The following is a 57,671-nucleotide window of genomic DNA, read 5'->3' as shown; positions in this document are numbered from 1 at the left end:
CTCTGGTGAGTACAGTTCGCAAACCGAGTTTTCTTGTTGCTTCTACCTGAATATCAATGGCGTGTTCCAAACCAACTGGGATTAAGTAATGGTGATCGGAAGCTGTGGTACAACCGGAGAGCAGCAACTCAGCACTAGCGAGCTCTGTACCCAGCTGCATCATTTCTTCATCAAGGCCAGCCCAAACGGGATATAGCGCCTTAAGCCAATGGAATAGCTCTTTGTCCAAAGCATCGGGATAAGCACGGGTGAGCGTCTGGTAGAAATGGTGATGGGCGTTAACCAAGCCGGGTAACACAACATGCTCTGAAGCATCCAGGGTATGGTCGAATGGTTGGGTGGGAGCAGCGCCTTTGGCGACCACTTCTACTATGGTGTTTCCTTGAACAACAATGCCGCCGGCTGCGTCATCATTCGTTCCAGTCCAAATCGCGAGAGGATTTTTAATCCAGGTAGTCGCCATGTATTTGTATCCTTTGCTGGAAAAAGAATAGCCCCGAGATTCTAAGAAAATCGGGGCTGACACGGAGGGCTTATTGCGTCGGTTTAGAGGGTTGATCTGTCGACACATCACTCTGAGAAGAAGTGCTAGCCATTGCAGGCTCCGCAGTGTCTTCACTTAGCGGGATCGAATGATCGCTGTTCATTTCCTCCTCTTCAGCCTGCTTTTCAGCATGGACATCTTCTTTCGACTTCGGAAGCACCAGATTCAGAACAACAGCCACGATGGTACCCGTGGTAATACCCGAGTGAAGAAGCTGAGCGACATCATGATGCAGATGCTGAAGCAGAGAAGGCTTGATAGTGACAGCAAGCCCTGCTGCCAAGGAGACACAAATCACAAGAGCATTGCGGCGTGTGTCGGCAGCTTTCACCAACATACGGATACCCGCATAGGCAATCATACCGAACATGATGAAACCGACGCCACCAAGCACTGGTTTTGGTACTGTCACCGCTAGTGCTCCGAATTTCGGGAAAAGTCCAGCAAGGATCAATAGAGCACCTGCGGTGCCCACCACGTAACGGCTTGCTACGCCAGTGATACCAACGATGCCGACATTCTGGCTGAATGAAGCTAATGGCATGGCTCCAAATAATGACCCTACCGCACTACCAATGCCATCGCCCAGTAGACCGCGTTTGAGGTCTTTACCTGAAATCGTACGGTGACAATTGCTAGCAAGTGCAAGGAAATCGCCTGTAGCTTCTGCGATCACGACAATATAGGCAAGACACATACTCACGATGGCTGGCCATGAAAAGCTGAGTCCAAACTTGAGAGGGTCAGGTGTCGCGAACCAACTTGCTTCGCCGATTTGTTTCATGTCCACCATGCCCATACTCAGTGCCACCAAGTACCCGCCAGCCAAGCCGATGACAATCGCTGATGCAGCTACTGAGCCTTTTGCGTAAGTCGCAACGAGCAAAACAACTAGAAGAGAAACGGCAGCAAGGAAAAGCTTGGGTAGTGTTGCAAAATGTTCGCTGCCTGCCGGCGCGTCACCCACCCAGTTCATGGCAACGGGCAGTATGGTTAAACCAATCAGCGTAACGACAACACCACTGACAACCGGTGGAAAGAGTTTACGGATTTGCTCCATAAAGAAGGCGGAGACGATCACCATGCACGCGCCAACCAGTGCAGCGCCCATAATCCCAGAAACACCGTCAGCCTTACCTATGCCGATAGCTATCCCTAGAAATGCAAAGCTGGAACCCATGACGACTGGCAGTCTGATGCCTACAGGGCCCACGCCAATACACTGTATTATGGTAAAAGCACCTGAGATGAATAGTGCAGCATTAATAAGAGTGACAACGTCACTGGTTGGTAGGCCAATGGCAGTGCCAACAATGAGTGGTACAGCAATAATACCGCCGATAGAGGCAAGCATGTGTTGTATGGCTAGCAGGACTGTGGAGCCTGCAGGTGGTTTATCGTTTAATTCATAGAGCAGTTTCATAACTTCTTCCTTTAAGCTGCCTGCGTTCCTTTTTTAATGCGGCAGCGTTAGTGGTGAATATCGAATTACCCCTTGGGACGTCGTTGGTCCTTTTGAAACGAAAAATTAAAAATTAGGGGCCTCTTTGTGCCCCTTTATTAGTTATCCGAGGATGATCAGTTTGAACACAAACAGAATGCTCAATACATACATGGCGATGGAAATATCCGAGAACTTTCCTGTGCCCGCCTTGAGTACGGTGTAAGTAATAAACCCAAGTGCGATACCGTTTGAAATAGAGAAAGTCAGCGGCATCATTAATGCGGTGACAGCGGCTGGCACAGAGTCAGTAAAGTCATCCCAGTTCACGTGACGGATGCTGCTCATCATGAGAAAAGCGACATAAATGAGTGCACCTGCAGTGGCGTAAGCCGGGATCATTCCTGCCAATGGTGAGAGGAAAATGGCTGCCAGAAACAGAACACCCACGACGATAGCTGACAGTCCGGTACGTGCTCCCGCTGAAACACCTGAAGCACTTTCGACGTAACTGGTCACTGGTGGGCAACCGAAACATGCACCAATAACGCTGGACATACTGTCCGCTTTCAGCGCTTTTGGCAGGCCATCAATCTTGCCTGTTTCTTTGTTAATGAGATTGGCACGTTCAGCCACGCCCATGAGTGTGCCCGCGGTATCGAACATGTTCACAAACAGGAAGGCAAGAATGATACTGATCATGCCGACATTCAGAGCGCCCGCAATGTCCATTGCCATAAAGGTGGGTGCGATGCTTGGTGGCGCTGAAAAGATGCCGCCGTATTCGAAAAGGCCGAGACCTAAACCGATCAGCGTGGTACCGAAAATCCCGATTAGAACGGCACCGAAAACTTGCTTAACTGCCAATACAGAAATGATGAAGAAGCACACAGCAGCGAGAATGGCAGGTGGCTGAGTAAAGTCGCCAAGCGTTACCAAAGTGGCAGGGCTGCCAACCACAATCCCAGCGCTTTTTAAGCCGATAATACCGAGAAATAGACCCACGCCCGCTGTCATGGCATAGCGCAGTGAAGAAGGGATGCTGTTGATGATCCACTCTCGAACGCGCGAAACACTTAGGCCAACGAAAATGACACCTGAGATGAATACTGCGCCGAGAGCAACTTGCCAGCTATAGCCCATTTCGCCCACTACCGTGAAAGCGAAGAAAGCATTTAAGCCCATGCCCGGTGCAAGGCCCACTGGCCAGTTAGCAAACAGGCCCATCATTAGAGTACCGATCGCTGCGCCGATACAGGTTGCTACAAATAGTGCCCCGGGATCCATACCGGACGCCGACATAATATTGGGGTTCACGAAAATGATATAAGCCATTGTGGCAAAAGTGGTGATCCCTCCAATCAGTTCGTTCTTAACGGATGTTCCGTGTTGACTTAATTTGAAGTAGCGTTCAAGAAAGCCACTCTTCCCTATGGGTTGTTCAGCAGTGCTTTGCTTATCCATTGATATATTCCTTCTAGGAGTTACTGCGAGTTTTTCCTTTTCGCATTGATTCTGTTTATTTGTTCAAACGAACATACGTAGGCCAATCAGCTAGCTACCTCTGTATGTTGAAAAGCTAAAGGGAGAAACCAGTAAAGGGACGTGGTAATGTGCTTTCTCGTCATCAATGCCAAAGCGGATAACGACATCGTCAAGAAAAGGGATATCGCTGAGTGCTACACCGCTATTTTTGAAGTATTCGGCAGTATTGAACTGCAGTTGGTATTTTCCTCGTTGGAAGTCTGTCTCTTCCAGCAATGGCTCATTGGTTCGCCCGTCATGATTGGTCGTCATGGTGATGACGTGTTGAAGGGTATTTCCGTCTACACGGAATAGCGACACTTCAATCTCCGCCCCCGGCTTACCTTTGGCCGTGTCGAGCACATGCGTTGTGAGCTTTCCCATTTACCTCTGTCCTTTTCTCTAAGGTTTATTCCTTCGCGCTTTCTTGTATCTAGCGAGGATCAACGTGATTTCGAGAGCGAATAATATGTGTATGATCCGATGCATTTCATTCTGTGTGCACATCTATGAACTTAAAATGTACACAATACTTAATTCTTGTAAAGGTCGAAAAATGCGCAGTATCAATAGTGAGAATCATAGGGGAAAGCCGTTATATAAAGAGGTTAACGCAGGAATTTGATGCAAAACTCGCATGAGATGGATTTCTAGAAACATGAAGGCGACAACATTTCGTTAACTTGTTCTTGTAAATTGTATACAAAATGTAATACTAAAAATGTGCTTACCAGCTAGGAGAAAGATCCTCCTTTGATTGCTCCGAATAAACTGATAAAGAGAAACGGTGAGCTTCAGGCTTATAACGCAAGGTTTAACGCAAGGTTTAACGCAAGGTTTAATGATAGGAATGGCGCGATGAGTAGTGACTATCCTCGGGATTTGAAAGGCTATGGTGCTCATCCCCCTCATCCAAGATGGCCGGGGGAGGCTCGGATTGCGGTTTCGTTTGTACTGAATTTTGAAGAGGGCGGCGAACGCTGTGTATTGCATGGGGACAGGGAGTCAGAAGCATTTTTATCTGAAATTCCTTCCGCACAACCCTTGGCAGGTGTCAGGCATATCAGCATGGAGTCAATCTACGAATATGGCACGCGTGCTGGACTATGGCGGACATTAAAACTTTTCCGTCAACATGAGATGCCCTTGACGGTATTTGCCGTTGGGATGGCCGCCGAAAGATATCCCGAGGCCATTCAGGCGATGGCAGAAGAAGGTCACGAAATTTGCAGCCACGGATACCGTTGGATTGACTATCAATATGTTCGTGAAGAAGACGAACGGGAAGACATGCAAAAAGCTATCGCGGCGATTAAAGCGGTCACAGGAGAGCGGCCATTAGGATGGTACACGGGCAGAACAAGCCCAAACACCCGTAGATTGGTCGCTGAAGAAGGTGGTTTTCTTTATGACTCTGATGCTTATGACGATGATCTTCCGTACTGGCATGAAGATGGGACCAAACCAGGTAAGCCTCAACTCGTCATTCCGTATGCCTTGGATACAAACGATATGCGCTTCTCTACCGCTCAGGGCTTCAATTCTGGCGAGCAATTTTTTCAGTATCTCAAAGACAGTTTTGATGTGCTGTATGAAGAAGGACAAGACGAACCGAAAATGCTTTCTATCGGTTTGCATTGCCGCTTGATTGGCAGACCGGGAAGACTGGCTGCGCTTAAGCGGTTTATAGAATACGTGAAGCAACATGACAGGGTATGGATCACCCGTCGAATTGATATCGCCAAACACTGGCACAATCATCACCCACATCCAAGCATGACTAAACAGGTCTAAGGAAAGGCATAGTAATGGCACGATTTTCAACCTGTCGCCCCAGCGAGCAAACGAAAGAAGAGTTTGTCGATACGTTTGGCGGGGTTTACGAGCACAGTCCCTGGGTAGCAGAGCAAGCTTATGGTGCTGGGCTTGATGCAGCGTTTGATGAACAGGAGACGCTTCACTCCCGCATGGCAGATGTGCTCAACAATGCGGAAGACTCTTCAAAAATGCAGGTCGTTCTGGCTCACCCCGACCTTGCAGGTCGAGCAGCTCAGGCTGGTGAATTAACGGCAGAGTCAACGTCAGAACAGGCAAGTGCAGGTATCGATCAATGTACCTCAGAAGAGTTTGCTCGTTTCACCGATTTCAACGATCGCTACAAAGAAAAGTTCCAGTTTCCTTTCATCATGGCGGTGAAAGGGGCAAACAGACACTTGATTCTTGAAGCGTTCGAAAAACGTTTAGAAAACGATGTAACAACTGAATTCAACACTGCGATTGCTGAAATCAACAAAATCGCACTGTTCAGGCTACGTGATTTGTAGCTCTCTGGCCGTCGACATATCAATCCTATTTCAGGGTTTGTCGACGAATTCAGCGTCTCGCAAATTGAAGCTCGCCGGAAGCACGCTCGATGCTTCCAGCTACAGTGAAAGGGGAAAAGACGCGACCTTTTGTATCCACCGACACCACAGCTTTAACGTCATCCGGTGTCTCAGATATATGTGATAAAGGAAGCAATGGAAATGGATAATCGTCCTGACTTCGTCAAGCTCGTTAATCTCGCCAGTAGCCGGCTCGGTACTGAAGCGATCTACGCGACAGATGACTTCTTCGCAGACAAACAACGTCTTGTTGATGATGCGCCTCCGGAATGGAAAGAAGACGTTTACGATGATAACGGTAAATGGATGGATGGCTGGGAATCGCGACGCAAGCGTGAAGAAGGCCACGACTACTGTGTGATTCGCCTTGGTTTGCCGGGCAAGATCATCGGCGTAGATATAGACACCTCTCACTTCACTGGAAACTTTCCTCCTTCAGCATCACTGGAAGGTTGTTACTGCCCTGATGGTAATCCAACCGACGAACAGACTTGGGAAGAACTTCTGCCTTCAATGAATCTTCAGGGAGACAGCCACCACTTTGCAGATATTTATTCTGACCGACCCTTCACCCATGTCCGCTTTCATATCTATCCAGACGGTGGGGTAGCAAGGCTTCGTGTTTATGGTCATCCTGAAATTGATTGGGAACGCGTTAACCCGGAAAGCGAACTCGACCTAGTCGCTGTAGAAAACGGCGGACGCGCTCTGGCATGTAATGACCAACACTTCGGTCACATGAGTAACCTGATCATGCCTGGTCGCGGTGTCAATATGGGAGACGGCTGGGAAACAGCGCGTCGTCGCGTGCCTGGGAATGACTGGGTCATCCTTTCTATGGGGCATGCGGGATTGGTAGAGCGGATTGTTATTGATACAGCCCATTTCAAAGGAAATTTCCCAGATAGCGTCTCGATTCAAGCTGCTTTTGTAGAAGGTGGCACTGACGAGCAAATTGCCACGCAAAGCCTCTTCTGGCGTGAGCTCTTGCCAAGTCAGAAGCTGTCTGCAGACGCCATCCATGAGTTTGCTGAGCAGGTGAATAATTTGGGTGCGATCTCCCACGTCAGGGTCAACATTTTCCCAGATGGCGGCATAAGTCGTGTACGCCTAATTGGCAGGAAATCTGGCTGAGCTGATTACCCGTTACAGTGAGAAAAAGACAAAGGAGAAGGAAGAGTGCCAGTCACGGAATTGATGTTAAAACCGGAACCGCTGACGAAAGAAGCGTTCATGCCGTTTGGCGATGTGATTGAAGCCGAAAATCGTGACTACTTCATGATTAATAACGGCTCGACGCGTCGTTACCATAAGCTCGCAACGACTCAAGTTGACGAGGGCAGTGGCGTTATCATCAATATATTTCAGGCGACCCCTCTTTCCTATCCTTTGCACATCATGATGTTGGAACGCCATCCCAAGGGCTCACAGGCTTTTATGCCTTTGCTCGGCAATGACTATCTGGTGGTGGTCGCGCCGCCGGGAGAAGCGCCGGATCCAGGTTCGATCCGCGCTTTCCATGCAAAAGGTAGCCAAGGGGTGAACTACCATCTGGGCGTTTGGCATCATCCTGTTCTTGCTTTGACACCGAATGACCAGTTTCTGGTGGTTGACAGGGAAGGTGCAGGTAATAACTGTGACGAGTTTTTCTTTTCAGAACAAACACGTGTGATATTGGCGCCCAATTTTTAACGTCATCATTTTAACAAAAGCGATTTGTTGCTTTGGTTAACGAACAGGCCGATATCTGAGAAAAACAGGAAGGGACGACGTAAGCTTTTTTGTAGCAGACAAATTTAGCGACGGCGTCCGTACAGGAGGTTGTTATGGATCCGTATATCACGGAATGGCTCAATCTGGCAGTGCGCTGGGTACACATGATTACTGGTGTTGCCTGGATTGGTGCGTCTTTCTACTTCGTATGGCTGGAAAACAACTTAAACAGATCGAATCCTAAAGAAGGATTGTCCGGCGATTTATGGGCGATACACGGTGGTGGTATCTATCACCTCGAGAAATACAAACTAGCGCCGCCTAAAATGCCTGAAACACTTCATTGGTTTAAGTGGGAGGCTTACTTCACCTGGATCACGGGTGTTGCACTGCTCACCATTGTTTTTTACTCCAATGCAGACATTTACCTCGTTAAACCGGGGTCGGGTATAGAGCCAATGACAGCGGTGGCGATCGGTGTTGGGTCTTTGATTGCTGGCTGGTTTGTTTACGATTTTCTGTGTGATTCCCCTCTGGGCAAAAAGCCCATGTTACTTGGATTAGTGTTATTCGCTTTCTTAGTCTTTGCTGCCTGGGCGCTGAGTTTGGTCTTTAGTGGCCGTGGCGCTTACATTCATGTGGGTGCCATTATCGGTACTATCATGGTGGGTAATGTGTTCCGTATCATCATGCCAGCGCAGCGCGGATTAGTGAAAGCGATTGAAGAGGGCACAGAGCCGGATCCTGAGCTTCCTGCTAAAGGCCTGTTGCGTTCACGTCACAACAACTACCTCACGCTGCCTGTGCTGTTCATAATGATCAGCAATCATTTCCCCAGCACTTATGGCAACGAATACAACTGGGCAATTTTGGCAGGTCTTTCAGTGATTAGCGTATTGGTTCGCCATTACTTCAATACGCGTCATGGAAGTCAGAAGTATGCGTGGACCATCCCAACTGCAGCGTTAGGTTTGGTTTGTCTGGCATTTGTCTCTGCGCCTCAGTCTGTTTCTCAAAACGTCTCAGCAGGTCATTCTCACGACATGCCGACTTCATCTATCGGTAACGAAGATCTGATATTTGTTTCGGTACAAGAGATCATTTTGGAGCGTTGTACGGTTTGCCACTCCCAAGCGCCAACTCACCCTGCTTTTGCCACTGCTCCAGCGGGAGTCATGTTGGATACCCCAGAGCAGATGCAGCTAGAAGTCTCCAGAATCGTAGCGCAGACGGTGACCACAAATATTATGCCTCTTGGCAATCTGACCCAAATGACACAGGAAGAACGTGAATTGATCGGACAGTGGGCTGAAGAAGGCGCGCAAATCCAGTAGAAAATGCATATTTATTTCATGAATTAAAAGCCGCCTCACTATAGGGTGGCTTTATTTTTCCTGATTTAAATCAATGAAATATGTATTAAGGGCTTTTACGCTGTATGAGTGGTTATGGAGGTGATTCACGGTTTCCATAGTTGTAGTGAATTTTTTAGCCAAAAAGTTAACATTTCACGAGATTTGCTTACGGGATTTGGTTATACTTCGCGCCGAACAAAAAAACATCAATTCGCAAAAGCAAGACGTGGTAGTGGTTTTGACGGTGCTACGGAACGCAGAGCAAAACTATTTAGGAGAGAAACGTGGAAACAATTCTGGTCGTCGCATTTATCGTTGCAGCATTCTTTATCGTTAAAAAAGAGCGTGCTTGCCGTTCATAAACGCTCCGGTTACGACTGTTTTATACACTTTTTCAAAGCCCAATTTTCAGTCGAGAATAAAAATTAAAAAGCGCTAAAGCGATAAAAAGAAAAAGCAGAGCCTGAGCTCTGCTTTTGTGTTTCTGGGAATACGTTACGCTATTCGCTTACTACGTTTCCATCACCTGCCAATGAAATAAGGTGTTGTTTGATGGCGTTTGAAGCATCACTTGTCAGTCCGTATACATCGTAGATCCCGATGACTTTTCCATCAGACTCTTCCGAGCTTAATAACATTCCTGTTGCCACTGGTGTACCTTCTTGCATTGCGACATACAGTTCGACATGCATGCCGTCTGGCGTCGGCAAATCTGTTAGCGAAAGTTGAGATAAGAACTCCATGATGGTTTCGCGTTCTGATTCTGGCCATTTTTGTGCCAGCGTTTTCGCGTAGCGAACCATCAGTGGGTGACAATCAACCTCATAAAATGTAAAGCCTTCTGTTGCGCCACCGGACGATGTTTCCGTTGAAGCGGGTTCTGCCTCCGCTGCCCTGTACAAACGTAAACCTTCTTTGCTTTCAGCCGTTGGGAATTGTGCACTTTCTACGTGGCTTGCCATCCAAGCCTGTTTTTTGTGGAAGTGGGAAAGAACGGTGGATTCGCTCATAAGAACTCCGGAATCTAGAATGTCCGAGAACTCAATCTCTCGGCAGCGTGAAGGCAATCTTCAATCGTGTTTCGATAATAGCGCTGTTCGATGAAATAACAATGGCTCACCAACAAAATGAGGAAATACTCAAGCTGAATGGCGATAAGTTGACCAGTTAACCATTGCTGGAGAATCATGATTTTAGGTATAAAATAGGAAATGGATTCGATAATCGCTGACTTCTCAGGTTCCCCCTTTTATGTCCGGACAACGCCTTCAAACGCAGTTTTCAATGATTTATAACCGTTTCGACGGAAAAGACGCTGATACCAATCTCGAGACCATGGCGGACATCTTTTGTTGTACCCGTCGCAACGCAAGAATGGTGCTCAATAAGATGGCGGAGCAGGGCTGGTTGAGTTGGGAACCCGCGGTCGGCCGAGGAAAGCAGAGTCGCCTGACGTTTCACCGCAGTGATTCCGATCTTCAAATGCGCCGCGTTAGAAAGTGGGTTCAGGAAGGCAAACTGGACGCAGCACTTGAGGAGCTAGACAACGATGCCGCCAAGCTTGCAAGACTGATTCAGGAACAGTTAGGTGTTTCTACTCAGGAAGGTAAGCAGATCATCCGCCTTCCTTATTACCGCTCATTCCCTACGTTAAACCCAGCTAAACCTTTGCGCCGTTCTGAGCAGCATTTAGTCTCACAAATATTTAATGGATTGACGCGACTTAATGAAACTAATGAGAAAGTCGAGGCAGACTTAGCGCATCACTGGGAATCCATCACAGATACCCATTGGCGATTCTATTTGCGCCCTGCAGTGAAATTTCATGATGGCACGCTATTGAGCGCAGAAGATGTGATTTGGTCAATTAATGCTATGTCCGGCAGTCCTTACTTTTCTCATATTCAGCATATTGAAGCGCCGGCAGAGAACGTTGTGGATTTCATTTTGAGCCGACCTGATGTGAGGTTTGCTGAAACCTTGGCTGTTCCTATGGCGTCGATTCAATCTCACAAGGCTGCAAAAAGTAAAGATGCTGACGCTTTTCCTGTTGGTACCGGCCCTTATCGAATCGTCGACAACAACAGGCGACACCTGGTGTTAAAAGCACACGACCAGTATTTCGGGTTTCGTGCACTGACTGATGAAATTGAGATATGGGTGTTGGATAGCGCGGCAATGTGTTATTTACAGCCCACCGCGTCACTTGATCCTACTGCGTTGGACTCTCGACAAGGTGCACTTCAAAGCGCCGCGAACGAGCGATTGGAGATAGACGAAGGTTGTGATTACCTTTTGCTGAATAGAAAAACGGGTATTGCGAAGGACAAGCGCTGGGCGGATTATATTTGTCAGCGCGTTTCATCTCTTTTCTTGTTGCCTCACTTAGCGGAAAGGGGAATTGGTGAATACCGTCTGACTAATGCCTATGGTTTAGTTCCTGGATGGATACATACCAAAACGGCGAGACAAGATGTATTGCCCCCATCAAAATCAAAACTGAGGCTGGCTCATCAGGCCGATAATCCACTCTTTCCACTTCTCGCTGCGGCACTCAAAGACATGTTGGACGAGGACGGCGTCGAGCTGGAAATTCACACTGTTCCATACGAAGAAATGATGCAGCCTACCAGCCCGAAAAAAGTAGATATTTGGCTTTGTGGGATGAGTTTGGGCAGCAAGAAGCATGATGCAATTCTGCCTTGGTTGATGAATTTTGATCATGTTTCATCAGCTATGCCAGAGGGTGAGTTTGAGGCATTAATTGAGAAAATGGCGGCGTGGCGCGCCCAGAAAAACGAAACCTTCAATGCGGAGTCATTAGGACGTCTATTGGTTGAATCCTCACAGATCGTCCCACTTTTCCATATCTGGCAGGGCGTTGTAGACGGACAGGAATTGGAAGATGTCGCCTCAAACCGCGTTGGCTGGTTTGATTTCAAATCTGTATGGAAAAAGCCCTATGTTTAACGCTTCATAACCATGCAAAAGCCGCGATAAGCAGCAAAGGTAGCGTCAATACGGTAAAGCCATTTCCGAACAGCACCATTGACGCTACCTCATCTGCGCCCACTTTAAAGCGCTCTGCGTAGAGAAAATTCATCACGGCTGGTGGCAGCATGGCGAACAAAAGCATCATTCGCATGTGCTCTGACGGAAGAGGGATAAAAAAGTAGATCAGCGTAAAACTGATTGCACCTGTCACCAAGCTCAATATCGTGCTCAAAATTCCAACACGAATTCCAGACCACTTAATGGCAGTCAGCTGAACGCCAAGTGAAATCAGCATGACGGGCACCGCTGCATTTCCAACGAGCGTCATGCCTTCATTGAGTGGATTCCAAACTGTCCAGCCATTGAGATTGAAAACCAGCGCGAGCATAGCCGCCCAAAGCAGCGGCATTTTAAGGACGTTGTTAAAGCGATATTCGCTGTTGCTCAGCAAAGCCATACCCACGGTAAGGTGGAGAATGACAGAAACCACAAAGAGCAAGACGGCAGGCGCCTCTGCACTCACCCCAAATGCATAGCCAAAAAGAGGAATAGCAAGGTTCCCGCTATTACGGAACATTTGAGGCGGTCCCCAGGTTTTGAAAGGCAGAGACATCACTTTTCCGATGCCAAACATTAAAACGCCGGGGAGCAGAACAGCGAGAACAGCAGCCACGATGAGCGAGTTTTGTTGCCCGCCCATAGGCATCACAGAAAGGGTGGTGAACACCAAACACGGCACCATTAAATCGATATTGATTCTGTTGATATGGCGCATATCAGGTTTGAATGCCTTGCCTACAAAAAAGCCAGCTGCGACGACGGCAAATACCGGAAACAGTATGCTAATGATTTTTTCGAGCATCCTTGCCTCTTATTGTGGTGGTTTATTAAGTGACGCCGTAACTGGTTGGGTTTGATACAACTTCCACAGCATCCATAGTGTCAGCAGGGTGCTGGTACAAGCGAGTGAAATCCATGTACCCGTTGTGCCGGCGAATTTCGTTAGGAAATATAACATTGCGGCAATAATGACCAGTTTACCGCCCGTTAACCAATTGGCAATGCTCGCCTGATTGATAGACTGAAAATATATCGCACCGACCAAAAGTAAACCTTCCATTGGCAAGCCCCAGAAGTAGAGGTACATGCCTTCTCGGGTCACTGCAGCCAACTCTGGATTATCTCCGCCAAAGGCATAAATAATGGCTTCAGGAAATCCGTATACGATAAACAAGCCAAAAGCGGCAACAATCATGGTCGCACCAAAGGCGATATTCCGGCTGGTTTTAACACGCTGAATCTGGCCTGCACCCAGGTTAAAACTGGTAATGGGTTGCATACCCAAGGCGATACCTTCAAAAGCTAAATAAAAAAAGGCTTCTGTATAACTGACTATGGCATAGGCAGCGACATTGATAGGAGCACCAGAGGCGAGAAACGCCATATTGTGAAAAGTGAGCACCACAGACAGATACAGGTACATCAAAAAACCCGGAATGCCGAGTTGAAGAATGTCTGTGATCGTTTTGGCCCTAATGACGATGGAATCTAGCGTAAAACGTAACCGGGTGGTTGGTTTGAAAAAGTGACGTAAACAAAGCAATGCAGTTGCGGCCTGAGACAGCATGGTCGCAATCGCCGCGCCTTTTAGCTCCCATGGAATCAAAACGATAAATACCCAATCTAGAAAGATATTTAGCACGCCGCCAAAGATCATAATGAAAGTAACGCGGTTTGGTTCCCCATCGTTTCTCAGCAAAATAGAGAATGCCATGGATACCAGCGCAAATACGCCCATCCCGAAATACCACCGAAGGTAAGTAACAGCCATTTCTGCAACCCGACCTTCTGCACCGAGTGCGAGAATGACATCTTCGCAAAACGCCACGCCGACGATCGAGATAATAAGGCTGACAATCAGTGATAAGGACAGTGCGTTCCCGACAATATGCTGCGCGACGTTTGGTTTTCCTTGTCCAAGGTTGATAGAAACGAGAGACGCAGCGCCCATGCCAATCAGGTTGCCCAAGGCATAGAGAATGGACCCGATAGGATAGGCAAGCATGATAGCTGCTAGTCCTTCTTCACCAACAAAATGGCCGATAAACATGCCATCAACGGCAACATAAATACCCGTCACCAGCATGGCAGCGATTGTTGGCAGTGAATAACGAAGGAAAAGGCGTAACAATGGCGCGTCGCGCAACATCGCGTCGTTAGCGTGAACTTCTGTGGTCATGAGATTCCGTTCAGGGTGGATCAGTTACAGCGTGTAGGCAGCGGTGAGTAGCATGTATTTGAACAGTGGCAATCCATCGCGATGACGGAAAAGAGGATGAAATATCCGGTGTCGACCGTCACTGAGATTGCATTCTTGCGCAATATCTTCCGAAAGGCTGCGATCCGCGTCGACTAATCGGATCCCTTGTGCGACATACTCTTCTTTGTGGATGGGTTGGTGACCGAGCCACCAACTCGGTACGGACTTACTCGCGCTGGATCGGTCGACCCAGTGATCGGCAACAATGATGAGCCGTTTCTCTTTATCACTTGCCGTATCTAGATGCTCTAACGTCCATTGCGTGTCTTTTACAAGACCTTTTCGGCAGGCAACATTCGCACTGATTAAGCGATGCGCGACAATGTAGATTTGATGTTCAGGGCTCTCAATGCGAAATGCAGGATGTTTGAGTGTGGCTGTTTCATCAAGCTGAGTGTATTCCGCATCGATATTGAGATTGTTGTAGGAGTGGATTAAACGACGCGCCAAGGCTTTGCCCAAGTGGCTTTCTTTCATTCCACGATTGTGGATTGTCGGATAGTGGTGTTCGCAAAAGCTGACACAATCAGATTGAAAGTCTCTCAGGCTCTGCGAAATCAGTTCGTCCAGCAAAAACGCCTACTCCAAAAATCAACACTACAACATAGGGTTGCGCTAAGGTTCCCTAAAGTATGGCAAAAATTTGAAATTTGCTATATCTGGATGCGCTAATTGTGCAGAGCCGTTCAAAAGTGAGGTTATGTCCGCCTAAATACTGGTCGTAAAACGATTCTTTTGAGGGTTTTCCAACGAATCGCCAACAGGGTTAGCGCCAAAAGTAGGTAAATCGTCGGCTCAATGAGTTCTGATTTTGACGACCAGTAGAAGTGAATGGGGCCAACAATCAGTGCAACGTAAACGAGGTTGTGCAATTGCTGCCATTTCGCGCCCATACTGCGCTGGATTTTTGCAGTTGACGTCATTGTCAGTGCAAACAGGATCAGCCATCCCAGTGCACCAAATGTCAGATAAGGTCGCGACAGGATTTCAGTCCCAAGCAGTGAGAAATTGAAAGTCAGATCGAGCGCAAAATAGGTCAGCATATGTAATGTTGCCCAAAAGAACGCATAAAGACCGACAACGCGACGACAGCGAACCAACAAGCCGTTTTTGGTAAAACGGGCGATTGGGCTGATCAACATAGTCACCACCAAGGTATTCAGTGCAGCGATGCCTGTGAAGTGGGTGATGCCATCGACCGGATCTGCGCCAAATCGACCCGACAAAACCAAGTTCACCAAATTGACTGCAAAGCCTAGGCTGACAAGATGAACAATAGTTTTAATCAGCGTGATGTGCGTGGGCGTTAAACGCATTAATAATTCGCCTTCAGGTTCATGTCCGTATATAGGTGAGCGACTTCTTCCTGATAGCCATTAAACATCGCGGTCGGCTGACGACGCGAGCTGAAAATAGAACCTTCACCGATAAATCGCTCTGAAGCTTGGCTCCAACGAGGGTGGTCAACCTGCGGATTGACGTTGGCATAGAATCCGTATTCATGTGGCGCTAACAGATTCCAAGTTGTCGCTGGTTGTGCTTCCAGAAGGTGAATCTTCACAATGGATTTGATGCTCTTGAAACCATACTTCCAGGGCACAACCAAACGCACAGGTGCGCCATTCTGCGGTGCAAGTGTTTGACCAAACAATCCAACGCTAAGTAAGGTCAGCGGATTCATGGCTTCATCCAGTCTCAAGCCTTCTACATAAGGGTAATCAATACCGCCACCAACAAACTGGGAACGTTGGCCTGGCATTTGTTTTGGATCATGAAGGGTTTCGAATGCCACGTATTTAGCGCTTCCCATTGGATCCGCTTCTTTCAACAGTGCCGCGAGGGAAAAACCTACCCAAGGAATGTTCATGGACCATGCCTCAACACAGCGCATACGATAGAAGCGGTCTTCGAGCGGGAATTTTTTAAGCAAGTCGTCATAGCTCAGCTTCATGGGTTTGTTCACTAAGCCATCGACTTCGAGTGTCCATGGATTAACAACGAAATTCTGGCTGTTTTCGACAGGGTCACCTTTTCCGGTGCCGAATTCATAGAAGTTGTTATAGGTCAGCACTTTTGACTCAGGCGTTGTTTCTAGCCCTTTGCCATAAGGTGTTTTCTCTGCAACCAGCGGGGATCTGACAAAGGTTGTGCCATCAGTTGCCTTGTCATCATCACCACCGAAAATACCAAAAATATTAGCCTGGGATTGGGCGGCAAAGGGGAGGCTGGCGGTCACGATTCCGAGTTTTTTCAGAATTTCACGACGGGACTTGTAAACACTTTCCGGGGTGAGTTCATTTTCTTTTATTTCTGATTTCTTTGGCACTCGGATCAGCATCAGGTTACTCCGTTCTCAATCTGTGCGAAGGCACGTTACAACTCTTACCTATCAGACCTATATAACGTTTAAATTCTTTCAAAGGATTAGGTTTTTATGAAAAAACGTTCATTACAGTATGGTAGTTGCGATAGATGATGGGTAGAGTGAAGTCGAACGAGAAGTCATTGACTAAGTGGTTATTTAACCGTCAGTTTCCAAACGTGCTCCGGGAATGGATTTTCAAATGAAACGTTATATTTTTATGCTCGCACTTGCATCGTCGGCTATGCCGGCTTCAGCGCAAGGCCTTTCGGCGGGCGTGTTCATCGGTTCTCCTATGTCTGGTGTCAGCATTGCCCAGCATAACCTTCGTGTATCAATTGGCATTGAAGAAAACGGCGTCGCTGTCGACGGAACCTTTAATCTGGGCGATTGGCTCGCCCGTCCAGAATTTTCACCAGTTTATGCTTACACAGGTGCCCAATGGGTAGACGATAAACACCATAAATGGGGGCCGCGTGCTGGGCTAGGGATTGCTGTTCCAATGGGGCATGGTGATATCGAGCTTTATGGTGAGGCGGGAACAACTTGGTATTGGCAGGATGACGCTGCTTTCAAGTTTGAGGGAGCTTTTGGTCTTCGTATGTTCTTCTGAGCATGTTTTGAACAAGGCACCATTTTGTTAAAAGAGCGCTGATAAGCGCTCTTTATCTTTGTGTTTCGGCCATGAGAAACAACAGCGAATAATCTGGTGTATTGAAAGGCATAGCAGAGAGCAAAGGTCATATCTCGTGTTATCTTTTAAGAAGAAACTAATATCAAAAAACCTTGAGAGAAAAAGGCGAGATGAAATCCGCGCGTAAACTTATCCCTGTCTTGTTTGCCAGCCTTCTACCGACGTTATCAATGGCGAATGAGTATGCTTGGCCAGAAGCCGAAACACGTCTGATAGGGGACAACCCTGTCCATATTGTTAAGCCTGGTGAGCACCTCGAATTGATTGCCAAAGACTACAACGTAGGCTTTTTGGCTTTGCTTTCTGCAAACCCGGGAATTGATCCTTACCTGCCAAAAGCGGGAACGTTTGTCACCATTCCACAGCAATTGATCCTTCCTGACGTTGATTACGATGGCATCGTTATCAATCTGGCGGAGTTGCGTCTCTACTACTTCGATACGGAAAACCAAAAGGTTCATATATTCCCGATTGGTATTGGTAGTGTTGGTCGTGAAACACCGATTATGACAACCAAAATTAGCCAGAAGCGTGAAAACCCGACCTGGACGCCCCCTGCAAGCCTGAGAAAAGAGTATTTGGAAGAGCGCAATATTGTGCTGCCAGATGTGGTACCTGCAGGCCCTGAAAACCCGCTGGGTACTCACGCGCTGAGATTGGCTTATGGCACTGGCTCCTATCTTATCCATGGCACGAACAAAGACTTCGGTATTGGGCTTCGTGTCAGTGCTGGCTGCATTCGTATGAGACCGAGCGATATCGTTTGGTTATTTGAGAAAGTCGTATTGGGAGAAAAGGTTCGAATTATCAATGAGCCTGTGAAAACCAGTTATGAACCTGACGGTGCGGTATATGTTGAAGCGCATCGCCCTCTTTCCATTGATGAGTCAGAGGTAGGTAAGCGAGTTCTGACTCAACCTGATCCGCGTATTGCGCATTGGCTGAAATCAAACCAAATGAACTTTAGCCGTTATCGTGCTGCACTGGCAGTGCAATCAGGCGTGCCGATTGAAGTGGGAAATGCGTTTGCACAAAACGCTGCGGCTCCCGAAGGAGCCGCAGAATTATAGGGGGAATATAGCGTAGTTCTTACTTGCTGTAAGACTGCGCCATGTTGTCAATGCGCTCGTTTGCGCGTGCTGCTTCATCATAAGAAAGCGCTGATGCTGCTGCTACGTCTGCTACGTCGCCTTGTAGAGCTGAAACTTGGTTAGACAGAGAGTCTACTTTAGACGACAGGTCAGCTACGCTTTGCTCAAGCGCTGAATTGCTTGAACAACCAGCTAATAATGCGCTGGATGCGATTGCTGCTACTGCTAGGAGACGAATTTTCATAGTAAAAACCTCTTCGTTTTTGTTGGGTTGCCTTACTGCTTTAATATTTACCTGTTTAAACAACTGGCTGCAGTATAACCATAGACTGCGTTTTACTATTCTGCCCCTTAGTGCGTAGAGTTATGCGCCTCAATGTTGATACAGCTTAAAGATCTAAGTCCCTCATCAGAATAAAAGTCTAGAACTTTGCTAGTTTTATAACCGTTTCAGTGCTTGTGTTTCATATGTGCGCCTGCCATGACCTTCTTGATTGGCACTTCTTGGGTAATTTGTGTTCCATCTGAAAAGGTTAGCGTTAGCGGAAGTGTCTCACCTTCCTTAAGTGGTTTTTGCAAATCAAAGAGCATTACGTGTAAACCACCCGGCTTCAATTCCGTCATGCCATTTGCTGGCACCTCGATACTTTCTACCCGACGCATTTTCATCATGCCATCGTGCATTGCATGGGTATGCAGTTCTACAACTCCCGCTGCGGATGTTGTTGCATTAAGGAGTGACACAGTTTCATCCCCGCTATTTTTCAGCATCATAAAAGCAGCGCTGTTTGGCGCGTGTGGAGGTGTAGCGCGTGCGTAGGGCTCTGAAACTTCAATCGCTGCAAAAGACGAAAAAGAAATAGCACTGAATGCGGCTGCTAAAAGAGAAGCACGAAAGTTCATTGGAAACTCCTGTTAAATAAGCGCGACCCGTATCCACAAGTCGCCGAAATCTCATCGTGTTTATTGTGTTTGGGTGGTGAGCCTAAGAATGGCGTCTGAAACCATGTTTGGATTCAACGTATGAGGTACTTTTTCAAGTAACTCACCTTTAGGGTTCAAGAAATAGAAGTAAGAGCTGTGGTCTACGGCGTATTCCATGGCTGAGTCTTTCATCTGTGTAATTTGGTAAAGCACGCCATATTTTCGGGCCAATGCCGTCGTTTTATCCGTTGATGTGCTGGCACCTTCAATATTCGGATGAAAATATCCAGCGTACTCTTGCGCGGCTTCACCATTATCTCGCTCAGGGTCAAGCGTGATGAATACGGGTCTTACACCTTCGAGTGTTTCTTCAGGCAAAGACTTGAGTGATGCTGAGAGAATTGCCAGTGACGTAGGGCATACATCTGGGCAATGGGTATAGCCGAAATAAACCACGCGCACTCTTTCGTCGTTTTCATCAAACAGGTTGATGGTTTCTGTTCCACTTTGAAGTAGGCCGATTTCTGATGGGGTAGCAGCAGGTTTGTTATTTTGGTCAACGAGGTATCGCGCACCAAAGCCAGCCAAAAGAGCAGCGACAACAACCAGAACTTTTACTTTCATCGAGCCATCCTTACGTCAATAGGTAAAGAGAGAGCGTTATCAGGGCTTTTGACTACGCCTCGCCAAGTCATTTCATCTTCCATGCAGATTGGGAGCATCAAGTCTCCTGCATACACGTTATTGCCTGCTGAAGAAAGCTTGAGTTTGTAAATTCCCATGTTCATCTCAACGCCTTGAAGCTCTACTATCAGGTGATCGACATTTGCATTAGAGATTTCCACACGGATTTCAGTCGGAATAAGAGGATCGGCCGTGGCTGATGCCATCGAGACGGTTGCGTGGTCAAACGTACAGGGAGTCGTGCCGATGGTGCAGTTTAGTGCTGGCGATGGCATGGCAGGTGTTGCTTCATCAAACAGGGTTTTATCTGCAAAGAAGTAGCCAAAGGCAACAACAAGCGCTAGACCCATTAATTCAACGCCGCGTCGGCGTCCGGTGCCAGTTAAATTCATAAAAGAACTATAGCCAAAACAAAGATTGAGCAGCTTATCATTTCATATATGTTGACGTTGTGAGAAACCTCTTGAAATGAAAGCAATTGTGCTCATATTGACAGGGTAAATAACGAAAAAGGCCTCATAAAGAGGCCTTATTGATTAGGGTGCGCATAAATTAGTCAGCGAGTTTTTCTGACACTTTCTCAAGACCAATCACCAGTGCGAAGCCAACAATCATCATGACGATTGCAGTACCCATAAGTGCCGGTTGCCCTGTTGCGGCTTCAAACGCCCCTGGAGACAATACCTTTTCAACAAGAGGAACTTGTTCGCCAGACGAATTAACGCGGAAGCTGATAGCTTCTTTCCAAGGCCATACTTTGCCCAATGCACCAATCAAAAGGCCGGTGAGGAAGGCGATAGTCAGACTACGGAAATTGTTTAGCAGCCATGAAAGCACGTGAGAGAAAGACAAAATACCAGCAAGACAGCCCAGAGCGAACAAAGCAAGGATTGGAATGTTGAAGCTTTTGACGGCATCCAAAACGGGCGCATACATGCCAAGCAAAAGCAGAATAAAACTACCGGAAATACCAGGAAGGATCATCGCACAGATGGCGATTGAGCCAGCAATAAATACCGTCAGCATACTAAATTCCATGCTGATAGGGTTAGCAACGGTAATGCCGTAGGCAAAAATAGCACCTGCAATCGCCAATACGATTTCACCCGCAGACCATTTCTCTACTTGTTTGATCATGTGAATGGCGGACGCGATGATCAAGCCAAAGAAGAATGACCAAATAACAATAGGGTGGTTCTCGAGGGCATAAGAGACGGCTTTAGCCAGTGTCAGGATTGCCGTGAGAATACCAGTCAGCAAGGATGCGAGGAAGGTACCGTTAACATGCTGCCATACTGCGCCAAAGCCTTCGCGTCGCCACAGTGAAATAATAGAAGGGTTAACGCGTCGGATGCTCTCTAGCAGAGTGTCATAAATCCCCGTGATGAATGCGATGGTGCCGCCAGAAACGCCCGGAACGACATCTGCCGCACCCATTGCCATTCCTTTGAAAAAGGTGAGAATATTTTGCTTCATTGCGTGAATAACTAGCCATAACTTATAGAGTGCCGCCATTATAGCGATTCAATCTGAAAGGGCTATGAAATCCTGTCACCGTGAAATGCCCACAAATACGCGGCGGCGAGCTTTTCCTTACCATTGAAAACAATGGGGTCTCCGTGAACGGGGAGAATATGATCGAAAGGCCATGTCAGGATTTCTTGCAAAGACTGACGAAGCAACTTCGATTCCTTTATCTGTATTTGGTAGGGAAGCGGGACGCAGGCTTCTTTGTGGCATCCCAGTAAGCGACCGACAAATTGCCTGAGCAAGCTACCTTCCTGGAGCAACAAAAGGCTTTCACCTAACACCAATGTGCGACTATTAGGGTCGCAAAAGATTACTTCTTCGCAGGCATCGTTGCCTCTCAAAACCGTTTGGTAAAGCTGGTTACGCCACAAAGTCGACGTGGTGGAATTCAGAATCCCATCAAATCCTAAGTCGGTGCGTTTGTTGTAAAGACCGGGGGCAGCAAAAAAGCGCGCTTCCGGATAGGTAAGCCACCAATCAGACAAATTTTGGTGTAAGTGAAGGTTGGCGGTAGTTATACAGCTTATTTTTCCAATTCGTTTGAGTTGGTCCTGAAGTTGGGGGGATAGGCTGGCTGGGTTGTGAACAAGTAATGAGTCATCATTTAGGCGAAAAACAGTCATTCGTTGCCCGATATTCACGCCGAAGCGACGATAAGGCTCTGTGTGGTGCCACATGATATTGGCATGCCATTCAATCATTGATATTCATCCATGAATGTCGATTAGTCAGATAAATATCAGAACCTATGGTATTCGCAAAGCATTTCTTTTTAGATCCAATCTTCTTCGTCACCTAGCCTCAAATTCTCGTTCGAAAAAATTGAATAACTTGTTAGTTTTAAGGTGGTGTTAACTCGTGACGGGGTTGCCTAAACTGACTTCAACTAAGGAGTTAAGTATGACGACAAGAACTGTACATCGTGTCATTCGTTCTCACGCATCGCAGGACGGCGATGGTGTGAAGATCAGCCGCGCACATGGTTTTAATGACCCAAGGTTCAGCCCTTTCCTGATGATTGACGAGCTGAAGAGTGTAAACCCTGATGACTATATTGGTGGTTTTCCTCCGCATCCTCACCGCGGTATTGAAACCTTGACCTACATGCTTAAAGGGCATTTTCAGCATCGCGACCATATGGGAAATGTTGGTGAACTTAAATCTGGCGGTGCGCAGTGGATGAGTGCAGGCAAAGGTGTGATTCACAGTGAAATGCCGATCATGAGTGACGGTGAACTTCATGGGTTTCAAATCTGGATTAACATGCCGGCAGCGAAAAAAATGCGCCCTGCGCAGTACCACGATTTTCAGTCACCTGAAATTAATGAGTATGGTGAAACCGAAAACTTACTTCGGGTGATTGGTGGTCATGCAGTCAGTAACGGTGTGCCTGTTGAAGGCCCATTACACCAAACCAGTATCGAAGTGTTTGTTGCGGACTGGCGTGCAGCATCAGATCAAAGTCGTGAGATTTTGTTGCCAAGTACCTATCAGGCAAACCTTTATGTCTACAAAGGAGAGGTGGAAGTTGCGGGCGAGTCAGTCAAACAAAGCCACTTCGTTCAACTCTCTGGCGGTGATGCTATTTCGTTGAAGGCAAATGAAGAGTCGGGGGTATTGATATTGTCCGGCCTCCCCATTGATGAACCCGTTGTTCATTACGGCCCGTTTGTGATGAATTCAATGGAAGAGATTAATCAAGCTATAACGGACTACCAAAATGGTGTGTTGACTGATTGAGTCAGGCCGAAGAACAGAGGGAGCAGTACGCTCCCTTTTTTCATCTATCTACTGTGCTTCACGAATAAACGCTCGAAAGTAAACAAAATGTTGAATAGCGTTAACTCTTTTGTTTTATTTCTAAATGACAAAACAACTGGAGTTTTCACTTGTTACTCGTAATTGCACACGCGATTGAAACTGTCTTACTCGTGACAGGTGTCGTAGCGCTTATTCGCTGCGCTTTTCAATACGCTTCCCGAACAGAGAACTGGCATCAGCTCAATGTTGTTCTGTTTCACGTGCAAAGCCTCTCTCGAGACGAGATGAAATGGTGGTACGTCGCGATGTTCAGCCTGATCTTGGGTGGTATCGTCAGAGTTCTCAATATGTTGACTCCTGCATAACAAGCCTTGCAATAAAAGTGTGATGTGTGTGAACTAGGATTAAACTCTGATACACTTCGTTTTTGTGCAGCCCATAAAGGAAATCATGCCCAACGTCACACCTATCACGCTATCAATTGCGCACATCAATGACACTCACTCTCACTTCGAACCGACGCCGATCTCGCTTGCTGTAAATGGCTTGGAAGACCGTATTTATGCCAATGTGGGTGGTTTTGCCCGAATTGCTTCTGTCGTTAAATCATTCAAACAAGAAACTCAAAACGATACGGACGGCTTCCTTTTCCTTCATGCTGGGGACTGCTTTCAAGGCACGCTTTATTACAGCCTATTTAAAGGCGAGGCCAACGCCACTTTACTCAACATGTTGAACCTGGATGCGATGGCTTTGGGTAATCATGAATTAGATTTGGGTAATGCCGCGGTTTCAAAATTCCTCGACCAAATTACCTTTCCGTTTCTGGCAGGTAACTGGGATGTCAGTAAAGAACTCCCGAACAAGCCGTTTCCTGTAAAAGGGAAAGCGCCTTTGCTGGCCTATGATCCAGACCTGAAAATTGCCAGCGTACTTACGAAAGAGTTTGGCGGCAAGAAAGTGGCCATCTTCAGCGTGGCTCTGGATAAAATGGCCGATATCGCCATGCCTGATCCTGACACGCCATTCGTCAGCTCTAAAGAAACCATCATAAACACGGTTAAGTACATCCACGAGGAAATCGGCACACCACACATTATCTTGCTCAGCCATTTAGGATATGACCAAGACCTGAAAATGGCTGAAGAGGTAGAGGGTCTGTCTGTGATTGTGGGTGGTCATAGTCATGTGTTACAGGGTGACTTTAGCAATCTTGGTCTTGGCGACATGGGTCCTTATGGCCGTCAGATTAACGACACCCTTGTGGTGCAAGCCGGATGCCATTCACTTGCCCTCGGAAAGCTGACAGTCACCCTAGATGAAAATGGAAAGGTGACAGCGCATAGCGGTGGCAACTTCCTGATGCTTGGCCGCAGTTTGGCGATGGATGCGTCCTGGGACCAAAATCTTCCTGATGAAGCGTTCCAGAAAGCCAAAGCGTATTTGCTAGAACAGCAGAATGTTATTCATTGTCGCGGTGATGAAGGGATAAAGCAGGTGATAGCCGAGCGATATCGCCCGGCTGTAGACAAATTAAAGAGTGACGTTGTCACTAATTTACCTGCCCGGTTACGCCATATCCGTGTACCAGATGAAAAAGGCGGCAGCCAGATTGCTCCATTAGTTTGTGAAGGGATGATTTATTCTGCAAGAGCGCGCGGTTATGAGGTCGACTTTGCTATTCACAATGCGGGTGGTGTTCGCGTAAGCCTTGAATATGGGAAGCTGAGTGCGGCAGAAGTGGCGGGCAGACTCTTGCCATTTGCCATCGATCTAATGTTATACAAACCAACAGGCCTTCAAGTGATGCAGGCGCTGGAAGGTGCCATCAATAACGCGACGAATAATGGCATAGAAGGTACAGGAGATGGTAGTTTTCCGTATACCGCTGGCCTGCGTTATACCTACGAATGTGGCAAACCCAAAGGTCAACGAATTACACAGTTGGAATATCAAACGCTAGATGGAGCCTGGAAAACAGTCGAATTAGAGAAGACATACATCGCGGTTTCCTCGGCGTACACGTCGCAAGGAAAAGAAGGCTATGATTCTTTGAAATGTATGAGCGAATTACCTCGTTCCATTTATGTCACTCTTGCCGACAGTTTTATCGAGTTTGCCAGAACGAAAGACACACTGTTAGCACCAGAAGAAAACCTTTTAACTTACCTTCCTTGCCGGTCTAACGATTGAGCAAAGAACTACTTGTGATAAATCTGACAGTTAGGCGGCAAGATTGTCGCCTATATTGTTCCAACACCTGACATTTCACTTCCTGCTTCACATTTCTTTTAGTTTTGTGCCCGAAATTTGCATCAGTACAGATATATGGCGGAAATTTGCCGTCTATATAAAAACAGTGAAGAAATAACTCAATTTCTTTATCCGTTGACCGATATATAAACAAAGATGTTGTTTAAGGGGGAAGTCATGGTGGAAAAACGTGATTGGATGGATTTCGGACTTATCGCTTTCTGGATTGCAGCCTGGGCATCACTGGTTTACTTCGTGCCTGCGGCAGGTCTTTAAGCGAAAGATAAGCAAACTTGCCTGAATCAGGGCCCATTCAGGCGATAACATTAAAACAAATCCAGTGGCAGGCACGGCGTGTTACTTGGGTAATGCTGACGCTTCAGTATGAATCTATGCTTTAGCGGTTCTCTTCCCGTCTCTCTTCAAAAATAGTTTCACCAGTATCGGCTGCACATAGATAGGAAGTTGCAGCGCTCCAATCAACGGCAAATACAAAGGCCCTAAGAAAGCACCTGCAACAGAGTAGGTGAGTAGTACGTTTCTATTCCCTGATGTGATTGCCGCCACATATGCCTCTGATCTGCCTTTATGCCAATAGATTGCTAGACCGATCATGAAAAACAAAACACAAATTGCCACTGCAATAAACAGCATAGTGATGGCAAAAGATCTGTCGCTATCCCATAACCAACGATATTGACCGGTTAGGCCAAAAGGAAAGCTAAAAACCAGAATGATGGTGAATTGTGCCAGCTTTCCATGAATGCGCGCTAAACGTTCTTCGGGTATTGATTGGTGAACCAAGTAGGAGAACAACATTGGACCAAAAATGAATATGACGAGCCTGATGCAATAATCTTGGAGATCGAGAGAGAATTCATCCGCACTGAACAGGGCAAGATTGATATAAAGCGCAACGGGCATTATCAATGTGCTGGTAATGGTAAAAGCCATCGCTTTTAAGGGCTCAAACCCAACCGAACGCACAATGGCTGGGGTCGCAAACAGGGTGCCTGTCGCACAAACGGCGGTGGCAGCCATCATGAGCTCGGTGCTTGCTCCAAACACGGTACCAATAGCGGTGACCGTCAGTGTCGTGACGCCACTATGAACCAGCGCGTAAAGCCATGCCTCTTTGTTAGCTACCGATTTGACGAGTGCACGCTGGTCAATACCCATCAAGGTAAACAGCATGAGAGTAAATAATACATAGGGAAGGTATGGCAGAGCAGATTCAGAAAGTTCTGGCAACGCAAAACCCGCAAAGGCGGCAGCGATAAGAAGAACAGAGGAATGTTTACTTAGGAATGCAAGCAAGGTGGTCTCGTCATCTTTGTTAAAATCAGATGTTAACAAACTGAAATGAAATTGATAAATAACTATTAATAATGCTTGTGTCTGCTCTATGTGTTTGTTCTAAATCAAATTAGCACCCGATTTTACTCATTGCATGGTGACCGAATTATCATTTTCGAATAAGAAAAACTAATTGATAAGAGCAAATTAAGTCATTTTATCTGCTATGAGCAAATGATTAGAATTTACTCAGTAAAGACAATCACATAGTGAGGCGGTTATGACACAGGCAGTTAACTTCGCTCCAGCAGTTGCTTCTGTAGAAAAAGTGCAGAAAAACTATGCGGTTTCTTTCAAAGGATTGATTGCCCATGCGATGGACGTAGTGCGCAAGCGTGATCTGAATAAAGCAGTTCGTTCAACGAATGAACTTCCAGAGCACATCAAGCGCGATATCGGGCTGATCCGCTAATAGTACAATTCGATATACGAAAAGAAGAAAAGCGTTGGCTATGAGGTCAGCGCTTTTTTATTTTCTTCACCTCAACAATTTATCGTGCTCCTACCTCAATTTTCCCCATTTGTGTACTGGACAAAAACTGGGCGTTTCGTCACTATGATTTACTGATTTGATTCAAATATTGAGAGTGATTTAACGTGGGACTTTTTGACTGGTTATTCAGTAGTAAAGAAAAACCAACGAAAGAAACTGAGGCAACCGAATACAAAGGTTATCTGATTTATCCAGAAGCGAAATCAGAAGGTGGCCAATATCGAATTAATGGGCGCATTTGCAAAGAAATCGATGGTGAGTTGAAAACTCACAGCTTCATTCGCTCAGACCTTCTGCCTTCAGAAGAAGGGGCGAATGAACTGATGCTCAAGAAGTCTCAATTATTTATCGATCAAATGGGCGAAAGAATGTTTTGATTGAACGAGCCCTAATGCCCAGCGCATTTGAATTCATTGGAACTGACCGAGATCAAAGCAAAAACGTTGGATTTCGGTCAAAAAGTACACCAGCGGTTCGTAAGGATACGGAACGTCGCAAAAATGTAGGTGAATGGGAAGTTAATAAGTATTAAATCAGCATGTTAGTCGTAGCGCTTCGAATCAGGTCTGACCTCTGGCCTTAACTAAATGGCGTTATTTTATTACTAAAAGTCATTAAAATTGCCTCGTTAAGGGCTTGCTAATCGATTATTTTAGTATTTTTCCTACAAAACTGTTGATTAAGCTTTTTCAGTTCGCTACAAACAGATTACTTACACTGCCAATAGTCAGGGACTAACTATGCAAATTGGTGTTCCAAAAGAAATACTTGCGCATGAAACGCGAGTTGCTGCCACACCGAAAACGGTTGAGCAGTTATTAAAAATGGGCTTCGAAGTTGTTGTCGAAAAGGATGCTGGTCAACTGGCGAGTTTTGACAATGCTGCTTTCGAGCAGGCCGGAGCGAAAATCGTTGATGCCGACACTGTTTGGCAATCTGACATTATCTTCAAAGTTAATGCCCCGCACAAAGACGACGCGGCTGGAATTAACGAAATTGATCTGATCAAAGAGGGCGCGACGCTCATTAGCTTTATCTGGCCAGCCCAGAATGAAGCCTTGATGCAAGATCTTTCCTCCAAAAAAATCAATGTTATGGCGATGGATTCTGTGCCGCGCATTTCTCGTGCACAAGCGCTGGACGCATTGAGTTCTATGGCAAACATTGCCGGCTATCGAGCAGTGGTTGAAGCCGCCCACGAATTTGGTCGCTTTTTCACAGGCCAAATCACTGCAGCAGGTAAAGTGCCGCCAGCAAAAGTATTTGTGGCTGGTGCTGGTGTTGCTGGTCTGGCTGCCATCGGTGCAGCGGGTAGCCTTGGTGCAATTGTTCGCGCGTTCGACGTTCGTCCTGAAGTAAAAGAGCAGGTTGAAAGTATGGGCGCTGAGTTCCTGCAAGTCGATTTTCAGGAACAAGCGGGCAGTGGCGATGGCTACGCAAAAGAAATGTCTGATGATTTCAATAAAAAAGCTGCTGAGCTTTACGCTGAGCAAGCCAAAGACGTTGATATCATAATTACTACCGCTTTGATCCCGGGCCGTCCGGCACCAAAACTGGTGACTAAAGAGATGGTCGATTCGATGAAAGCGGGCAGCGTCATTGTTGACCTAGCTGCAGCGAACGGCGGTAACTGCGAATATACAGAAGCAGACAAAGTGGTTGTAACAGATAACGGCGTTAAAGTTATCGGTTACACAGACATGGTTGGTCGCCTGCCAACGCAATCGTCACAGCTTTACGGTACGAACCTGGTTAACCTGATGAAGCTGCTTTGCAAAGAAAAAGACGGCAACATCGATATCGACTTTGAAGATGTGGTTCTGCGTGGCGTGACTGTCGTAAAAGACGGCGAAATCACCTGGCCTGCACCACCCATTCAAGTGTCTGCTCAACCTCAAGCAAAAGCAGAACCGATTGCTCCTAAAGAAGAGAAAGTCGAAGAGCCAACATCACCAGTGAAGAAAATTGCTGCACTGGCAGTGGGTCTAGGGGCATTTGGTTGGGTGGCTTCGGTTGCACCGCCAGCGTTCCTTTCACACTTCACCGTATTTGTATTGGCTTGTGTGGTCGGTTACTACGTGGTTTGGAATGTGACACATGCTCTGCATACTCCGCTGATGTCTGTAACGAACGCCATTTCCGGCATTATCGTTGTGGGCGCGCTCCTCCAAATTGGTCAAGGCAACGGTGTGGTTTCTTTCCTCGCCTTTATTGCCGTTCTCATTGCAAGCATCAATATCTTTGGCGGCTTCACAGTCACCAAGCGTATGCTTGAAATGTTCCGTAAAGATTAATAGGAGTAGCAAAGAATGTCTGCAGGACTAGCACAAGCAGCCTATATCGTTGCTGCATTGTTTTTCATCCTGAGCCTTGCTGGCCTATCAAAACAAACGTCAGCAAGATCAGGTAACTACTTTGGTATCGCTGGTATGAGCATCGCGCTCATCGCGACCATCTTTGGCCCATATACTGAAGGTCTTTCTTGGATCTTTATCGCGATGGTGATTGGTGGTGCTATCGGTATCTACTACGCAAAACGCGTAGAAATGACGGAAATGCCCGAACTGGTTGCGATCCTACACAGCTTTGTAGGTATGGCTGCTGTTTTGGTGGGTTACAACAGTTACTTAGAGCCACCAGTATACGCTGGCGAGTTTGCACACACTGAACACGTTATTCACATGGTGGAAGTGTTCTTGGGTGTGTTCATTGGTGCAGTGACTTTCACTGGCTCAATTGTCGCGTTTGGTAAGCTACGCGGTATCATTTCATCTTCTCCTTTGAACTTGCCACACAAGCACAAGATGAACCTGGCGGCGGTTGTGATTTCAACACTGCTGATGGTTTACTTCGTGAAGGCAGACGGCAGCATGTTTGCGCTGCTTGTGATGACATTGATTGCTTTTGCATTCGGTTATCACCTTGTGGCATCAATCGGTGGTGCTGATATGCCGGTTGTCGTTTCAATGCTTAACTCATACTCAGGTTGGGCAGCAGCGGCGGCAGGTTTCATGCTGGCAAACGATCTTTTGATCGTTACCGGTGCACTGGTAGGTTCGTCGGGTGCGATTCTGTCTTACATCATGTGTAAAGCCATGAACCGTTCTTTTGTCAGCGTTATTGCTGGTGGTTTCGGTCAGGAAGTCTCAGTGTCGTCTGATGTTGAGTACGGCGAGCACCGTGAAGTGTCAGCTGATGAAGTTGCAGAAATGCTGAAAGACTCTCGCTCTGTGATCATCACTCCTGGATACGGTATGGCTGTTGCTCAAGCACAGTACCCAGTGCACGAAATCACTGAAAAGCTTCGTGCTAAAGGTGTTGACGTTCGCTTTGGTATCCACCCTGTTGCGGGTCGTCTGCCGGGTCACATGAACGTACTGCTTGCTGAAGCAAAAGTACCGTATGACATCGTTCTGGAAATGGACGAGATCAATGATGACTTCCCAGAAACAGACACTGTTCTGGTTATCGGTGCGAATGACACGGTAAACCCAGCGGCGATGGAAGATCCAAACAGCCCAATCGCTGGCATGCCAGTTCTTGAAGTGTGGAATGCGAAAAACGTTATCGTATTCAAACGCTCAATGAACACAGGTTACGCTGGTGTTCAAAACCCGCTGTTCTTCAAAGAGAACACGGCGATGCTATTCGGTGACGCCAAAGAGAGTGTGGACGCTATCTCGAAAGCGATCTAACCGCATACTCTGAATGAATCAGGCCAGCCTCTTGCTGGCCTTTTTTGTGCGAGAAAACAGCAATTAGCGCGACTTCTTGCATAGACTCTTACAAACTACTGACATTGTGAAATATTTTGGTGGTAACCTCATGCCATGCAAAAGTTTCTGATTGTTTTTCTTACCTTGCTTAGCTCACACGCTTGGGCAAATGTGTCGTTCCCTGAACAGCTCAGTGCGTTCAGGCTTTCGCTATTGGCTGAACGTCCGATCGCTACTTATGCATTAAATGCTATCCACAGCGAATACCCAAAAGCGCTGCTTGTTCCTGATAGCTTGCTACCTCAATCAGCAAACTATCCGCTTAAGGATCTAAAACGTCTTTATCAATCCTCCGAGAAATGCAAAGGGCCATGGCCTGTGAGCCCACTGGTCACCGATCCATTGGTGTTTACCCGAGCGATGTGTTTCAACACTCAACTGCCTTCGGTATGGTTCTCCCGTTCTAACCTCATTCATCCGGGTGGAGGCAGTTACGCGGCAAAGTATGTTGAAAAATTCCCGGACCGCCGCGATGAATTACTTCGTTTTTTCCACATCAAAGAACGGTTGTTATCACCACCTGAAACCTTGCTTGGCCGTTTGCAGCGTATGCCAGAAAATGGCATCAATGCGCTGAATGGCGGGGCAGAGTCCATTCTTTCAGGCGATGATTTGTGGCTTAGAGAAGGTAGCCAATACAAGGTTTATAGCTCGGACGTATGGTTACCTCTGCTTGAAAAACAACACCTGCTTGCCTCTTCGATTGACGACAATGGGTTCTGTTTATCCCGCATTGGTAATGTGTGTTGGAATCAGAAGCAAGCACCCTCATATTGGTCACAGTTGGTTGTGATTCTTGCTGTCATCAACTTGCTCTGGATTGCTGGCTGGGTGTTTAACCGGTGGACGGTAAAAAGACGCCTGATGCAAGAAAGAATGCTGGTACTTCAAATCCTGACGCATGAACTGCGCACGCCGATCGCGAGTCTGGGCATGACGGTAGAAGGTTTCCGCAGAAAATTCGACAGTCTGCCAGAGCCTCTTTATGATGAGTTTCGTCGCCTTTGTGAAGATTCCATGCGTCTGAAACAATTGGCCGAGGCAAGTAAAGATTACCTGCAGTCAAACCAGCAGCAACTTGTCAGAGAGAGCATTCCTTCCTTGAAAGATTGGCTTGGTTATCTCTGTGAAGAACGTCAGGTAGAATTGCAGGTTAAAGAAGATGGACCGATAGCGGTCAACATTTACTGGTTGACGACATCACTCGACAACCTTATAAGCAATGCTAAAAAATACGGGAAGACGCCCGTCGTGGTGTTTGCCGAAATTAATAACGGTCAGCTCGCTATCCGAGTGCAGGATCAAGGAAGGTTGACCGCGAAAGACTGGAAAACAATTCGAAAACCTTTTGTCAGCGAAAAAGGCCTGGGGCTTGGTCTGACAATTGTTGAAGCAATGATAGAAAGGATGGGGGGCAGGCTGACATTGTCTGGGCCGCCAACCACATTTACTTTGGAGATACCTTGTGACCCAACAAACGACTCTGTTGCTGGTTGAGGATGATGCTAACCTGGCGGATGGTCTTCTCGCCAGCTTGGAACAAAACGGATACAAATGCTTGTACGCAGATTGTGCAAGTAAAGTTGAAGCGCTTTGGGCGCACGCTGATCTTGTAGTTTTGGATCGTCAACTACCGGAAGGCGATTCTATGGAATGGCTACCGGCATGGAAAAAAATTAAAGACGTACCGATCATTATGCTGACAGCGATGGTGTCGGTTCGTGATCGCGTTGGTGGTCTGGACTCAGGCGCGACCGACTATATGACTAAACCGTTTGCAGAAGCAGAACTGCTGGCGCGAATTCGCGTGCATCTTCGCCGTCCTGTTACTGAAGGGGAAAGTGTAGCTGACGACATTGCGGTCGGTAAGCTGAGAATTAACCTTTCTACACGTTCAGTTATTTGCTCTGAAAGTGAAGTTATCCTGACCCGAACTGAATTTGATTTGCTGGCATTTCTCGCCAAAAACGCGGGTCGTGTATTCACTCGTGATGAGCTTCTGGATCAGGTTTGGGGTTACAACCATTACCCAACGACTCGTACGGTCGACACTCACGTGCTGCAGCTCCGCCAAAAGTTGCCCGAGGTAGAGATCGAAACACTGCGTGGTGTTGGTTACCGGATGAAAATGCACTGATGAAGCAGGCGGTATCTCTCTTTGTATTCCTGATGCTTCCGTTTGGAAGCTCTGCTGCGTGGTTCAGTGGTTCAGACGCGCTGACGTCTGCCCACCAGCGCTTGCTTGAGGGGAATACCGCCCAAAGCTTTGAAACCATGATTGAAGCTTGGCAACAGGAAAAAACGGATACAGAACAAAGACACCTGACTGAGTTACTGTCTCTAGCAATCAGCGAGGATTGCGGCAGAAGCTTAAGTACTTTGTCATTACCGAAATGGCTTCAAGCGGTTGTCATTCGTCGTGAAACGGTGCAGACACCGAACAGGGTCTACTATCAGTTTTCTATCTATGGCTCGTCAGATTCTGGCGTCGCTAACGTCACCTTTTCGGAGTGGCCAGATACTAAACTGGTGGTCTCGAATTTAACCCCGGACAACGCTAACCGTTTCAAACTAGATATAGAAGGGCTCTCTGGTGCTGTTCATGCTGGTCTTTATAAGCTTGAACTTACGTCAACCGAAGGTGAGAGCTGGTCTTCCTGGGTGCTGGTGTCACAGCCTGAGCCCATTCAGAAAATCAGTTGGAAAGACAGTCGCAGCTGGCGGATCGCACCGCCGACAGACTTAAAAAGCACCTGTCCTAGACCTTTCTTGTCGATGAATCTCTATCAGACCGACGTGGGGCAGGATGCACCTATATGGTCTGATGAAAAGGACAAAAACCTTCCTACCTCATTGCCAGTGATTGATGTCCCGAACGGACAATATTGGTTCTCTGTCGCTCTGATAGAAAGGCGGTGGCAGGGGGCAATCTTGTTTGAGGATGTTCAAAGAATCGCCAGATTTATTGATTTGCCTGATATCGATCTCAGAGAACTTTCTTTAAAGCCCAATCAAGAATAGGTTTCTTAACTTTATTTCTTTGATCTTCTATCAATAAACCAACACATACTTTTGAGTACTGTCACACCTTCAAGAATTGTCTCTTTATTGCTAATTGGCTTCTACTACGATTTGTATAGAAAGTAGACACAATGCCGTTTTTGAGTACACATGCTCACCGTGTCTCCCGCCTTTGAACCATTGAGATGGAATTCTTGCTATGAAAAAGAGCTTACTTGCACTCAGCATTGCGCTGACTTCCCTGCCTGCGCTGTCTGCTAACTACAGTATTGATACCCGAATTGATGCAATGGGTGGTGCTGGTACGGCCGCCGCGGATTACCTTTCTGCCGGCTTTCATAACCCTGCGCTCGTTGCGATGGATCCTGATAGCGCATTCGGTGTGCTTTTCCCCGTTATTGGTATTCAGATTCGTGACCCAGATGAACTGGTAGACGCCATGGAAGATTTTGGGGATGTCTATGACACATTTACCAATGATCCGACAAATACTGAAAATCGCGATAATGCCGCTAATGCATTGAGTAATTTAAACAATAAGCTAGCTTATGTAAGTGGAGGTATTGGTGGCGCGATTGCAGTGCCAACATCGACAATATCAGGCAACTTTTTTGTGAAAGGCTATACAGAGGCCATCGTTATACCGGAAGTATCTCAAGCGGATGTTGACGCGATCAGTAGCACAACAGGCTCTGGTGATGTACCTTCTTCATTAACGTCCAAAGGTCGTGTTTTGGCATTTGGCGTTGTAGATGTAGGTTTGGCTCTGGCGGGTAACCTTGAACTTGCAGGTCAGCGTATTGCTGTCGGTGTGACACCTAAAACCCAGCAGTATTACACCTACCACTATGAAGTTGACATCAATAACTTCGAAGGGGACGACTGGGATTCAGATGCTAACCGTACCGAAGAAAGTGCGTTTAACGTAGATCTAGGTGCAGTATGGCAAACAGGACTTTTCCGTGTTGGTTTTGCAGCAAAAAACCTGATTTCACAGGAAATCAAAACCGTAAACTACACGCGTGAGTACACCTATCATATCGAGCCACTTTATACCGTGGGTGGTGCGTTTGTTACAGACCTTTTTGTTGCAGCTATTGATGTGGACCTGAATGAACAAAAACGCTTCTCAGCGCCAAGTGGTCCAGCTATTGTCGACAATACTCAGCTAGTGCGTCTAGGCGCTGAGTTTAATGCGTTCGGTTGGGCTCAGCTCAGAGCAGGGTACATCAACGATTTGGAAGACACCTTGGATGGTACAGTCACGCTCGGCCTTGGCTTATCGCCATTCAATACCGTTCACTTTGATCTTGCTGCCCAGCTCATTGATAGCAACAGCTATGGCGGTTCTGCACAACTGGCATTTACCTTCTAAGGTAATTGGCAGTAGAATGTGCGACTTCTGAAACAGAGTGATTTCGAGGTCGACAATGAACGGTATGCCAACACTGAGCCATGCTGAACAACAAGAAGCAGCCGAGCGTATTCACGCTTTAATGGCACAGGGCATGAGCAGCGGTGAGGCCATCATGTTAGTGGCCAATGAGATTCGAGAGCGCGAAGCGTCGAAAAAAGATGATTAATGTGAAAGCGGCCAATAAATGGCCGTTTTCTTTTTCTGGCTTGACGTTATCCTAGAGGCAAGATTTTTAACCATTTTTTCTATATGGGAATAAGCAAGATAAAGGAGCGACGTTGAACGATCGGTTAATGCTGGCAAAGACATTCGCTCGTGCTCGTCACGAAGGGCAACGTTACGGAGAATTTCCGTACCACGTGCATTTAGATGATGTAGAAAAACTGGCACAACCGTTTGGGATCAACGCAATGATCGTGGCTCAACTGCACGATGTGCTGGAAGACACAACGACAAGCGTCGATGAGTTAGTCCAAGATTTTGGCGATAAGATTGCGTTGTCTGTCAGTTACCTTACGGATCCGGTGGCGGGTGACAGAGGAGAGAAAAAGCGACAACTCAATCAGCGTTTTCTCCAACTTGATGAGACCGATGAAGCCGCGAAACTAGCATTGATCGTCAAAGCTTGCGATCGATTATCCAATGTGAAAGCCTGCCGGCTTTTCCATCCGGCAAAATTCTTGATGTATCAGAAGGAACATTCTGAATTTCGCAAAGCTGCCTATCGATATGGCTTGTGTGAAATGATTTGGTGGGAATTGGATATGCTGATTGAAGTCGGGGACAAGATAGCCCGATATTAAATCTCATACCAATCACAGTAAGTAGGTGATCAGAAATAGCGCAGGAAAAATGCTCGAGAATAAGGCGGGAAATTTCGATAAGTAGTTATTCTACAGTCAAATTTCCCAACGCAGTTATCGAGCATTTTAACAAGCTAGGATGAACAGATATTTACTACGATTGGTATCAGATACTGCAGACAAACAAAAAGCGCTCATCAAGAGCGCTTTTTGTTGTTAAAGACGAGTTTATTCGTCGTCGTAAATAGTCGGGATTGGCTGGCGTTTGTGCTGTGTGGCATTGTAGATAGCCACCAAACGATCTTTCACGCGATCTTCAACAGCTTTGCCTTCCAGAAAATCATCAATTTCGTCGTAAGTCAGTTGAAGTGCATCTTCATCTGCTTTCTGTGGTGACAGCTCTTCAAGGTCAGCGGTAGGTGTTTTTACTACTAAGAGTTCAGGTGCACCTAAATGAGCAGCTAACTGGCGAACTTGACGTTTGCTTAGGCCAAACAGAGGCGCTAAATCACAAGCACCATCACCAAACTTGGTATAGAAGCCGGTGATGTTCTCTGCAGAGTGGTCTGTTCCCAGCACCAAGCCGCCAACCATGCCTGCGATTTCGTACTGTGCGACCATACGAGCACGTGCTTTTACATTACCCTTAACGAAATCGACCTTGGCATTGTCTGTTGGAATCAAACCGGTGCCGTCCAGCGCGGTCAGTGCTGAAGCATGCAAGCCATCAACACCATCTTTAATGTTCACGCTGACAGAGTGTGTTGGTTGGATAAAGCTTAGTGCCAACTGGGCTTCATCTTCATCCTTCTGAACACCGTAAGGTAAACGCACAGCAATGAACTGATAATCAGATGAACCTGTTTCTTCATTCAGTTGTTCAACGGCTAATTGCGCTAGACGACCACATGTGGAAGAGTCGACGCCGCCACTGATGCCCAAAACCAAAGATTTTGTGCCAGAGGCTTTCAAACGGTTTTTGATGAAGGTGATACGACGCTGAACTTCAAATTCAGCATCGATTGTTGGCAATACTCGCATTTCTTCGCGGATAGCTTGTTCCATTTCAAGACAGACCCTTGTGACATGTTTTGTTTATTCTGCAACATCCTACGCGCAAAATCATGATCATTCTTATCTCAAACTTCTCTTAGCGAAGATTTCCCCGTTTTAGAGCGTGGGTCATGTGTTCTTCTCACCAAAATGATGCAAAAACAGGCTAGGCAGATGGTTTCTTGTTCATCCAATCTCGATTTCGCTGCAAATAGATTGAAGGGGGCTGATTAAATCGGTTATCAATAGAGAATGGATGCAGAACAATACAAGAAGAAATGAGTAAAACGGAATTACGGCAAAACATTGCCATCTTTGGCAGCGCATTTAACCCACCTAGTTTGGGGCACCTCAGCGTCGTCCAGCGATTGAGTCATTTCGACCGCGTTTTATTAGTGCCAAGTTATGCTCATGCTTGGGGTAAACAAATGGCAGATTTTTCTAAGCGCTGTGAATGGGTCAGTGATTTCATTGATGACTCAAACTGTGAAAATTTAACGCTTTACCGAGAAGAAGAAACCTTATACGCAGAAGAATCTGTGACTACTTGGGCTTTGCTTAACCATATTCAGCAGCAACATCCCAATTCTGATCTCACCTTCGTACTTGGGCCTGATAATCTTTTAAACTTCTCCAAGTTCCACAAATCGGCAGAGATTTTGCAAAGATGGAACGTACTTGCTTGTCCTGAGAGTCTACCCGTCAGGAGTACGACGATCAGGGAGCGATTGCTGGCAGGGGAATCCATTGATGACCTGACCACGCCAGCACTGGCTAACAAATTGAGGTCTGAAGACTTCAGCCAGTTATAAGAAACAATGACTTTATCGGCGCAGATTTTTTGATATAGCCTTGAGCGAAATCCCGACGCGATAGGCAATTTGGAGGCGCACGATAGAGCAAGGGAAGATGCATACTCATGATTTCTATATTGATACCAAAATTGATGGCGGCTGCTTTTATAGTTACGCCGTCATTTGTTTCGGCTGCTTTTATTGAATCCGGCAATGCCATTGACGATGTAGATGTCGTTGAATCCATCAACTTTTCACAATCGCAAAATCGCAGCGTGATTGAATGGCAGGTGGAAGATCAGGTAATACCAACTATCTGGGACAGCTGGAAGCATGATTGGGACATACCACACTTCCTTTCCACACAAACTGGAGCCTCATACTACGGATTTGGTGTTTGGAAACCGGAAGAGTATCAAAAGCAAAGCTTTACTGAGATTGGAATGGAAGATTGGATTTTAAACCACGGTTTGAACTTCAGTTTTACCACTGAATCTAATAGCAGCGATACCCGGTATCGGTTGGATATGCGATGGCATGAAGACACCAATACCGAGTTTCTACTGCAAATGCAGGTGCCAATTAAATAACACCAACCGTTCTTTCTATCAGCAGCATCAGTTCCTTTTCAGGCATTGATGCTTGCTGTGCAATGTTTGTCAGTTTCTTGCCCGACTTCATTTTCTTTACACAGTCTCTTACTTTCAGTTGCAGCGCAATCTGGTCTTCACCATAGCCTGTACATTGCAGAACTTCACTGCACTTGAGTCGTTCGCTGCCATCAAGGCGGGCTATGGCATCTGCTAACTGCAAGGTCTTGGTATCATACTTGTCATCCGGCGTGACAGAAGAGAAGTAATCGCGCGCGCAGCGCAGCAACCTGCCATATGCACCATCCCAGCTATTGTCGACCGTTTGCCCCAGTTGCTCCGCAATACCCGCTACCAACAAAGATGGCAAAACATAACCAGCTGAATTAGGCATTGATACTGTGGATCGAACAGAGAAATCAAAAGAAGAAATCACGGAGTTTTGTAATACGGTGACCGCACTCAGACAACTGGAAGGTAGCCAGAAGCCTTGTCCCTTACAAACCGGGAGTTCTACTTTGCCAAGGCGGATTAGAACTAAACCTTGGTGAACCAAAATATAGGAAGACTGAGGCTGTTTTTTTCGAGGGCCGACATTTAGGTAGTCAGCTTTTTGGTAAAAATATTCTATGGCTTGCTTCATTTTAACTTTCTCTCATTGCGAGGCGCACATAGTGTTGGGTTTTCAAAATGAGATCAAGCAAAGAGAGGGTTTAGTCGTGCTTTGTTGTCCAAAAATCCTCCGCATTGTTACAATCATTAGCAAGGGAAATGAGGTAAGACCTCCAACCTCTGTATAATGCTGATTAAAACAATGTTCGAAATCCTATATCCGCGTAAAATGGCGCGGTTTTTATCGGAGCAAGTAGAATCACGTGCAACAAACTAACGATCCTTTCTTAGAAATTCGTCCATACAATGACGATGAAGTGCCTGGTGCGATTGATCGTCTGATCGAAGATGAAGAATTCATCTCAGCCATTTTAAAGTACCGCTTTCCACAGTTTTCTGGCATAGCAGGTTGGCTCCTTAAACCAATCTTGAAGCGATACCTACATTCCAAGTGGAACAAAATCAAAACTGTTCGCGACGTTCAGCTCCATATCGCTACATACATGGACTCAATGATTAAAAGTACGTCAGAAGGTTTGACGACAAGTGGTTTGGACAAATTGGATCCTAACAACAGCTATTTGTTTGTTTCTAATCACCGCGATATTGCGATGGACCCAGCGATGGTCAACTGGTGTCTGCATGAGAATCAGTTTGATACGGTTCGCATCGCCATTGGTGACAACCTGCTTAAAAAGCCTTGCGCAACTGAACTGATGAAACTGAATAAGAGTTTCATAGTTAAGCGCTCTGCGAAAGGCCCAAGAGAAATGATGAAGGCGTTGGGTCAGTTATCTGCTTACATCAAAGCCTCTTTGGATGAGAAGCAGTCTATCTGGATTGCTCAGAGAGAAGGTCGTGCAAAAGACGGCAACGATAAAACTGATCCTGCGATTTTGAAAATGTTCTTCATGGAAGGGCGTCGCCAGAAAATTGAATTCGCTGATTATGTGGCTTCGCTGCGTATTGTTCCGGTGACTATCTCTTACGAAAACGATCCATGTGATGCAGCAAAAGCGAACGAGCTTTACCGTAAGCAGCAAGAAGGTGGATATGAAAAAGGTGAGTTTGAAGATATCGAAAGCATCGTTCAGGGTATTGTTGGCCAGAAACGCAGAATCCATGTCGAGTTTGGTGACGTGATAGGTAACGAGTTCGATTCACCTGAAGCGCTGGCTGCAGAAATTGATCGCCAGATTTATCAAAACTATCACTTGTTCCCAGCAAACTACATTGCTGCGGGCAAAGAGCACAGCTCAATCACTGATAGTGACCGCGCCCAGTTTGATAGCAAGCTTTCTTCATTGCCTGAAGGCGTAGCTAAGATCGTCAAGGCAATGTACGCCATGCCAACCGACAAAAAAGCTGACGCATAACATTGATTTATTGATAGAAAAGGGGGTGTGACATTGTCACACCCCCTTTTACTTTATCAGCTTAAACGACTCGAATATTTTCCGAAAGGAAGTCTACGAAGTGTCTAACCTTGGGTGCCAGGTATTCTCGGCGTGGATAGACCGCATAAACAGGTAGCTTCATTGTCGGCTTCCAATCCTTCATTAATACTTTTAATTCACCGTTTTCAATTTCACTATCTAATAGATAAGTAGCGATATAAGCGATACCTACACCTGATTTGGTCGCTTCCAAAACCGCTGGGGCATTGTTGATACGGTAAGATCCTCTGACAGTCACTGATTGCTCGCTACCATCTCGTTGAAATGGCCATTGATCATAAGTGCGCTGGACACTTTGATAGGTAATACAGTTATGTTCGCGAAGGTCGGATGGGTGTTTGGGTGAACCGTTTGCCTCAATGTATGCCGGTGAGGCTACCAACTTAAACTGGCAGTCGCCCAGTTTTCTCGCAACCATTCCTTCTGGTGGTGCTTCATGAATAGCCAGCCAACAATCAAATCCATCTTCAACAAGGTTTGGACGGTGATCGAATAAATGTACTTCCAACTCGAGGGCAGGAAACTGTGCTTGAAATGCAGAAAGTAACTTTGTGATCTGGGCATTACCAAATGACTGAGCAACGCCAACCTTTAATCTTCCAGAAACCTCATTTCTAAAACCAGCAACCATGGCTTCAGCGTCTTGCATGGTTTCGACAATCTGGCGCCCGAAGGCTGCATATTGCTCGCCGGCTTCGGTTAGGGCAACAGAGCGGGTATTTCTTTGAACCAGCTGAACACCTAATCGTTCTTCGAGATAGCGAATTTGCTTACTGACTTGAGACTTTGAAATCCCAAGGTACTCGGCAGCACGGGTGAAGTGCTGTTCATGCGCTACAGTCGCAAGGACCACCATTTGCTGAAGGTTATCTAACATATGGAATTTTCGTTAGTTATCGAGAGGCGGATAGCGTATCACATCTCTTCCGAATTCATTGAGTGACGTTGTCACAAGCAGATGAAACTCCTTTATTTAAATTTGAAGGTAGTAGGTCTCTGCCAACATTCCTTCAATTTGGAGAGGAGGGGCATGAAAAACGTTTTTCTGCGCTTTTGTCATCAAAAATTCATTCAACCAAAAGGCTAGAAGAAGCTGCGTAAGGATTGTGTTCAATGATCCGCACTCTAGTGCTGAACCTGCCCAAAACAGATTCCAGATCGTGTTCTGAAAGGGACTTACGAAATGAGCTGATAGCCAAATTCTTGGTTTTGATTTTAATAAGTTATTTTATAACAATGCTTTATATGATTTGTTTTCAAATGGAAACAATACTAATCAATGTAAGTGAGTACTAACGTACATTTGTTGTAAACCTACAGATCTAGAGGATCTTTTGTCGTTACTTTTAATAGATCGTGAACATGACTAAATAGAGAATTAATCAAATCGATATGAAGGATTGATAAGAATTGTTTCTATTCATGGGGCATGAGTTTTAAAATTGCGGCAGAAATTCAGGTATTTGATGTGAAACTCATCAATGGCCTGGTTCATTAAGGAGGTTTGTTTTCGGATGTTAGAAGTACTGTTTCGTTTCTTTGTGCTGGGATGTATGAGCTTTGGTGGTCCTGTCGCTCATATTAGCTATTTTCAAAGAGAGTTTGTTGAAAAGCGTAAGTGGATTGAAGAGGATAAATTCTCAACAGCGCTGAGCTTGTGTCAGTTCCTTCCTGGCCCTGCGAGCAGTCAGCTCGGGATGTTTATTGGTTATCATCGCGCGGGCTACATTGGGGCAATTGCCGCTTTTATTGGCTTTACCTTCCCATCTTTTGCCTTATTAACGGCAGCAGCTATGTACAGCGCGAGCCTAGGGGAGTCTTCGGCGTTGGCTCTACTTATCTCTGCTGCAAAACTGTTGGCAGTGGTAGTGGTAGCTGATGCTATCTGGACGATGGCACGAAAGTTTATCAGTGACGCTGTCACATTTTCTGTTTGTGTGGCCTCTGCTGGTTGGATCCTTTGGCAGACTGGCCTTGTGGCTCAACTGATGCCAATACTTATCGCCGGTATTCTTGGTTGGTTGTTTATTCGTAAGCCAGAAGTAGCGACTGAAGCCAAAGAGCCAACAGGTATTAAGCAAACAGCCATTCTTTTCGGCGTGTTTGCTGCGCTATTGGTACTTCCTGCTCTGAGCAGTGCACCGGTTATCAGCCTGTTTAATCACTTCTATCAAGCTGGCAGCTTTGTATTTGGTGGTGGTCACGTTGTACTTCCACTGTTACAACCTTTGATTGGCGATTCGGTTTCTGGGGATGCTTTGGTTGAAGGTTACGCAGCCGCACAGTTGGTTCCGGGTCCGATGTTTACTATTGCGAGCTACATTGGTGCTTCAATGGAAGGGATCAATCCAATCCTGGGTAGTGCAGTAGCAACCATTGCAATATTCCTTCCTGGGGCATTGCTATTGTTTGCTGTCATTCCTGTTTGGCAGGCTGTGATGAACCATCACAAGTTTGCTGGTTCCGTGGTACTGATTAATGCGGCAGTGGTTGGTCTTCTGGTTGCAGCATTTTACCAACCAGTTTGGATGTCGGCCGTGCATGGTGTTTCTGACATCGTGGCAGTGATTGTTGGCTTTACGGTTCTGCGTAAGTTTAATTTGTCAGTATTCTGGCTGCTTGCAGGTATGCTGGTTTACTCTTTTGCTAAGAGCATGATGTAACACCAAATTGGTCACTGATTATTGAGCCCGCGAATGCGGGCTTTTTACTTTTAGGGAATTAATTCATCCATCATAACGCACTATAACTATTTGGATTGAACATGACTTTTCAGTATTAGCGTGGTGTTACTTGATGAATTTTGGCAAATTTCTTTAGGGAGAGGATAAGAAGAAATGACACTGGTTGATGATATTAAAGCGCCGAAATTTCTCGGCGCTTTTGTAGAAGCCTAGAACTCCCATCGCTCTGTCTTGCCTGCCTCTGAGGCATGTTGGGCAAGTTCTAACGCGTAAATACCTTTTACCGCGTCATAAGGGTCGATTGGTGGTGTAGTGCCGTTCAAAATGGCGGATGCCAGGTTGGCAAAAAGCTCAGAATAGCATCCGTGTTCCAATTCAATATCTTTTTCAGTGACGTTGTCACCAACTTCAAGCTTTCCAATATGTTGCTGGCGGCCAAATTCTGAATTCGTTACCGTGACACCGTCACGCAATTGCTGCTCCTGAATATCCAAACCGGCGCATGAGAAAGTGGCTTTGTCTCCTTGAACGACAAAGCGAGAGCCTTTGCCTGAACGGTATGGGCTGGAATTCAACACCACTTCTTTGTCAGCGTAATGCAGCGTCATCTTGAAGTAGTCGGTAGCTTGAGATTGTGGTCGCATCGCTTTGCAATGAGCGGTGACCGCTAAGGGTGATCCGAACAAGTGAAGCGCTTGGTCTACTAGATGTGAACCCAAGTCATAAAGAATGCCCGATCCTTCTCCTGCCTGTTCACGCCAGCGTTGGCGAACCTCAGGACGAAAACGGTCGAAGTTCGATTCGAAAACACGAACCTGTCCTAGTTCATCAGATTCAATCAACGCTTTTACTGTAAGGAAGTCGCCATCCCAGCGTCGATTCTGGTAAGGACAAAGAATTTTACCGCGAGTATTGGCGATTTTGATCAGCTCCAAACCTTGTCCGCTGCTTACTACGAAAGGCTTTTCGAGCAACACGTGGCAATCCGCTTCCAGTGATTGTTTGGCAAGATCGAAGTGCGTGTGGTTAGGGGTGGTGATAATGACCAAATCCAATTCCGCATCTCGAAGCATTTCTTCTATGTTTGAGTAGTACGCCGCGGAGGGGAGTTTCTCTGCCACTAAATCATGATTTGAAGAAACAACCGCGACAGGCTCGAAATCCGGATGAATAGAGAGAAAAGGAAGGTGGAAAGTCTGGGCAGCAAAGCCAAATCCTACGATGCCAGTACGAATCATTTGTCGTTCCTTGTTTTGTGTTCGTTTAGCGTTTTAGTTTTTCTAGTATACGTGAGCAGATATAAAAAAGCCCTCATCTGAGGGCCACTTACGGAGTTTGTGAAACTTAGGCTAGTACAACTGGGTAATTACCCTTTGGATGAGGCATAACGGAAACCGGCCAGCCGTAGACTTCCTCGATTATTTCAGGCGTCAGCACATCTGTTGGGATGCCATCTGCCGCTATTTTTCCTTTATTTAATATTAAGATACGGTCTGCATACTGTGCAGCAAGGTTGAGATCATGGATCACGGCGATCACCGCCGATCCGGCTTGTGCCATCTCTTTCGCCAAGCTTAAAGTCTTGTGTTGGTGGCCAATATCCAGCGCACTCGTTGGTTCATCCAGCATCAATATGGTGTCTCTTGGCGATTTTGCTATTTGTGTTAGCACGCGAGCGAGGTGCACGCGCTGCTTTTCGCCCCCGGAAAGGCTTGGGTAAAGCCTGCCAGCAAGATGAAGTACATCGGTCTTTGCCATGTTCTCAGATGCGATCTCAGCGAGTTCAGCTTGGGATGCACTCAACGCCAGCCCACCAAGTTCAACCACTTCCCGAGCGGTGAAAGCAAATGTCAGGCTACTGGACTGCGGTAGGATCCCCATCGATTCGGCGAGGTGTTCAGGTTTCCAATCTTTTGTGGATTTGCCATAGAAGATAAGTTCGCCATTACATGGCCATTCGCGGCTAATCAGTTTAAGCAGGCTACTTTTACCGGTTCCGTTTGGTCCAAGAATAATAGTTAGCTCACCCAATTTGAAAGACGTGCTGAAGTTATCCAGTAGAACCTTGTTACCCAGCGTGAGCGATGCATGTCGAATATCAATACCCATTATGCCAAACGACCTTTTTGTTTAAGCAGCAATGCCAGGAAGAAAGGCGCCCCTAGAGCCGCTGTGATAATGCCTACCGGGATTTCAAGTGGTGCAACAATAGTGCGTGCAATCATGTCTGATGCTAGCAGCACCAAACCACCTAAAATTGCTGAAACCGGAATGAGGGTACGGTGATCTGGGCCTGTCAGCATGCGTCCGATATGGGGAACAACAAGGCCAATAAAACCAATCATGCCGGAAAGGGCAACTGTCACGCCGACGCCTGCAGCTGTGAGAAGGATCAGATTGCGCTTGAGCGATTGGACGTTAATGCCGAGATGACGGGCTTCAGCTTCACCCAGCAGCAAAGCATTTAGAGGTTTTGCATAGCGTTGGAACAAGAAGCCCAATGCGGCTAATGAAACAAAAGCCAACCCAATCGCATCCCATGAAGCGCCGGCTAAAGAGCCCATCGTCCAAAGAGAAAGGTCGCGAAGCTCCTGATCGTCAGCAAAATAGTTTAGAAGCCCCATGCCAGCGCCAGCAATCGCGCCAAGCGCAACGCCTGCGAGTAACATGATCGTGACTGAAGTGCCATTACTACTGGTGCCCATGTAATAGATGGCAAAGGTCGTTAGCGCACCGCCCAGAAAAGCAAATACCGGTACCGTGCCCAGCACCAGAAATGCCGTATGGGTAATCACGCCACCAAATAGAACAATCGCAATGGCTGCTCCAAGGGAAGCACCGGCAGACACCCCGATAATACCGGGATCTGCCAATGGGTTTCTGAAAAGCCCCTGCATGACGGTCCCGCACATCGCAAGAATACCGCCTACAGCAATGGCCAGAAGAGTACGTGGTAAACGGACTTCCTGAATGATTACAGAGACATAGTCAGGAAGGTCCGATTGAACGGGAAGTAGTGCTTTCAAACTGTCTGAGAAGCCTATATTCATCGGCCCCAAAGTAATTGAGCTCACGACAGTGATGTACAACAAGATCGAAGAAACGATCATCATCCACCGCGCTGAAACGCGGCGAGTCAGCAAATCATTCATGGAAATGTACTACTCACCAGCCAAAATGCGTTTGTTAAGGTCGGTAGCGAGATCTAGGCTTGCCAACCCAAAGCCACCCAGAATTGCGTAGCCAGAAATAGGGATTATGTTGTCGTTCTTGAATGCGGGTGTTGCGCTTAACAAAGGCTGCTGTTTCACCATACCTTCAATACCGCCAACCTGCGAAAGAGTGCGTTCGGATACCAGAATGTATTCAGGCTGCATTTCTACGATAGACTCGGTAGACAGGGGCTTATAGCTGGTGGTTTCTTTAGCCGCAGGGTTCATGCCGCCAGCCAACTCGATCACTGTGTTTACCGTGGTTTCATCACCCGCGACGGTCAATGGGCGACCATCAGACATCATCACGAACATCACTGAAGGGCGTTTTTCAGGTGCCGAGGCGTTCAACTTTCCTATTTTCTCAGCAACATCCGCTTTAATTTCGGCACCTTTGTCTTCAGTACCAGTAATCGACGCGACTGAATCTACGCGCTGATTAAAGTCTTCAATGGAGGTCCCTGTTGGCAGCTTTTGAACATCGACATTTGCCGATTTCAATAGCTTCAACGTGCTTTCCGGCCCCATCTCTGGCGAGCCCACGAGATGGGTAGGGCTTAGTGCTAATAGGCCTTCGGCTGATAACTGGCGATGATAGCCCAGTACGGGAATCTCTCTGCCATCAAGGTAATGACGGCTGGTTAAATCTACTGCAACCACTTCTTTTTCTGCGCCTAGTGCAAACAAAAGTTCAGTAACGGTTGAGCCGGCGCTGATGATTCTTGCATCCTGGGCGAACGCCGGTGAAGTCAATAAGCCAGTAAAAAGCAGCGCAGCAGCGCCAAGTTTGAAATTCTTTTTCATTGTTCTTCCATCACAATATTTGTGGCGTTGATATTGTTGTTTTGCATGAAGGCGAGGACTTTAAGCATGCTTTCCACATTGGCTTGTTTGTCCGCAGCGATCACCACCGGTTTATCAGGGGCTTGCTGAATGGCTTCCAGAAGCTGTGCCGTAAAGGATTCCCAGTCGTGAAGAGGTTCACCTTGAAGTGCCCATGAAGGTGAACCGCTCAACACGTTGATGGCGATGACTTCACGGTTTGGAGATTCCAGAACTTCTGAATCATTGGTTTGGGGAATCGCGATATCCATGGTTTTAATTTGGATGTTTGCCGTAAGCAGCAAAAACACCATCACGATAAAAATAATGTCCAGCAACGGCGTGAGATCCGGCGTGAATGATGTTGATTCACTTTCTGGTTGAGAGCGGATCATGCGGCACTTTCCCTCGGTGACTCTGAGCTTGAACCAGCGCAAGGTTTGCAATGCTTTGGACAATCCGCGCTTTCATCGAATGAAACACCGGCGAGATGCAGGTTGAAGTGGTTCAGCACGTATTCAATTTTTGCCAAAGTGCGATCTGCCCACAGCGCAAAAACTTGTGATGAAGCAATGGCTGGCAGGGCAATCAGCAAACCCGCTGCCGTCGTAGACATCGCCAATCCCAAGCCATCGGCCAATTCTGCAGGTGAAATACCACCTTGTGTGGCAGAAAGTCCTTTAAACATTTCTATCAGGCCGACAACGGTTCCCAGCAAACCAATCAAAGGACTCAGCACGCCAATAATGTTCAGCAATTTGAGACCTGCAGTGAATTGACGGCGTTTCTTTTGAAGCCAGATAGAAACAGCTTCTTCACGCAAAGATTTAGTGAAATGACGATGATTGATCAGCATGCAGATCCCTTGGGATAGGGTGCTTTTATCCTGCTGATGACGTTCTACATACGTTTCTAGCTGTTTGTCATTGGTCAGCGAAAGTGAGTAGATCTCTTTTTGCAAAGGTTTGCTGCCCGTTTTGGTATTCATAACAACGAAAACGATGCGCTCAAAAATGAGCATCAACATGAGTGCGGAAAGCAGTGTCAAAGGCCAGGTCATGATGCCCAATTGAGCGTGGATTGACGTGAAAAATTGTAAGTCGAACATGATTAATCCAAATTAAAACGAACAGGAATTCTTACTCTGTGCGCCAGGGCGACACCATTTTCTTCGTGGCCGTTGAAGCGCCACTTTTTCACTGCATCCATTGCAGCGCCATCAAGCAATTCAAACCCGGAACTTTTTAGAAGGGAGCGATGGGTTTGATGGCCTTCTTCGTCCAGCCAGACTTCTATAAGCACTGTGCCTTCCATCCCTTTACGTTTTGCCATTCTCGGGTACTTAGGTTGGGAAGGGCGGACTTTAAATGTGGGTCTTTCGACCAACATAGGAGAAGATGATTTTGCCTGAGTCATCTGGTTTTCTTCGCTTATCTCCTCAGTAGTCTCTTCCGGTTTTTCCTCAGGTTTTTCTATTGGTTTTTTCGGCGGAAGAGGCTTTGTTTTCTCTTCTTTGCTTTCCTTATTCGTCACCTTCTCAAGTGGCTTTTTCCTGGTTTCTTTTGGCGGGCTGACCTCTGGTTTCACCTTTTTCTGAGGTTGGACTTCTGCCTTTTTTGGTGGCTCCTTTTTTACTGAAGGAGATTTAACCGGTTTAGGTTCTGGCTTTGTCGTTTCTTGCTGTGGTGGGTCTTCAACAGGAGTAGGTTCTGGTTCTTTTGGTACCTGTTTCGTCGACGCAATGAGCTGGATAGCCACACGGTTACCCGTATTGGCATCGTTAATTGTGAATTGAGGCGAGGGCGGTTGAGCCCAAATCGCCAAACTGTGCAGTGCAACTGAAACGACACCACAAACTACGTACCGTCGAGTGTTCACACGTACTCCTGAAGAACTGATTTTAATAAGTGATTAGGTGCATTATGCATGAAATGCTAATGAGATCAATTATCAGTTGCATTATTATCTTTTATGAATATGATTGAAATCACTAGGAAACAGCTCGCAGTTTGACGCTGTTAATGTTAAAGGTTGCAAAATGAGATGAATGTGGATCTTCACAATCCGGAATTGGTCGGGCTAAGAACACCTGATCCACTTCGTTTTGCTTTTCAACGCAAGAAGAGTGCGCATGCCGGTGGCATGATGCGTTCAGTTAATTCTGAAGATATCCAAACCACGCTTGAAAAAGCACATGCAATCCCAGCGTCATCGGCGCATGCACCACGCTGTCTGTACATTCACATTCCGTTTTGTCGCGTGCGTTGTACCTACTGCAACTTCTTCCAATACGCATCCAGCAAGTCATTAATTGAAAGCTACGTTGAAGCACTGCGCGCAGAAATTCGATGGAAAGCCTCGCAAGTCTGGAGTCAGTCAGCGCCGTTCCAAGCGGTATACATTGGCGGGGGAACCCCAACCGATCTTAGTGGCGAACAAATCCGAATGATCGTCTCTGATATCCGCAGCCAATTTCCGCTGACACCGGACTGCGAAATCACACTAGAAGGTCGTATCAACCGTTTTGGATTGGACAAATTTGAAGCGGCACTGGAAGGGGGCGTTAACCGTTTCTCGTTCGGCGTTCAGAGCTTCAACACTCAGGTCCGTCGCAGTGCGAAGCGCCTTGATGACCGGGAAGTGGTGTTGGACAAAATCCAGCAATTGGTCAAATACAACGCGGCTCCTATCGTTCTGGATTTACTTTATGGCTTGCCTCACCAAACTCTGGATATTTGGCAGCAGGACTTGAATGACTATCTTGAGTCCGGTGCCCATGGTGTCGACCTGTATCAGCTTATCGAAATGCAGGGCTTGCCAATGGCAAAGTTGGTTGAGCAGGGCAAATTGCCGTATCCGGCAGATACACAAATGAAGGCCAGTATGTTTGAGATGGGCGTGAATTTCATGGCGAAGCACCATCAGAAACGTCTCAGCGTTAACCACTGGTCTTCAGACAACCGCGAACGCAGTATTTACAACTCGTTAGCGAAAACAACTGCGGAGATCATGCCTTTAGGGGCCGGGGCTGGTGGCAATGTCAATGGCTGTCAGATGATGCAAACCCGCGATATGGATACCTACATCTCAGCGATCAATGACTTTCGTTACCCTGTCACCTTGATGACGCTAGCGCCTGCCAATAGAGGTGTATCAGCTGAAGTGAAAAGTGGATTTGATGCTGGTGTGCTGGCTCAACACAAGTTGGATTCAGTGGCTGGACAGGGCTCGTTTGAAGCGCTGTATCCCCTGTTCGAAGCGTGGCAGGAAAACGGGCTGGTCTATCTTGAAAAGAATGAAAATGGCAGAAGTTATCTCACGCTGACTCTCGCCGGACAGTTCTGGGCGGTCACACTGGCCCAAAACCTGATTGAAGTATTACAAAACCAAACAGCGCAGAAAGTGCAAAGAAAAGCGGCAAATGTCGCAGCTTAGGAGTAGTTAAACGATGCAACAAGCGATCATCGTGACGGAAGAAACCAAACAGCGCGTGGCTGAATATCTGGCTCAGGATGAGCACACACCAGTATCAAACATGGTGGACTCACTGAAACTGACGGAAGGTGAAATTACGCTGGCACTCCCGGAAAATATGATTTCCCACGTGAAGGGTGAACTTGCGCAGACCATTCTGGAAGCAATGCCAGTATGGGGTAAGGTCACCACCATCGTTCATTCTGGTGGTTCTGTTTTTGAATTTAAAGCGGCCTTTCCAAAAGGCAAAGTTGCTCACGGTTACTACAACCTAATGGGACGCGAAGGCCAGTTACACGGTCATCTTCGTCTGGATTTGGTCTCTGACATTGCGTTTGTCAGCAAGCCATTCCGCGGTACCGAGAGCCACTATATTGGTTTCTTCGACAGCACTGGCCATTGTGTATTCAAGATTTACCTTGGCCGTGACAAAAAGCGTCAGCTATTCCCAGAACAAATTGAACTGTTTAACGCCATGAAGCAGGAGTTTGCAAAATGAGTGACAAAGCAGAACGTCTACAAAACCGTTTAGGCCCTGAAATTCAGGAGTTTCGTGATTCTCGCAATACGCTGCAATTGGGTACTGTAGACAAAGAAGGTAAACCACATACCAGCTATGCGCCTTTCGCTTTCTCTGAAATGGGTTACTACATTCTGGTGTCGGATCTTGCTACCCATGGTCAAAATCTCAAGCACCGCAAAGCCGTCTCTATCATGATGATCGAGGACGAAAGCGAGGCTCGCTCCATCTTTGCGCGACGTCGTCTGTCATTTGACACCAATGCAGAACTTATTGAGCGTGATTCAGAACACTGGAAAACGGCAATTCAGGTAATGAGTGATCGTCTTGGCGAGATGATCGATAACCTCAGCCAACTTGGCGATTTCAACCTCTACCGTTTAAATCCAGTCATCGGCCGTTACGTGAAAGGCTTCGGTCAGGCATTTGATGTGTCAGGCGAAGACATGCTTTCCGTGATCCACCTGAATGAAGGTCACGTGAAGAAGATGAAAGAAGAGAACGCTTAATCTCTTTTATCAGGCTCTTATTCTGAGGGCCTGATATCACCTCCCATAACTATAAAAATCGCACGGGAACCAGTGTGAGTAGGTTTCTTTTGCCTGAAGAAAACTGATTGGGATTTCTCAGGCGGTTTAAAGAGTGGAAATTATGACTATCAAGAAAAACAAGCTGGCGATTTTGGTCGGCCTTCTCTGTGCGGGCACAGCTTCAGCCCAAGACGTTTATACCTTTGACGAAGTGGTTGTCTCTGCGACCCGAAGTGAGCAAAACATCAGTGATGTAGCTGCTTCTGTTGACGTAGTGAACAGCGAAACTATCGAAGAGAACCTTGCTCAGGACCTCGAGCAGGCGATTGCGAATGAGCCGGGCGTGTCGATGCCGGGCACGGGTCGTTTCGGTAACTCAGGCTTTAATATTCGTGGTTTGAGCGATAACTACGTAAAAACCATGGTGGATGGTGTTGAACAACCTTCATCGTTCAACCCAGGCGCAGATGTGATGCGCAAATACAACAACACTGTTGAGACCGACACCTTGCAGCGTGTAGAGATAAGCAAAGGTCCTGCCTCCAGCCTGTACGGCAGTGATGCACTGGCCGGTGCAGTGATCATCCGCACCAAGAACCCGGGCGATCTTCTGGTCGCTGAGGGTGATGACACCTATGCCAGCGTTAAAGGCGGTTACTACAGTGCTGATGAGAGCTACAAAGCGACTGCAACTCTGGCAAACCGTACTGGCGATCTGGAAACCTTGCTGATTTTCACACATCGCGATGGTCACGAAACAGCGACCCACGGCAGTGGCGCTGATATTGAAGGCCGCAAACGTGGACAGGCTGACCCATTTGATATCAACTCAGACAACCTTTTGCTGAAAGCTTTCTATCAGTTGAATGATGCGCATCGAATTGGCCTGACGGGTGAGATTTATAACCGAGAAGCAGATGGCCTGGTGCTGTCTAACGAAGGCTATGAAATCATGCCAGGCTTCGTATATACGCGTAACAGCGCCAGTGATGAAGACAAGCGCAAGCGCGTAACCTTCGAGCACGAATGGCAAGCGAACAATATCGCGTTTGACCACCTGAAATGGCAAGTGACCGCGTTGGAAAGTGAAAGTAATCACAACACCTTTGATGAAACGCCTCAGCCGCCAACGTCATTTGGTCATGGCTACCGCCAGCGTATGCGTAACGGTGTAGATAAGAGCGCCCAGTTTGATGCTCAGTTCGACAAGGCTATTGAACTTGAGAACAGTTTCCACGAAATCAGCTATGGCGTGAATTACATCACTAACGAGTTTGATCTGGATTACCGCGATTATTACCTAGAGGGCTACAAAGCGGGTACGTCAGTAGATAAAACTGGTGAAGTGCCAAACGCGGAGTCAGTGAAATGGGGCATCTTTGTACAGGATCAAGCTTTCTTCCTGGAAGAACGACTGGTAGTGAATGCGGGTCTTCGTTACGACAAGTTTACCGCAGAGCCAAAACAAGCTTCAGAAGATAATCCAAAGTCCAAAAGTGACGCGTTAACGGCGAAACTGGGTGCGGTTTATCACTGGACCGAAAGCCTGAGCAGCTTCGGTAACATCAGCCAAGGTTACAAAGCGCCAACGCTTCAGGATCTTTACTACTTCTACGAAACTGACGCTGCTAGAGGAGCTGTGTTCGAGGCTAACCCTAATCTGAAGCCGGAAGAGAGCATTGGTTACGAAACTGGTCTGCGCTTCACTCAGGACTTCGGTCGCATTGAGTTCTCGGTTTATTACAACGACTACAAGAACTTTATCGAAACGCACAAATTGGCTGATGACAACGGCCAGGGTAAAGAACTTTGGACCAAAGAGAACATCAGCAAAGCAGAAATCTATGGTGCTGAGCTAAAAACACATCTGGCATTGGATGTGCTGTTTGGCGCACCAACGGGTTTTTACAGTGACATGAGTGTGGCGTACACCCAAGGTGAAGACAAAGAAAACGGGGAAGCACTGGATACTGTTTCGCCACTTACAGGCTACTTAGCGCTGGGCTATGCCGACGTTGAAAACACTTACGGTGGTAAGTTGTCAGTGAAAGCTGTTGCGGGTAAATCCGGTTCTGATTGGAGTAACGCTAACGGGACTGAAAACGTGAATGCACCAGGTTACGCTGTAACCGATGTGACTGCATTCTACCGCCCAGTGACTGATCTAACGCTGCGTGCTGGTCTGTTTAACGCCTTTGATAAGAAATATTGGGACTACAACGACCTGATTGGTGCGGAATCAACTACTGACGGACTTGATCGTCGCACGCAACTAGGACGTAACTGGGGTATAGAAGCCGAATACGTGTTCTAAGCTAAGATTAACCCCTGACGATAAACACCCCGGATTTCTCTGGGGTGTTTTCGGTTGCGGCTAGGGTATAGACTCAACATTAGAAAAATTAAAAAATGACAAAGAATTCTGGAGATACAGTGACTAGCAGTACGCTAACAACCATTTCGACACGTTGGTTGATTGAGCAGGCGAAAAAGCACAAGAAACGCCTGATTACCGCCAACCTTATCGCTATCTGTGCGACGCTCATCAGCGTGCCAATTCCTCTGTTTATGCCGCTAATGGTTGACGAGGTGCTGCTAAACAAACCTGCCGGTGGGGTGAATTTCTTCAACCAGATTTTGCCTGAGTCACTGCAGCAACCAGCCAGTTATATCGTCATGGTGCTGATACTGGTGATTGTGATGCGGATTGTCAGCCAGGCGCTGAATATCTGGCAAAGCCGTCAGTTTACTTTGGTTTCCAAGTCCATCACTTGCCATATCCGCCAGCAACTCCTCGATAAACTTGGCCGCATCAGTATGAAAGAATACGAAGAGCGTGGCAGCGGCGGAGTGAGTTCTCATCTGGTGACGGACATCGAGACTATCGACTCTTTCCTTGGCAACAGTTTGAGCCGCTTTGTGGTCGGTGTACTGACGGTCTTTGGCACGGCAATTATCCTTCTATGGCTCGACTGGGCGCTTGGCTTATTCATATTGCTGGTTAACCCGCTGGTCATCTACCTCTCACGCAAAATGGGCCAACGCGTTAAGCACCTTAAAAAGGCGGAAAACCAATCTTTTGAGCGGTTCCAGCAACGTCTGGTAGAAACGCTGGATGGCATCTATCAGCTCCGTGCTGCTAACCGTGAACGTGCTTACCTTGATGTTCTGAAGACAGATGCCGAAGCGATTCGTCACGATGCTGATAAGTACGCCTGGCAGTCAGAAGCGGCAGGGCGTGTTTCCTTCCTGATGTTCCTGATTGGTTTTGAGCTGTTCCGTGCTGCGGCGATGCTGATGGTGCTGTTCAGCGACCTGACCATTGGCCAGATCTTCGCAGTATTTGGTTACCTGTGGTTTATGCTAAGCCCGATTCAAGAACTGCTGGGTATTCAATACGCCTGGTTCAGTGCTTCTGCAGCAATGAAACGTTTGAACGGTCTGCTTGCATTGGATGAAGAGCCACGTAACGCATCCGAAAAAGATCCGCTGAAAAGCAAAGAAACCTTTGGCGTGGAATGTCGCGACCTGACCTTCAGTTACGACAGTGAGAAAACGGTGTTGAACGGTCTTTCTCTGAATATTCCTCAAGGCAAGCGCGTGGCGCTGGTTGGCGCATCAGGTGGCGGTAAATCCACACTGATTCAGCTGCTGCTGGGGCTTTATCGCAAATCTGACGGTGAAATCCTGATTGATGGCAAACCTGTCGAAGAGATTGGTTATGAAACCCTGCGCCAGCATACGGCCGTGGTCTTGCAACAACCGATGATCTTCAACGATACATTGCGTGAAAACCTGACATTAGGACGAACTGATTTCTCCGACGAGCAGCTTTGGCAATCACTGGAAATTGCTCAGTTAAGTGATGTTGTCGATAAACTGGATAACGGCTTGGAATCCCAGCTGGGCCGGCAAGGTCTCAAGCTTTCTGGTGGACAGCGTCAGCGCTTAGCAATTGCCCGTATGATTCTGACCAATCCGAAACTGGTAATTTTAGACGAAGCGACCTCTGCGCTGGATACTGCAACAGAAGCAGCGTTGCATGAGGCGCTGAATAACTTCCTTCAAGGCCGAACCACACTGATTGTGGCGCACCGTTTGTCTGCAGTGAAACAAGCCGACCTGATTTATGTACTGGAAGATGGCAAGGTTGCACAAAGCGGTAACCACAGCGAACTGGTGCAGGAAGAGGGGGTTTATCAAACCCTGTATGGCAACCTCCAAGTCGGTTAATTACAAACAACGCCTTAAACGAAAGCCCTGCATCAGCAGGGCTTTTTATTTTCTAGAGCGGTAGTACGGATTATTTCACTGTCAGCGAAGCGCCTTGGGTTTTAATCACGTCTTGATACCAGAAAAAGCTTTTCTTACGTTTTCGTTCGAGAGAGCCACTGAAATCGTCGTGTCGGTCGACATAAATAAAACCATAACGTTTACGCATTTCCGCGGTGGAATTCGCGACGAGATCAATCGGTCCCCACGTTGTGAATCCCATTAACTCCACACCGTCTAACATGGCTTCACGTGCCTGAACTAAATGGTCATTAAGGTAAGCAATGCGATAGTCATCCTGAATCTCACCGTTTTCATCCAGCTCGTCGATTGCGCCCAGTCCATTTTCCACAATAAATAGAGGCTTCTGGTAACGGTCATAGAGGAAATTCAGCAGAATACGTAGGCCTTTCGGGTCGATGAGCCAGCCCCATTGGCTCTTCTCCAGATAAGGATTTGGCACACTGGCGACGATATTGCCGACTTCTTTTTGTTTAGGATCAGCACTCGCACAGCCGCTGGCGTAATAACTGAACGAGATAAAATCGACTGAAGCACCGGCGATCACGTCCAGATCGCCATCTTCCATTGCGATTTCGATACCATTTTCTCTGAAGTAACGAAGCATGTAGCCCGGGTATTTACCGCGCGTCTGAACATCACCAAAGAACAGCCATTTGTTATTCTCATGCATGGCAGCGATGACGTCGTCTGGGTTGCAAGTAAATGGGTAATTGATAGCTCCCAACAGCATGTTACCGATCTTAGCGTCTGGAATAATCTCATGGCAGAGCTTCACCGCTTTTGCATTAGCCACCAACTGATGGTGAATCGCCTGATAGATTTCCCGCTCGCTGGCATCTTCCTGAAGCCCAACGCCGGTAAAAGGCGCATGCAGCGACATATTGATTTCATTGAATGTCAGCCAGAGCTTAACTTTGTCCTTATACCGTTCGAAAACGGTACTGACATACCGCTCAAAGAAGCCGATCAGTTGTCGGTCTGCCCAGCCTCCATAGTTTTCTACCAGAGCGTAAGGCATTTCATAATGTGAGAGCGTCACAAAAGGCTGGATATTGTGTGTAGCCAATTCATCGAAAATACGGTCGTAATAGGCGAGGCCAGCCTCGTTAGGTGATTCCTCATCACCGTTCGGGAAAATACGGGTCCAGGCAATGGAAAGACGCAGGCAGTTGAAGCCCATTTCATTG

57 protein-coding genes and 2 pseudogenes (2 of these 59 running past the window's edge) are annotated in these 57,671 nt (G+C 46.9%); 31 read left to right on the top strand and 28 right to left on the bottom strand.

The genetic code is table 11. The features are described from left to right. The 4 genes from D515_RS03170 to uraH form a co-directional block, all read right to left on the bottom strand. Nucleotides 1-463, bottom strand: the 5' end (the start) of a protein-coding gene (locus D515_RS03170; protein WP_002535940.1) for an 8-oxoguanine deaminase. Its footprint begins 905 nt before the window's first position; only the first 463 of its 1,368 coding nucleotides appear in the window; its start codon is at nt 461-463; its stop codon lies off the left edge, out of view. 70 nt (nt 464-533) lie between these two features. Beyond that, on the bottom strand, nt 534-1,967 hold the full coding sequence (locus tag D515_RS03165; RefSeq protein ID WP_002535938.1) for a nucleobase:cation symporter-2 family protein: 1,434 nt from the start codon (nt 1,965-1,967) through the stop codon (nt 534-536). A 141-nt stretch (nt 1,968-2,108) separates the two neighbouring features. Then, the gene (locus D515_RS03160) at nt 2,109-3,449 is read right to left on the bottom strand and encodes an NCS2 family permease (RefSeq protein ID WP_002535937.1); all 1,341 of its coding nucleotides are present in this window, start codon (nt 3,447-3,449) and stop codon (nt 2,109-2,111) included. 90 nt (nt 3,450-3,539) lie between these two features. Beyond that, nucleotides 3,540-3,893, bottom strand: a complete 354-nt coding sequence (uraH, locus tag D515_RS03155; protein WP_002535936.1) for a hydroxyisourate hydrolase — start codon at nt 3,891-3,893, stop codon at nt 3,540-3,542. Between the two features lie 474 nt (nt 3,894-4,367). Between uraH and puuE the strand changes: the two genes are divergently transcribed. From puuE to D515_RS26415, 6 genes and pseudogenes are all read left to right on the top strand, one after another. After that, nucleotides 4,368-5,303, top strand: a complete 936-nt coding sequence (gene puuE / locus D515_RS03150) for an allantoinase PuuE (RefSeq protein WP_002535935.1) — start codon at nt 4,368-4,370, stop codon at nt 5,301-5,303. A 14-nt stretch (nt 5,304-5,317) separates the two neighbouring features. Beyond that, nucleotides 5,318-5,833, top strand: coding sequence for a 2-oxo-4-hydroxy-4-carboxy-5-ureidoimidazoline decarboxylase (gene uraD / locus D515_RS03145; RefSeq protein WP_002535933.1), 516 nt, complete (start codon nt 5,318-5,320; stop codon nt 5,831-5,833). Nucleotides 5,834-6,034: 201 nt separating this feature from the next. Then, entirely contained in the window at nt 6,035-7,027 is a 993-nt protein-coding gene (alc, locus tag D515_RS03140; protein WP_002535932.1) for an allantoicase, read from the top strand. Between the two features lie 63 nt (nt 7,028-7,090). Beyond that, nucleotides 7,091-7,585 (top strand): ureidoglycolate lyase, encoded by a 495-nt coding sequence (locus tag D515_RS03135; protein WP_039849586.1) that lies wholly within the window; start codon nt 7,091-7,093, stop codon nt 7,583-7,585. A gap of 134 nt (nt 7,586-7,719) precedes the next feature. Further along, nucleotides 7,720-8,598, top strand: a pseudogene (locus tag D515_RS03130) (urate hydroxylase PuuD); the annotation flags it as partial. Nucleotides 8,599-8,643: 45 nt separating this feature from the next. After that, nucleotides 8,644-8,940, top strand: a pseudogene (locus D515_RS26415) (urate hydroxylase PuuD); the annotation flags it as partial. 521 nt (nt 8,941-9,461) lie between these two features. On the opposite strand, the gene D515_RS03125 reads toward D515_RS26415, so the two are convergent. Beyond that, complete coding sequence (locus D515_RS03125; RefSeq protein ID WP_002535927.1) at nt 9,462-9,971, bottom strand: hypothetical protein; 510 nt, start codon at nt 9,969-9,971, stop codon at nt 9,462-9,464. A gap of 241 nt (nt 9,972-10,212) precedes the next feature. On the opposite strand from D515_RS03125, the gene D515_RS03120 reads away from it, so the two are divergent. Further along, complete coding sequence (locus D515_RS03120; RefSeq protein WP_002535924.1) at nt 10,213-11,931, top strand: SgrR family transcriptional regulator; 1,719 nt, start codon at nt 10,213-10,215, stop codon at nt 11,929-11,931. Nucleotides 11,932-11,935: 4 nt separating this feature from the next. Here D515_RS03120 and D515_RS03115 read toward each other — a convergent pair whose 3' ends face one another. The 5 genes from D515_RS03115 to msrP all read right to left on the bottom strand — a co-directional run bounded on the left by D515_RS03115 (nt 11,936) and on the right by msrP (nt 16,613). Continuing rightward, the gene (locus D515_RS03115; protein WP_002535923.1) at nt 11,936-12,817 is read right to left on the bottom strand and encodes an AEC family transporter; all 882 of its coding nucleotides are present in this window, start codon (nt 12,815-12,817) and stop codon (nt 11,936-11,938) included. 9 nt (nt 12,818-12,826) lie between these two features. Continuing rightward, nucleotides 12,827-14,194: an MATE family efflux transporter gene (locus D515_RS03110; RefSeq protein ID WP_002535922.1), complete on the bottom strand. Its 1,368-nt coding sequence runs from the start codon at nt 14,192-14,194 to the stop codon at nt 12,827-12,829. Between the two features lie 24 nt (nt 14,195-14,218). Beyond that, entirely contained in the window at nt 14,219-14,848 is a 630-nt protein-coding gene (locus D515_RS03105; protein ID WP_002535921.1) for a hypothetical protein, read from the bottom strand. A 125-nt stretch (nt 14,849-14,973) separates the two neighbouring features. Beyond that, nucleotides 14,974-15,591: a protein-methionine-sulfoxide reductase heme-binding subunit MsrQ gene (gene msrQ, locus D515_RS03100; protein WP_002535920.1), complete on the bottom strand. Its 618-nt coding sequence runs from the start codon at nt 15,589-15,591 to the stop codon at nt 14,974-14,976. Then, nucleotides 15,591-16,613 carry a protein-methionine-sulfoxide reductase catalytic subunit MsrP gene (msrP, locus tag D515_RS03095; RefSeq protein ID WP_002535919.1) on the bottom strand — a complete coding sequence of 341 codons (1,023 nt, stop codon included), beginning with the start codon at nt 16,611-16,613 and terminating at the stop codon, nt 15,591-15,593. The genes msrQ and msrP overlap by 1 nt, the downstream gene beginning before the upstream one ends. Nucleotides 16,614-16,839: 226 nt before the next feature. On the opposite strand from msrP, the gene D515_RS03090 reads away from it, so the two are divergent. Both D515_RS03090 and D515_RS03085 read left to right on the top strand, forming a co-directional pair. Next, nucleotides 16,840-17,250, top strand: a complete 411-nt coding sequence (locus tag D515_RS03090; protein ID WP_002535918.1) for a hypothetical protein — start codon at nt 16,840-16,842, stop codon at nt 17,248-17,250. Nucleotides 17,251-17,441: 191 nt separating this feature from the next. Next, nucleotides 17,442-18,401 (top strand): L,D-transpeptidase family protein, encoded by a 960-nt coding sequence (locus tag D515_RS03085; protein ID WP_002535916.1) that lies wholly within the window; start codon nt 17,442-17,444, stop codon nt 18,399-18,401. Nucleotides 18,402-18,420: 19 nt separating this feature from the next. On the opposite strand, the gene D515_RS03080 is transcribed toward D515_RS03085, so the two are convergent. The 6 genes from D515_RS03080 to D515_RS03055 form a co-directional block, all read right to left on the bottom strand. Then, nucleotides 18,421-18,666, bottom strand: coding sequence for an LPP leucine zipper domain-containing protein (locus D515_RS03080; protein ID WP_002535915.1), 246 nt, complete (start codon nt 18,664-18,666; stop codon nt 18,421-18,423). A gap of 206 nt (nt 18,667-18,872) precedes the next feature. Next, entirely contained in the window at nt 18,873-19,325 is a 453-nt protein-coding gene (locus D515_RS03075; protein WP_002535914.1) for a copper chaperone PCu(A)C, read from the bottom strand. 60 nt (nt 19,326-19,385) lie between these two features. Continuing rightward, nucleotides 19,386-19,970, bottom strand: a complete 585-nt coding sequence (locus D515_RS03070; protein ID WP_002535913.1) for an SCO family protein — start codon at nt 19,968-19,970, stop codon at nt 19,386-19,388. After that, nucleotides 19,967-20,422: a hypothetical protein gene (locus D515_RS03065; protein ID WP_039849549.1), complete on the bottom strand. Its 456-nt coding sequence runs from the start codon at nt 20,420-20,422 to the stop codon at nt 19,967-19,969. The genes D515_RS03070 and D515_RS03065 overlap by 4 nt, the downstream gene beginning before the upstream one ends. A gap of 160 nt (nt 20,423-20,582) precedes the next feature. Further along, nucleotides 20,583-21,506: a polyprenyl-phosphate transporter gene (locus tag D515_RS03060; RefSeq protein ID WP_039849584.1), complete on the bottom strand. Its 924-nt coding sequence runs from the start codon at nt 21,504-21,506 to the stop codon at nt 20,583-20,585. A gap of 62 nt (nt 21,507-21,568) precedes the next feature. Next, entirely contained in the window at nt 21,569-22,261 is a 693-nt protein-coding gene (locus tag D515_RS03055) for a hypothetical protein (RefSeq protein ID WP_002535908.1), read from the bottom strand. A gap of 199 nt (nt 22,262-22,460) precedes the next feature. On the opposite strand from D515_RS03055, the gene D515_RS03050 reads away from it, so the two are divergent. The 3 genes from D515_RS03050 (at nt 22,461) to D515_RS03040 (ending at nt 25,514) form a co-directional block, all read left to right on the top strand. Then, on the top strand, nt 22,461-23,300 hold the full coding sequence (locus tag D515_RS03050) for a pirin family protein (RefSeq protein WP_002535907.1): 840 nt from the start codon (nt 22,461-22,463) through the stop codon (nt 23,298-23,300). A gap of 149 nt (nt 23,301-23,449) precedes the next feature. After that, entirely contained in the window at nt 23,450-23,686 is a 237-nt protein-coding gene (locus D515_RS03045) for a hypothetical protein (protein ID WP_002535905.1), read from the top strand. Between the two features lie 85 nt (nt 23,687-23,771). Continuing rightward, complete coding sequence (locus D515_RS03040) at nt 23,772-25,514, top strand: bifunctional metallophosphatase/5'-nucleotidase (RefSeq protein WP_002535903.1); 1,743 nt, start codon at nt 23,772-23,774, stop codon at nt 25,512-25,514. Between the two features lie 450 nt (nt 25,515-25,964). On the opposite strand, the gene D515_RS03035 is transcribed toward D515_RS03040, so the two are convergent. After that, complete coding sequence (locus D515_RS03035) at nt 25,965-26,891, bottom strand: hypothetical protein (RefSeq protein WP_192815485.1); 927 nt, start codon at nt 26,889-26,891, stop codon at nt 25,965-25,967. Nucleotides 26,892-27,150: 259 nt separating this feature from the next. Between D515_RS03035 and D515_RS03030 the strand changes: the two genes are divergently transcribed. The 10 genes from D515_RS03030 to D515_RS02990 all read left to right on the top strand — a co-directional run bounded on the left by D515_RS03030 (nt 27,151) and on the right by D515_RS02990 (nt 36,440). After that, nucleotides 27,151-27,342 (top strand): hypothetical protein, encoded by a 192-nt coding sequence (locus D515_RS03030; protein WP_002535900.1) that lies wholly within the window; start codon nt 27,151-27,153, stop codon nt 27,340-27,342. 185 nt (nt 27,343-27,527) lie between these two features. Then, a complete protein-coding gene (locus D515_RS03025) occupies nt 27,528-27,800 on the top strand; it encodes an HlyU family transcriptional regulator (protein WP_002535899.1) in 273 nt (90 codons plus the stop codon). 363 nt (nt 27,801-28,163) lie between these two features. Beyond that, entirely contained in the window at nt 28,164-29,717 is a 1,554-nt protein-coding gene (gene pntA / locus D515_RS03020; RefSeq protein WP_002535898.1) for a Re/Si-specific NAD(P)(+) transhydrogenase subunit alpha, read from the top strand. Between the two features lie 15 nt (nt 29,718-29,732). Next, nucleotides 29,733-31,118 (top strand): Re/Si-specific NAD(P)(+) transhydrogenase subunit beta, encoded by a 1,386-nt coding sequence (gene pntB, locus D515_RS03015; RefSeq protein WP_002535896.1) that lies wholly within the window; start codon nt 29,733-29,735, stop codon nt 31,116-31,118. A 135-nt stretch (nt 31,119-31,253) separates the two neighbouring features. Beyond that, a complete protein-coding gene (locus D515_RS03010; protein ID WP_002535895.1) occupies nt 31,254-32,696 on the top strand; it encodes an ATP-binding protein in 1,443 nt (480 codons plus the stop codon). Next, nucleotides 32,665-33,336, top strand: coding sequence for a response regulator transcription factor (locus D515_RS03005; protein WP_002535894.1), 672 nt, complete (start codon nt 32,665-32,667; stop codon nt 33,334-33,336). Before D515_RS03010 ends, D515_RS03005 begins: the two co-directional genes overlap by 32 nt. Beyond that, the gene (locus tag D515_RS03000) at nt 33,336-34,220 is read left to right on the top strand and encodes a DUF2861 family protein (RefSeq protein ID WP_002535893.1); all 885 of its coding nucleotides are present in this window, start codon (nt 33,336-33,338) and stop codon (nt 34,218-34,220) included. Before D515_RS03005 ends, D515_RS03000 begins: the two co-directional genes overlap by 1 nt. 199 nt (nt 34,221-34,419) lie before the next feature. After that, nucleotides 34,420-35,595, top strand: coding sequence for a conjugal transfer protein TraF (gene traF, locus D515_RS02995; protein ID WP_002535892.1), 1,176 nt, complete (start codon nt 34,420-34,422; stop codon nt 35,593-35,595). A 55-nt stretch (nt 35,596-35,650) separates the two neighbouring features. Beyond that, nucleotides 35,651-35,803 (top strand): YoaH family protein, encoded by a 153-nt coding sequence (locus tag D515_RS25150; RefSeq protein ID WP_002535891.1) that lies wholly within the window; start codon nt 35,651-35,653, stop codon nt 35,801-35,803. A 112-nt stretch (nt 35,804-35,915) separates the two neighbouring features. Continuing rightward, complete coding sequence (locus tag D515_RS02990; protein WP_002535890.1) at nt 35,916-36,440, top strand: nucleotidyltransferase family protein; 525 nt, start codon at nt 35,916-35,918, stop codon at nt 36,438-36,440. A gap of 228 nt (nt 36,441-36,668) precedes the next feature. Here the strand turns inward: D515_RS02990 and nadE are convergent, their stop codons facing one another. Beyond that, nucleotides 36,669-37,505: an ammonia-dependent NAD(+) synthetase gene (nadE, locus tag D515_RS02985; protein WP_002535889.1), complete on the bottom strand. Its 837-nt coding sequence runs from the start codon at nt 37,503-37,505 to the stop codon at nt 36,669-36,671. 266 nt (nt 37,506-37,771) lie between these two features. Between nadE and D515_RS02980 the strand changes: the two genes are divergently transcribed. Beyond that, a complete protein-coding gene (locus tag D515_RS02980; RefSeq protein WP_002535888.1) occupies nt 37,772-38,305 on the top strand; it encodes a nicotinate-nicotinamide nucleotide adenylyltransferase in 534 nt (177 codons plus the stop codon). Nucleotides 38,306-38,412: 107 nt separating this feature from the next. Then, complete coding sequence (locus D515_RS02975) at nt 38,413-38,877, top strand: hypothetical protein (protein WP_002535887.1); 465 nt, start codon at nt 38,413-38,415, stop codon at nt 38,875-38,877. Here the strand turns inward: D515_RS02975 and D515_RS02970 are convergent. Then, nucleotides 38,870-39,520 carry a hypothetical protein gene (locus D515_RS02970; protein WP_002535886.1) on the bottom strand — a complete coding sequence of 217 codons (651 nt, stop codon included), beginning with the start codon at nt 39,518-39,520 and terminating at the stop codon, nt 38,870-38,872. The genes D515_RS02975 and D515_RS02970 overlap by 8 nt on opposite strands. A 232-nt stretch (nt 39,521-39,752) precedes the next feature. Here D515_RS02970 and D515_RS02965 point away from each other — a divergent pair, with 232 nt between their 5' ends. Beyond that, nucleotides 39,753-40,865, top strand: a complete 1,113-nt coding sequence (locus tag D515_RS02965) for a 1-acyl-sn-glycerol-3-phosphate acyltransferase (RefSeq protein WP_002535885.1) — start codon at nt 39,753-39,755, stop codon at nt 40,863-40,865. 61 nt (nt 40,866-40,926) lie between these two features. Here the strand turns inward: D515_RS02965 and D515_RS02960 are convergent, their stop codons facing one another. After that, entirely contained in the window at nt 40,927-41,823 is an 897-nt protein-coding gene (locus D515_RS02960) for a LysR family transcriptional regulator (protein WP_002535883.1), read from the bottom strand. 637 nt (nt 41,824-42,460) lie between these two features. Here D515_RS02960 and chrA point away from each other — a divergent pair. Next, nucleotides 42,461-43,609, top strand: coding sequence for a chromate efflux transporter (gene chrA / locus D515_RS02950; protein ID WP_002535881.1), 1,149 nt, complete (start codon nt 42,461-42,463; stop codon nt 43,607-43,609). A gap of 230 nt (nt 43,610-43,839) precedes the next feature. Here the strand turns inward: chrA and D515_RS02945 are convergent, their stop codons facing one another. From D515_RS02945 to D515_RS02915, 7 genes are all read right to left on the bottom strand, one after another. After that, nucleotides 43,840-44,868 (bottom strand): Gfo/Idh/MocA family oxidoreductase, encoded by a 1,029-nt coding sequence (locus tag D515_RS02945; protein WP_002535879.1) that lies wholly within the window; start codon nt 44,866-44,868, stop codon nt 43,840-43,842. 106 nt (nt 44,869-44,974) lie between these two features. After that, the gene (locus D515_RS02940) at nt 44,975-45,739 is read right to left on the bottom strand and encodes a heme ABC transporter ATP-binding protein (protein WP_002535878.1); all 765 of its coding nucleotides are present in this window, start codon (nt 45,737-45,739) and stop codon (nt 44,975-44,977) included. Next, on the bottom strand, nt 45,739-46,782 hold the full coding sequence (locus D515_RS02935; protein ID WP_002535876.1) for a FecCD family ABC transporter permease: 1,044 nt from the start codon (nt 46,780-46,782) through the stop codon (nt 45,739-45,741). The genes D515_RS02940 and D515_RS02935 overlap by 1 nt, the downstream gene beginning before the upstream one ends. Before the next feature lie 9 nt (nt 46,783-46,791). Beyond that, nucleotides 46,792-47,646: a heme/hemin ABC transporter substrate-binding protein gene (locus tag D515_RS02930; RefSeq protein WP_002535875.1), complete on the bottom strand. Its 855-nt coding sequence runs from the start codon at nt 47,644-47,646 to the stop codon at nt 46,792-46,794. Beyond that, nucleotides 47,643-48,059 carry an ExbD/TolR family protein gene (locus tag D515_RS02925; protein WP_002535874.1) on the bottom strand — a complete coding sequence of 139 codons (417 nt, stop codon included), beginning with the start codon at nt 48,057-48,059 and terminating at the stop codon, nt 47,643-47,645. The genes D515_RS02930 and D515_RS02925 overlap by 4 nt, the downstream gene beginning before the upstream one ends. Then, the gene (locus tag D515_RS02920; protein ID WP_002535873.1) at nt 48,056-48,772 is read right to left on the bottom strand and encodes a MotA/TolQ/ExbB proton channel family protein; all 717 of its coding nucleotides are present in this window, start codon (nt 48,770-48,772) and stop codon (nt 48,056-48,058) included. The genes D515_RS02925 and D515_RS02920 overlap by 4 nt, the downstream gene beginning before the upstream one ends. A gap of 2 nt (nt 48,773-48,774) precedes the next feature. Continuing rightward, complete coding sequence (locus tag D515_RS02915; RefSeq protein ID WP_002535872.1) at nt 48,775-49,542, bottom strand: energy transducer TonB; 768 nt, start codon at nt 49,540-49,542, stop codon at nt 48,775-48,777. Between the two features lie 165 nt (nt 49,543-49,707). Between D515_RS02915 and hutW the strand changes: the two genes are divergently transcribed. The 5 genes from hutW (at nt 49,708) to D515_RS02890 (ending at nt 56,421) form a co-directional block, all read left to right on the top strand. Next, complete coding sequence (hutW, locus tag D515_RS02910) at nt 49,708-51,099, top strand: heme anaerobic degradation radical SAM methyltransferase ChuW/HutW (protein WP_039849547.1); 1,392 nt, start codon at nt 49,708-49,710, stop codon at nt 51,097-51,099. A 13-nt stretch (nt 51,100-51,112) separates the two neighbouring features. Further along, the gene (gene hutX / locus D515_RS02905) at nt 51,113-51,637 is read left to right on the top strand and encodes a heme utilization cystosolic carrier protein HutX (RefSeq protein ID WP_002535868.1); all 525 of its coding nucleotides are present in this window, start codon (nt 51,113-51,115) and stop codon (nt 51,635-51,637) included. Next, on the top strand, nt 51,634-52,167 hold the full coding sequence (gene hutZ / locus D515_RS02900; RefSeq protein WP_002535867.1) for a heme utilization protein HutZ: 534 nt from the start codon (nt 51,634-51,636) through the stop codon (nt 52,165-52,167). The genes hutX and hutZ overlap by 4 nt, the downstream gene beginning before the upstream one ends. 142 nt (nt 52,168-52,309) lie before the next feature. Beyond that, on the top strand, nt 52,310-54,502 hold the full coding sequence (locus D515_RS02895; RefSeq protein ID WP_002535865.1) for a TonB-dependent hemoglobin/transferrin/lactoferrin family receptor: 2,193 nt from the start codon (nt 52,310-52,312) through the stop codon (nt 54,500-54,502). A gap of 119 nt (nt 54,503-54,621) precedes the next feature. Continuing rightward, complete coding sequence (locus D515_RS02890) at nt 54,622-56,421, top strand: ABC transporter ATP-binding protein (RefSeq protein ID WP_002535864.1); 1,800 nt, start codon at nt 54,622-54,624, stop codon at nt 56,419-56,421. 70 nt (nt 56,422-56,491) lie between these two features. On the opposite strand, the gene D515_RS02885 is transcribed toward D515_RS02890, so the two are convergent. Further along, a protein-coding gene (locus D515_RS02885) for a glycoside hydrolase family 1 protein (protein ID WP_039849582.1) crosses the window boundary here: on the bottom strand, nt 56,492-57,671 show its 3' portion. 215 nt of this gene lie beyond the right edge of the window; the window shows 1,180 of its 1,395 coding nt (coding positions 216-1,395); its start codon lies off the right edge, out of view; its stop codon occupies nt 56,492-56,494.

This window comes from Grimontia indica (assembly GCF_000333895.2).
Taxonomy (GTDB): Bacteria; Pseudomonadota; Gammaproteobacteria; order Enterobacterales; family Vibrionaceae; genus Enterovibrio; species Enterovibrio indicus.
This window is presented reverse-complemented; position numbering and strand designations above follow the sequence as displayed.

Excerpts from the sequence above, each read along its gene's own strand:
- D515_RS02940 (WP_002535878.1), bottom strand. The coding sequence starts at position 45,739 with ATGGGTATTGATATTCGACATGCATCGCTCACGCTGGGTAACAAGGTT.
- D515_RS03070 (WP_002535913.1), bottom strand. The coding sequence starts at position 19,970 with ATGAAAGTAAAAGTTCTGGTTGTTGTCGCTGCTCTTTTGGCTGGCTTT.
- pntA (WP_002535898.1), top strand. The coding sequence starts at position 28,164 with ATGCAAATTGGTGTTCCAAAAGAAATACTTGCGCATGAAACGCGAGTT.
- D515_RS03080 (WP_002535915.1), bottom strand. The coding sequence starts at position 18,666 with ATGAAAATTCGTCTCCTAGCAGTAGCAGCAATCGCATCCAGCGCATTA.
- D515_RS02960 (WP_002535883.1), bottom strand. The coding sequence starts at position 41,823 with ATGTTAGATAACCTTCAGCAAATGGTGGTCCTTGCGACTGTAGCGCAT.
- D515_RS03000 (WP_002535893.1), top strand. The coding sequence starts at position 33,336 with ATGAAGCAGGCGGTATCTCTCTTTGTATTCCTGATGCTTCCGTTTGGA.
- D515_RS03135 (WP_039849586.1), top strand. The coding sequence starts at position 7,091 with ATGTTAAAACCGGAACCGCTGACGAAAGAAGCGTTCATGCCGTTTGGC.
- D515_RS03115 (WP_002535923.1), bottom strand. The coding sequence starts at position 12,817 with ATGCTCGAAAAAATCATTAGCATACTGTTTCCGGTATTTGCCGTCGTC.
- D515_RS03075 (WP_002535914.1), bottom strand. The coding sequence starts at position 19,325 with ATGAACTTTCGTGCTTCTCTTTTAGCAGCCGCATTCAGTGCTATTTCT.
- hutZ (WP_002535867.1), top strand. The coding sequence starts at position 51,634 with ATGAGTGACAAAGCAGAACGTCTACAAAACCGTTTAGGCCCTGAAATT.
- puuE (WP_002535935.1), top strand. The coding sequence starts at position 4,368 with ATGAGTAGTGACTATCCTCGGGATTTGAAAGGCTATGGTGCTCATCCC.
- D515_RS03125 (WP_002535927.1), bottom strand. The coding sequence starts at position 9,971 with ATGAGCGAATCCACCGTTCTTTCCCACTTCCACAAAAAACAGGCTTGG.
- D515_RS02895 (WP_002535865.1), top strand. The coding sequence starts at position 52,310 with ATGACTATCAAGAAAAACAAGCTGGCGATTTTGGTCGGCCTTCTCTGT.
- D515_RS03040 (WP_002535903.1), top strand. The coding sequence starts at position 23,772 with ATGCCCAACGTCACACCTATCACGCTATCAATTGCGCACATCAATGAC.
- D515_RS02975 (WP_002535887.1), top strand. The coding sequence starts at position 38,413 with ATGATTTCTATATTGATACCAAAATTGATGGCGGCTGCTTTTATAGTT.
- D515_RS03165 (WP_002535938.1), bottom strand. The coding sequence starts at position 1,967 with ATGAAACTGCTCTATGAATTAAACGATAAACCACCTGCAGGCTCCACA.
- uraD (WP_002535933.1), top strand. The coding sequence starts at position 5,318 with ATGGCACGATTTTCAACCTGTCGCCCCAGCGAGCAAACGAAAGAAGAG.
- msrQ (WP_002535920.1), bottom strand. The coding sequence starts at position 15,591 with ATGCGTTTAACGCCCACGCACATCACGCTGATTAAAACTATTGTTCAT.
- D515_RS02980 (WP_002535888.1), top strand. The coding sequence starts at position 37,772 with ATGAGTAAAACGGAATTACGGCAAAACATTGCCATCTTTGGCAGCGCA.
- D515_RS03050 (WP_002535907.1), top strand. The coding sequence starts at position 22,461 with ATGACGACAAGAACTGTACATCGTGTCATTCGTTCTCACGCATCGCAG.
- msrP (WP_002535919.1), bottom strand. The coding sequence starts at position 16,613 with ATGCTGATCCGAGTGCCAAAGAAATCAGAAATAAAAGAAAATGAACTC.
- D515_RS02970 (WP_002535886.1), bottom strand. The coding sequence starts at position 39,520 with ATGAAGCAAGCCATAGAATATTTTTACCAAAAAGCTGACTACCTAAAT.
- D515_RS02935 (WP_002535876.1), bottom strand. The coding sequence starts at position 46,782 with ATGAATGATTTGCTGACTCGCCGCGTTTCAGCGCGGTGGATGATGATC.
- D515_RS03090 (WP_002535918.1), top strand. The coding sequence starts at position 16,840 with ATGAAACGTTATATTTTTATGCTCGCACTTGCATCGTCGGCTATGCCG.
- D515_RS02925 (WP_002535874.1), bottom strand. The coding sequence starts at position 48,059 with ATGATCCGCTCTCAACCAGAAAGTGAATCAACATCATTCACGCCGGAT.
- uraH (WP_002535936.1), bottom strand. The coding sequence starts at position 3,893 with ATGGGAAAGCTCACAACGCATGTGCTCGACACGGCCAAAGGTAAGCCG.
- D515_RS03085 (WP_002535916.1), top strand. The coding sequence starts at position 17,442 with ATGAAATCCGCGCGTAAACTTATCCCTGTCTTGTTTGCCAGCCTTCTA.
- D515_RS03030 (WP_002535900.1), top strand. The coding sequence starts at position 27,151 with ATGACACAGGCAGTTAACTTCGCTCCAGCAGTTGCTTCTGTAGAAAAA.
- traF (WP_002535892.1), top strand. The coding sequence starts at position 34,420 with ATGAAAAAGAGCTTACTTGCACTCAGCATTGCGCTGACTTCCCTGCCT.
- D515_RS03110 (WP_002535922.1), bottom strand. The coding sequence starts at position 14,194 with ATGACCACAGAAGTTCACGCTAACGACGCGATGTTGCGCGACGCGCCA.
- nadE (WP_002535889.1), bottom strand. The coding sequence starts at position 37,505 with ATGGAACAAGCTATCCGCGAAGAAATGCGAGTATTGCCAACAATCGAT.
- D515_RS03055 (WP_002535908.1), bottom strand. The coding sequence starts at position 22,261 with ATGATTGAATGGCATGCCAATATCATGTGGCACCACACAGAGCCTTAT.
- D515_RS02920 (WP_002535873.1), bottom strand. The coding sequence starts at position 48,772 with ATGTTCGACTTACAATTTTTCACGTCAATCCACGCTCAATTGGGCATC.
- D515_RS03010 (WP_002535895.1), top strand. The coding sequence starts at position 31,254 with ATGCAAAAGTTTCTGATTGTTTTTCTTACCTTGCTTAGCTCACACGCT.
- D515_RS03060 (WP_039849584.1), bottom strand. The coding sequence starts at position 21,506 with ATGAAGCAAAATATTCTCACCTTTTTCAAAGGAATGGCAATGGGTGCG.
- pntB (WP_002535896.1), top strand. The coding sequence starts at position 29,733 with ATGTCTGCAGGACTAGCACAAGCAGCCTATATCGTTGCTGCATTGTTT.
- D515_RS02930 (WP_002535875.1), bottom strand. The coding sequence starts at position 47,646 with ATGAAAAAGAATTTCAAACTTGGCGCTGCTGCGCTGCTTTTTACTGGC.
- chrA (WP_002535881.1), top strand. The coding sequence starts at position 42,461 with ATGTTAGAAGTACTGTTTCGTTTCTTTGTGCTGGGATGTATGAGCTTT.
- alc (WP_002535932.1), top strand. The coding sequence starts at position 6,035 with ATGGATAATCGTCCTGACTTCGTCAAGCTCGTTAATCTCGCCAGTAGC.
- D515_RS03120 (WP_002535924.1), top strand. The coding sequence starts at position 10,213 with ATGTCCGGACAACGCCTTCAAACGCAGTTTTCAATGATTTATAACCGT.
- hutX (WP_002535868.1), top strand. The coding sequence starts at position 51,113 with ATGCAACAAGCGATCATCGTGACGGAAGAAACCAAACAGCGCGTGGCT.
- D515_RS03065 (WP_039849549.1), bottom strand. The coding sequence starts at position 20,422 with ATGAATTTAACTGGCACCGGACGCCGACGCGGCGTTGAATTAATGGGT.
- hutW (WP_039849547.1), top strand. The coding sequence starts at position 49,708 with ATGAATGTGGATCTTCACAATCCGGAATTGGTCGGGCTAAGAACACCT.
- D515_RS03160 (WP_002535937.1), bottom strand. The coding sequence starts at position 3,449 with ATGGATAAGCAAAGCACTGCTGAACAACCCATAGGGAAGAGTGGCTTT.
- D515_RS25150 (WP_002535891.1), top strand. The coding sequence starts at position 35,651 with ATGAACGGTATGCCAACACTGAGCCATGCTGAACAACAAGAAGCAGCC.
- D515_RS02945 (WP_002535879.1), bottom strand. The coding sequence starts at position 44,868 with ATGATTCGTACTGGCATCGTAGGATTTGGCTTTGCTGCCCAGACTTTC.